General features: G+C 64.1%; 48 protein-coding genes and 2 tRNA genes (2 of these 50 running past the window's edge). 39 read left to right on the top strand and 11 right to left on the bottom strand.

Annotation, left to right across the window (positions count from 1 at the left end):
• From BPSG_RS08220 to BPSG_RS00920, 6 genes are all read left to right on the top strand, one after another.
• Positions 1–773, top strand: partial view of a SpaA isopeptide-forming pilin-related protein gene (locus BPSG_RS08220; protein ID WP_051592070.1) — the 3' portion only. 703 nt of this gene lie to the left of the window's left edge; only the last 773 of its 1,476 coding nucleotides appear in the window; its start codon lies beyond the left edge, outside the window; its stop codon occupies positions 771–773.
• Positions 774–1,169: 396 nt separating this feature from the next.
• A complete protein-coding gene (locus tag BPSG_RS00940) occupies positions 1,170–1,724 on the top strand; it encodes a transposase (protein ID WP_225531880.1) in 555 nt (184 codons plus the stop codon).
• A 10-nt stretch (positions 1,725–1,734) separates the two neighbouring features.
• Entirely contained in the window at positions 1,735–2,553 is an 819-nt protein-coding gene (locus BPSG_RS00935) for a fumarylacetoacetate hydrolase family protein (RefSeq protein WP_026643870.1), read from the top strand.
• Positions 2,554–3,020: 467 nt separating this feature from the next.
• A complete protein-coding gene (gene clpB, locus BPSG_RS00930) occupies positions 3,021–5,702 on the top strand; it encodes an ATP-dependent chaperone ClpB (protein WP_026643869.1) in 2,682 nt (893 codons plus the stop codon).
• Between the two features lie 120 nt (positions 5,703–5,822).
• Positions 5,823–7,208, top strand: a complete 1,386-nt coding sequence (locus BPSG_RS00925) for a P-type ATPase (RefSeq protein WP_026643868.1) — start codon at positions 5,823–5,825, stop codon at positions 7,206–7,208.
• 33 nt (positions 7,209–7,241) lie between these two features.
• Complete coding sequence (locus tag BPSG_RS00920; protein WP_026643867.1) at positions 7,242–7,853, top strand: type I phosphoribosyltransferase; 612 nt, start codon at positions 7,242–7,244, stop codon at positions 7,851–7,853.
• Positions 7,854–7,973: 120 nt separating this feature from the next.
• Here the strand turns inward: BPSG_RS00920 and BPSG_RS00915 are convergent, their stop codons facing one another.
• Entirely contained in the window at positions 7,974–8,789 is an 816-nt protein-coding gene (locus tag BPSG_RS00915; protein WP_051592069.1) for a hypothetical protein, read from the bottom strand.
• A gap of 208 nt (positions 8,790–8,997) precedes the next feature.
• Here BPSG_RS00915 and BPSG_RS00910 point away from each other — a divergent pair, with 208 nt between their 5' ends.
• The 13 genes from BPSG_RS00910 to BPSG_RS00850 all read left to right on the top strand — a co-directional run bounded on the left by BPSG_RS00910 (position 8,998) and on the right by BPSG_RS00850 (position 23,672).
• On the top strand, positions 8,998–9,801 hold the full coding sequence (locus tag BPSG_RS00910) for a TrmH family RNA methyltransferase (protein ID WP_026643866.1): 804 nt from the start codon (positions 8,998–9,000) through the stop codon (positions 9,799–9,801).
• A gap of 44 nt (positions 9,802–9,845) precedes the next feature.
• Positions 9,846–10,811 (top strand): ABC transporter ATP-binding protein, encoded by a 966-nt coding sequence (locus BPSG_RS00905; protein ID WP_026643865.1) that lies wholly within the window; start codon positions 9,846–9,848, stop codon positions 10,809–10,811.
• A gap of 89 nt (positions 10,812–10,900) precedes the next feature.
• A complete protein-coding gene (locus BPSG_RS00900; protein WP_026643864.1) occupies positions 10,901–11,704 on the top strand; it encodes an ABC transporter permease in 804 nt (267 codons plus the stop codon).
• 38 nt (positions 11,705–11,742) lie between these two features.
• Complete coding sequence (gatC, locus tag BPSG_RS00895) at positions 11,743–12,039, top strand: Asp-tRNA(Asn)/Glu-tRNA(Gln) amidotransferase subunit GatC (protein ID WP_026643863.1); 297 nt, start codon at positions 11,743–11,745, stop codon at positions 12,037–12,039.
• A gap of 1 nt (position 12,040) precedes the next feature.
• Entirely contained in the window at positions 12,041–13,579 is a 1,539-nt protein-coding gene (gatA, locus tag BPSG_RS00890; protein WP_026643862.1) for an Asp-tRNA(Asn)/Glu-tRNA(Gln) amidotransferase subunit GatA, read from the top strand.
• A gap of 19 nt (positions 13,580–13,598) precedes the next feature.
• A complete protein-coding gene (gene gatB / locus BPSG_RS00885) occupies positions 13,599–15,098 on the top strand; it encodes an Asp-tRNA(Asn)/Glu-tRNA(Gln) amidotransferase subunit GatB (protein WP_026643861.1) in 1,500 nt (499 codons plus the stop codon).
• A 168-nt stretch (positions 15,099–15,266) separates the two neighbouring features.
• On the top strand, positions 15,267–16,304 hold the full coding sequence (locus BPSG_RS00880) for a GNAT family N-acetyltransferase (protein WP_099309719.1): 1,038 nt from the start codon (positions 15,267–15,269) through the stop codon (positions 16,302–16,304).
• Positions 16,305–16,328: 24 nt separating this feature from the next.
• Entirely contained in the window at positions 16,329–16,640 is a 312-nt protein-coding gene (locus BPSG_RS00875; protein WP_022858892.1) for a DUF2469 domain-containing protein, read from the top strand.
• A 193-nt stretch (positions 16,641–16,833) separates the two neighbouring features.
• Positions 16,834–18,423, top strand: coding sequence for an NAD(P)/FAD-dependent oxidoreductase (locus BPSG_RS00870; protein WP_026643859.1), 1,590 nt, complete (start codon positions 16,834–16,836; stop codon positions 18,421–18,423).
• Positions 18,424–18,661: 238 nt separating this feature from the next.
• Entirely contained in the window at positions 18,662–20,548 is a 1,887-nt protein-coding gene (gene rho / locus BPSG_RS00865; RefSeq protein WP_026643858.1) for a transcription termination factor Rho, read from the top strand.
• A gap of 204 nt (positions 20,549–20,752) precedes the next feature.
• Positions 20,753–21,208 (top strand): Lrp/AsnC family transcriptional regulator, encoded by a 456-nt coding sequence (locus BPSG_RS00860; protein WP_026643857.1) that lies wholly within the window; start codon positions 20,753–20,755, stop codon positions 21,206–21,208.
• A 25-nt stretch (positions 21,209–21,233) separates the two neighbouring features.
• Positions 21,234–21,632: a chorismate mutase gene (locus BPSG_RS00855; protein ID WP_026643856.1), complete on the top strand. Its 399-nt coding sequence runs from the start codon at positions 21,234–21,236 to the stop codon at positions 21,630–21,632.
• Positions 21,633–21,674: 42 nt separating this feature from the next.
• Positions 21,675–23,672 carry a tubuliform spidroin gene (locus BPSG_RS00850; protein WP_129887578.1) on the top strand — a complete coding sequence of 666 codons (1,998 nt, stop codon included), beginning with the start codon at positions 21,675–21,677 and terminating at the stop codon, positions 23,670–23,672.
• Positions 23,673–23,759: 87 nt separating this feature from the next.
• On the opposite strand, the gene valS is transcribed toward BPSG_RS00850, so the two are convergent.
• The 4 genes from valS to BPSG_RS00830 form a co-directional block, all read right to left on the bottom strand.
• On the bottom strand, positions 23,760–26,522 hold the full coding sequence (gene valS / locus BPSG_RS00845; RefSeq protein WP_026643855.1) for a valine--tRNA ligase: 2,763 nt from the start codon (positions 26,520–26,522) through the stop codon (positions 23,760–23,762).
• A gap of 72 nt (positions 26,523–26,594) precedes the next feature.
• Positions 26,595–28,115 (bottom strand): ABC transporter substrate-binding protein, encoded by a 1,521-nt coding sequence (locus tag BPSG_RS00840; RefSeq protein WP_026643854.1) that lies wholly within the window; start codon positions 28,113–28,115, stop codon positions 26,595–26,597.
• A gap of 11 nt (positions 28,116–28,126) precedes the next feature.
• On the bottom strand, positions 28,127–28,870 hold the full coding sequence (nth, locus tag BPSG_RS00835; protein ID WP_026643853.1) for an endonuclease III: 744 nt from the start codon (positions 28,868–28,870) through the stop codon (positions 28,127–28,129).
• 76 nt (positions 28,871–28,946) lie between these two features.
• On the bottom strand, positions 28,947–29,687 hold the full coding sequence (locus BPSG_RS00830) for a response regulator transcription factor (protein ID WP_328700087.1): 741 nt from the start codon (positions 29,685–29,687) through the stop codon (positions 28,947–28,949).
• Between the two features lie 252 nt (positions 29,688–29,939).
• On the opposite strand from BPSG_RS00830, the gene BPSG_RS00825 reads away from it, so the two are divergent.
• A complete protein-coding gene (locus BPSG_RS00825; RefSeq protein ID WP_026643851.1) occupies positions 29,940–30,680 on the top strand; it encodes a hypothetical protein in 741 nt (246 codons plus the stop codon).
• Positions 30,681–30,806: 126 nt separating this feature from the next.
• On the opposite strand, the gene BPSG_RS00820 is transcribed toward BPSG_RS00825, so the two are convergent.
• A complete protein-coding gene (locus tag BPSG_RS00820) occupies positions 30,807–31,328 on the bottom strand; it encodes an inorganic diphosphatase (RefSeq protein ID WP_026643850.1) in 522 nt (173 codons plus the stop codon).
• Positions 31,329–31,406: 78 nt separating this feature from the next.
• Positions 31,407–33,572 (bottom strand): maltotransferase domain-containing protein, encoded by a 2,166-nt coding sequence (locus BPSG_RS00815; protein WP_026643849.1) that lies wholly within the window; start codon positions 33,570–33,572, stop codon positions 31,407–31,409.
• Positions 33,573–33,951: 379 nt separating this feature from the next.
• On the opposite strand from BPSG_RS00815, the gene BPSG_RS00810 reads away from it, so the two are divergent.
• From BPSG_RS00810 to BPSG_RS00795, 4 genes are all read left to right on the top strand, one after another.
• Positions 33,952–35,847 (top strand): hypothetical protein, encoded by a 1,896-nt coding sequence (locus tag BPSG_RS00810; RefSeq protein ID WP_152595145.1) that lies wholly within the window; start codon positions 33,952–33,954, stop codon positions 35,845–35,847.
• A 117-nt stretch (positions 35,848–35,964) separates the two neighbouring features.
• The gene (locus BPSG_RS00805) at positions 35,965–37,464 is read left to right on the top strand and encodes a chloride channel protein (RefSeq protein WP_051592066.1); all 1,500 of its coding nucleotides are present in this window, start codon (positions 35,965–35,967) and stop codon (positions 37,462–37,464) included.
• 75 nt (positions 37,465–37,539) lie between these two features.
• The gene (oxc, locus tag BPSG_RS00800) at positions 37,540–39,312 is read left to right on the top strand and encodes an oxalyl-CoA decarboxylase (RefSeq protein ID WP_026643847.1); all 1,773 of its coding nucleotides are present in this window, start codon (positions 37,540–37,542) and stop codon (positions 39,310–39,312) included.
• 108 nt (positions 39,313–39,420) lie between these two features.
• On the top strand, positions 39,421–40,524 hold the full coding sequence (locus BPSG_RS00795) for an AEC family transporter (protein WP_026643846.1): 1,104 nt from the start codon (positions 39,421–39,423) through the stop codon (positions 40,522–40,524).
• A 582-nt stretch (positions 40,525–41,106) separates the two neighbouring features.
• Here the strand turns inward: BPSG_RS00795 and frc are convergent.
• Together frc and BPSG_RS00785 are read right to left on the bottom strand one after the other, a co-directional pair.
• Positions 41,107–42,441: a formyl-CoA transferase gene (gene frc, locus BPSG_RS00790; protein ID WP_026643845.1), complete on the bottom strand. Its 1,335-nt coding sequence runs from the start codon at positions 42,439–42,441 to the stop codon at positions 41,107–41,109.
• A gap of 197 nt (positions 42,442–42,638) precedes the next feature.
• Positions 42,639–42,712: transfer RNA gene (locus BPSG_RS00785), tRNA-Met, on the bottom strand.
• Between the two features lie 143 nt (positions 42,713–42,855).
• Here BPSG_RS00785 and BPSG_RS00780 point away from each other — a divergent pair.
• From BPSG_RS00780 to nucS, 10 genes are all read left to right on the top strand, one after another.
• Positions 42,856–43,890: a homoserine O-succinyltransferase gene (locus tag BPSG_RS00780; protein ID WP_026643844.1), complete on the top strand. Its 1,035-nt coding sequence runs from the start codon at positions 42,856–42,858 to the stop codon at positions 43,888–43,890.
• A 219-nt stretch (positions 43,891–44,109) separates the two neighbouring features.
• Positions 44,110–44,922 (top strand): F0F1 ATP synthase subunit A, encoded by an 813-nt coding sequence (gene atpB / locus BPSG_RS00775; protein ID WP_026643843.1) that lies wholly within the window; start codon positions 44,110–44,112, stop codon positions 44,920–44,922.
• 56 nt (positions 44,923–44,978) lie between these two features.
• The gene (gene atpE / locus BPSG_RS00770) at positions 44,979–45,209 is read left to right on the top strand and encodes an ATP synthase F0 subunit C (protein ID WP_004219171.1); all 231 of its coding nucleotides are present in this window, start codon (positions 44,979–44,981) and stop codon (positions 45,207–45,209) included.
• Between the two features lie 61 nt (positions 45,210–45,270).
• Positions 45,271–45,795: a F0F1 ATP synthase subunit B gene (locus tag BPSG_RS00765; protein ID WP_026643842.1), complete on the top strand. Its 525-nt coding sequence runs from the start codon at positions 45,271–45,273 to the stop codon at positions 45,793–45,795.
• A 30-nt stretch (positions 45,796–45,825) separates the two neighbouring features.
• Positions 45,826–46,659, top strand: a complete 834-nt coding sequence (locus tag BPSG_RS00760; RefSeq protein ID WP_026643841.1) for a F0F1 ATP synthase subunit delta — start codon at positions 45,826–45,828, stop codon at positions 46,657–46,659.
• A gap of 75 nt (positions 46,660–46,734) precedes the next feature.
• Positions 46,735–48,396, top strand: coding sequence for a F0F1 ATP synthase subunit alpha (atpA, locus tag BPSG_RS00755; protein WP_026643840.1), 1,662 nt, complete (start codon positions 46,735–46,737; stop codon positions 48,394–48,396).
• A gap of 3 nt (positions 48,397–48,399) precedes the next feature.
• The gene (locus BPSG_RS00750; RefSeq protein ID WP_026643839.1) at positions 48,400–49,320 is read left to right on the top strand and encodes a F0F1 ATP synthase subunit gamma; all 921 of its coding nucleotides are present in this window, start codon (positions 48,400–48,402) and stop codon (positions 49,318–49,320) included.
• Between the two features lie 9 nt (positions 49,321–49,329).
• Positions 49,330–50,817, top strand: coding sequence for a F0F1 ATP synthase subunit beta (atpD, locus tag BPSG_RS00745; protein WP_026643838.1), 1,488 nt, complete (start codon positions 49,330–49,332; stop codon positions 50,815–50,817).
• A 2-nt stretch (positions 50,818–50,819) separates the two neighbouring features.
• Entirely contained in the window at positions 50,820–51,119 is a 300-nt protein-coding gene (locus BPSG_RS00740; RefSeq protein ID WP_026643837.1) for a F0F1 ATP synthase subunit epsilon, read from the top strand.
• A 103-nt stretch (positions 51,120–51,222) separates the two neighbouring features.
• Positions 51,223–51,927, top strand: a complete 705-nt coding sequence (gene nucS / locus BPSG_RS00735) for an endonuclease NucS (protein WP_026643836.1) — start codon at positions 51,223–51,225, stop codon at positions 51,925–51,927.
• 39 nt (positions 51,928–51,966) lie between these two features.
• Here the strand turns inward: nucS and BPSG_RS00730 are convergent, their stop codons facing one another.
• Positions 51,967–52,902, bottom strand: a complete 936-nt coding sequence (locus BPSG_RS00730) for an FKBP-type peptidyl-prolyl cis-trans isomerase (protein WP_026643835.1) — start codon at positions 52,900–52,902, stop codon at positions 51,967–51,969.
• 124 nt (positions 52,903–53,026) lie between these two features.
• Here BPSG_RS00730 and BPSG_RS00725 point away from each other — a divergent pair, with 124 nt between their 5' ends.
• From BPSG_RS00725 to BPSG_RS00715, 3 genes are all read left to right on the top strand, one after another.
• Complete coding sequence (locus BPSG_RS00725; RefSeq protein ID WP_033502287.1) at positions 53,027–54,286, top strand: hypothetical protein; 1,260 nt, start codon at positions 53,027–53,029, stop codon at positions 54,284–54,286.
• Positions 54,286–55,290 (top strand): hypothetical protein, encoded by a 1,005-nt coding sequence (locus tag BPSG_RS00720; RefSeq protein ID WP_026643834.1) that lies wholly within the window; start codon positions 54,286–54,288, stop codon positions 55,288–55,290. The genes BPSG_RS00725 and BPSG_RS00720 overlap by 1 nt, the downstream gene beginning before the upstream one ends.
• A gap of 88 nt (positions 55,291–55,378) precedes the next feature.
• On the top strand, positions 55,379–56,329 hold the full coding sequence (locus BPSG_RS00715; RefSeq protein ID WP_026643833.1) for a tetratricopeptide repeat protein: 951 nt from the start codon (positions 55,379–55,381) through the stop codon (positions 56,327–56,329).
• A 6-nt stretch (positions 56,330–56,335) separates the two neighbouring features.
• Here the strand turns inward: BPSG_RS00715 and BPSG_RS00710 are convergent, their stop codons facing one another.
• Complete coding sequence (locus tag BPSG_RS00710) at positions 56,336–56,989, bottom strand: CYTH domain-containing protein (protein ID WP_051592065.1); 654 nt, start codon at positions 56,987–56,989, stop codon at positions 56,336–56,338.
• Positions 56,990–57,093: 104 nt separating this feature from the next.
• On the opposite strand from BPSG_RS00710, the gene BPSG_RS00705 reads away from it, so the two are divergent.
• A tRNA-Arg gene (locus tag BPSG_RS00705) sits at positions 57,094–57,169 on the top strand.
• Positions 57,170–57,307: 138 nt separating this feature from the next.
• A protein-coding gene (locus BPSG_RS00700) for a Rid family detoxifying hydrolase (protein ID WP_026643831.1) crosses the window boundary here: on the top strand, positions 57,308–57,671 show its 5' portion. 38 nt of this gene lie beyond the right edge of the window; the window shows 364 of its 402 coding nt (coding positions 1–364); the start codon lies at positions 57,308–57,310; its stop codon lies beyond the right edge, outside the window.

The following is a 57,671-nucleotide window of genomic DNA, read 5'->3' as shown; positions in this document are numbered from 1 at the left end:
AAACGCTGACGATGAAGTTCAAGGATGTGGCTTCCAAGGGCCTGACGCTTCCGTCGACCAAGGATGGCTTCAATGTGATGATCGGCGAGGCAGTCTACACCGGGTATACGCTGACACAGTCCATCGATGCGGACACCAAGCAGACCACCACGGAATTCGACCTTGGCGACGTGAAGGACTACGCCGGCAAGACCGTGACAATCACCTATGATGCGACGGTCAATGAGGATGCACTGGATACGGTGAACAACACCGCGTATGTGTCCAAACCGAACACCGACCAGTACGTCGAAGGAACCCCTGTCGAGAACAAGCTGTACTCCTTCGACTTCACCAAGCAGGATGCCGACGGCAACGCGCTTGCAGGCGCTGAGTTCACAATCTCCGGCGCCAACATCGATGAGGCCTTCACCGCCAATGGCGGCGTGACCACCGTCACATCAGGCGCAGACGGCAAGGTGACGTTCACGGGCCTTGCGGCGGGCACCTATACCGTCAAGGAGACCATGGTCCCGCACGGCTTCCTGCAGAACGTGAAGCCCGAATTCACCGTCACGATCGACAAGGACGGCAACGTTTCCTTCACGCAGGACGCATGGCATCTTGTGGATCCCCAGACCGTGACCGTCAAGAACGTCAAGTCTGTCACCCAGCTGCCGCTCACCGGTGCGGCGGGCATCACGATGCTCATCGTCGTGGCCCTCCTGCTTGGTGGTGCCGCTGCTCTGATTGGCGTGCGTTCCCACAGCCTCAAGCGTCAGCTGACCGCCTGAGACCGGTAATTGGGCGCGGGTCGTCAGGCTCGCGCCCGTCTGCCGCCTTCGTTCCTCGCGGCACTGACTTTCGATCTGCGCCACACGCTTTTATCTCCGACGTGTCGGTCATGCTCGTCAGATTCGGTCGCCTGTGGACGAAGGCGGGATAGGGGCTCCCTGCAGGCATCAACGCCGGGGCCCTTTTTCTCATGGTTGCGCGGTTCAGGCCGTATACGCACATGTGCGATGCGCGATATTCGTAACATCATGATTGACATAGTGGGGTACAATGGTGAGCTGTCAGCGTCTGACGGCCGCGGGCGTGGGCAAGAGTAGTTGGGTGCCTGCGCTGAGGGGCAGTGCATATACATCATGGCTGAAGAGGCCACGAGTGCTCGTGAGAAGGAGCTTACAATGACGGCTGGCGGGGGTGGGGTGTTCAGCGCCGAAGAGATCGTATACCTGAAAACATTGCCGGCGGTTGCGGACGCCACACGGAATCGCATCATCTATGCCGAGTCATTCAAGGTCGACTGTGTGCTGAGGTACGCACAAGGGGAATCGCCGGTCCAACTATTCCGCGAGGCGGGTTTGGACCCATCGCTCATTGGATACAAGCGCATCGAATGTGCCATCGCACGGTGGCGCCGGCAGATGAATGTGGCAGTGACACCCGTGAAACGGACTCATGCCCGCCGTACCCATGCCGACGCAGCCAATCCACTCAGTGTCGCAGGTGGCGCCACTTCGTTTGTGCCACAGCCGGTTGGCGCGCGCGGCGATATTCGGGATGTGCTGATTGCGCAGCAAGTGCGACGCATCGATGAGCTGGAGCGTCAAGTGGACGCGCTGTCGCGCCGACTGCAATATTGTTCGGCACAGCACGATGCCGTTGGGGAGCCCGGCGCTGAGGTGCCGGCTGCAGGCGGCTCCGACTCCATGGGCGCTTCTGACGGAACCGGAGCGTAGACTGGGGCGCATGAGACTCGCACGTTTTTCCCAGGATGACACGCCCCGATACGCGTTTGTGCAGACCGACGAGGCGGACGGCAATGATTATCTCGTAGTGCTCGACGGCTACCCGCTCGCCGGGCAGGTCAGCCCGACCGGCGAGCGCATTCCGCTCGACGCGGACGGCGTGCGCCTGCTCTCCCCGGTGATTCCCTCGAAGGTGTATGGGCTGGCCAAGAACTACGAGGCGCATGCCCAATACATGTATGAGCATGGGCAGTCCACGGTGGAGCACGCGCCTGAAGAGATGGTGATCTTCATGAAGCCCTCGACGTCGGTGATCGGCCCCGACGACCCGATTGTGTACCCGCCGTGCTCGCGCGACATGAATTTCGAGCCGGAGGTGGCCGTGGTGATTGGCCGCATCGCCAAGAACGTGCCGGTCGAGCGCGCGATGGATTACGTGCTCGGCTTCACCTGCGTGAATGATGTGACGCTGCGCGACCTGCAGCAGGGCGATCCGATGTGGACGCGCGCGAAGGGTTTCGACACCTCGTGCCCGCTCGGCCCATGGCTCGTGACGAAGGATGAGTTCGATTGGCGCGACGCGGCGATCTCGTTCTCGCTCAACGGAGAGGTGGTCGACAAGGCGAGCGGCACAACCGCGAACCTGATCCACGACATCCCTTCGCAGATCGCGTTCATCTCGAGCTTCTCCACATTGCTGCCCGGCGACGTGATCCTGACCGGCACCCCGGACGCTTCCGGAAACCTTGTGCCCGGTGATGAAGCCGTGGTGCATGTGGAAGGCATCGGCGACTTGCGCAACATCGTCGTCCGCGGCTGAGCCATTCCGCCATTCCCGCCGGCGCCATCCCGCCGGCATTGTCATATCTGCGACCATATTCGCCATATCGGTGGCCCGTCGCACCCTATCCGCTGCAGGCGGGGCGCCCATCCGGCGATATTCGCTGTTTTGGTCAGTGTATTCGCTGTTTTGGTCACAAATCGGCCTAATTCGTGACCAAAACGGCGAACACAGTGCCCGGCATCCATACGCCTCCTTGACGCGTGCTGTGCCGCTCTCCGGCTGAGCGCTGAAAACCAGTCTCCTCCCAACATCGCGCGCCACAATGGGCTGTAGATGGTCGATTGCGAAGCACATCATCATCATTTTCAAAACTTGAGCGAGATTCACTCAAGTTTTGGGAATACATGATCTGGATCGTTGGTTGACTATATCAGACAAACGAAGCCGCCGGCTCCGCGTGCGCAGCAGCAGCGCGAGACCGGCGTGCACTGATGGAGGATGATATGGAACAAAAATTCACAACACTGGCTCAGGAGGCCTTGGGCGACGCGATTCAGAGCGCTTCGGCGGCCGGTAACCCGCAGGTGGACCCGCTCCACCTGCTCGACGCACTGCTGCGTCAGGAAAACGGTGTGATTCGCGGCCTCATCGAGCAATGCGGCGCGAACGCACAGCAAATCGGCGCCGCCGTGCGCAACGCCCTCGTCGCGCTGCCGAGCGCTTCGGGTTCGTCGACCGCGCAGCCGCAGGCAAGTCGCCAGCTCACGCAGGCAATCGCTGCCGCCGAGAAGGCGATGAAAGAGATGGGTGACGAATACGTCTCCACCGAGCATCTGCTGCTCGGCATCGCCGAAGCCACACCGAACGAGGCCGCGAAGATCCTGAACACCAACGGCGTGACCGCCGACAAGATCCGCGAGGCGATCCCGCAGGTGCGCGGCGGCGCCAAGGTGACAAGCCCGGACGCCGAGGCCTCGTACAAGGCGCTCGAGAAGTTCTCGACCGACCTGACCGCGCGTGCGCGCGACGGCAAACTCGACCCGGTGATCGGCCGTGACCAGGAGATCCGCCGTGTGATCCAGATCCTGAGCCGCCGTACCAAGAACAACCCGGTGCTGATCGGCGAGCCAGGCGTGGGCAAGACCGCCGTCGTGGAGGGCCTCGCCGAGCGCATCGTGGCCGGCGACGTGCCGAGCACACTGCAGAACAAGCGCCTGATCAGCCTCGACCTGGGGTCCATGGTGGCCGGCTCCAAGTACCGCGGCGAATTCGAGGAACGCCTCAAGAGCGTGCTCGACGAGATCCGCAAGTCCGACGGGCAGATCATCACGTTCATCGACGAGATCCACACGATTGTGGGCGCCGGTGCGGCGGAAGGCTCGATGGACGCCGGCAACATGCTCAAGCCGATGCTGGCCCGTGGCGAACTGCGCCTGATCGGCGCGACGACGCTCGACGAATACCGTGAGAACATCGAAAAGGACCCGGCGCTCGAACGCCGTTTCCAGCAGGTGTTCGTGGGCGAACCGAGCGTGGAGGACACGATCGCGATCCTGCGCGGCCTCAAGCAGCGCTACGAAGCACACCACAAGGTCACGATCGGCGACGACGCGCTCGTCGCGGCCGCCACACTGTCGAACCGCTACATCACCGGCCGCCAGTTGCCCGACAAGGCGATTGACCTCGTCGACGAAGCCGCCGCGCACCTGCGCATGGAGCTCGATTCACAGCCGGAGGAGATCGACGAACTGCAGCGCAAGGTGACGCGCCTCGAGATGGAGGAGATGCAGCTCAAGAAGGCCGAGGACCCGGCGTCGAAGGACCGCCTGGCCAAGCTGCAGTCCGAACTCGCCGACAGCCGCGAGCAGCTCGCGGGCCTCAAGGCCCGTTGGGACGCCGAAAAGGCGGGCCACAACAAGGTGGGCGACCTGCGCGCCAAGCTCGACGAAAAGCGCGTGGAAGCCGACAAGGCCACCCGCGAGGGCGACTTGGCGCGGGCCAGCCGCATCCTCTATGGCGAGATCCCCGCAATCCAGAAGGAACTGGCCGCGGCCGAAAGCGAAGCCGAAAAGGAAGCCGAGTTCGCGCACCAGAGCGAACCGATGGTCCCCGACCATGTGGACGCCGATTCGGTGGCCGGCATCGTCTCCGAATGGACCGGCGTGCCGGTGGGACGCCTGATGCAGGGCGAGAACGAGAAGCTGCTCAACATGGAGGAGTACCTCAACAAGCGTGTGATCGGCCAGCCGGAAGCCGTGCAGGCGGTCTCCGACGCCGTGCGCCGTTCGCGCGCCGGCATCTCCGACCCGAACCGCCCGACCGGATCGTTCCTGTTCATGGGCCCGACCGGCGTGGGCAAGACCGAGCTCGCCAAGGCGCTCGCCGACTTCCTGTTCGACGACGAGAAGGCCATGGTGCGCATCGACATGAGCGAATACATGGACAAGTCGTCCGTGTCCCGCCTGATCGGCGCCGCGCCCGGCTACGTCGGATATGAGGAGGGTGGCCAGCTCACCGAAGCCGTGCGCCGCCGCCCGTACTCGGTCGTGCTGTTCGACGAGGTGGAGAAGGCGAACCCCGAGGTCTTCGACATCCTGCTGCAGGTGCTCGACGACGGCCGCCTGACCGATGGACAGGGCCGCACCGTGGACTTCAAGAACACGATCCTGATCATGACGTCGAACCTCGGCTCGCAGTATCTGGTCAACCCGGACCTGAGCGAACAGGAGAAGCGCGACGCGGTCATGAACGCGGTGCACACGCAGTTCCGCCCGGAATTCGTGAACCGCCTCGACGAGCTCGTCATCTTCCACCCGCTCACCCGGCAGGAGCTTGGCAAGATCGTCGACCTGCAGGTCAAGCAGGTCGCCTCGCGCCTGACCGACCGCCGCATCACGCTCGACGTGACCGAAGCAGCGCGCGAATGGCTCGCCGACACCGGCTACGACCCGGCGTACGGCGCCCGCCCGCTGCGCCGCCTCGTGCAGACCGAGGTGGGCGACCAGCTGGCGCGTATGCTGCTCGCCGGCAAGGTCAAGGACGGCGAGACCGTGCTCGTCGACCATACAGGCGGCGATCACCTCGAGCTTTCGGTGCACGAGGTCAACCCGATGGACGGCGACACCAACCCGCTCGACTCGGAAGTCAAGATCGACGGCCATGCCGACGCAAACGGCACCAAGTAACCCCCCCGGGAGTGATTCCATCCTCGCGAACTGCGCAGGCGCGTCACCGCACGCACCTGCGCAGTTCGCATATGGTCGCGTACAGTAGTCACTGTCCGTTATCAACATTGGGGGAGACCCATGAGTCTGAATCTGTTCATCGCGGTGGCGTGCGTGGTCGCGGCAATACTGCTGACTGTAGCGACGGTCCGCTTCTTCTTCAGCGCGCGGCAGCCGCAGATGCAGGCCGCTTTCACAGACCAGCCGGCCGACGCGCACGCGAGCGCCGGCGACACGCTGCGCACCCGCCGTTCGGACAACCGCAAAAGCATCGAGCTGTTGACTCGCCAGCTGGTGGTGAGCGCCATACTGACGCTGTTCGTGCTGCTGCCGACGCTTGTGCGCGCGCTGTACCCCAACGCCGTGCCCAACTGGCTGGTCGACCCGTGGGTGCAGGCGATCATCATCACGCCGGTCATGTTCTACGGCGGCGCGCCAATCCACATCGACGGCTGGGACGCGCTGCTGCGTCGAATGCCGAACATGAACTCCCTCGCGTCGATCGGCACCATCGCCGCATACGCCTACGGCATACTCGTCTGTTTGTTTGAAGGCGCGCTGCCGCAGCCGATGCGCGAACCGTATTTCGAAGTGACCGGCGTGATCGTCACACTTGTGCTGTTCGCGCGCTGGGCGGTGGACATGTGGCTGCCGCGGCGCCCCGCGTCACCATTGCAGGAGCGCGTGGACCGCGTCTCGCGCGTATGGGTGCCAATCACGATTCTGATCGCCCTGTGGACCTTCGTCTGCTGGCTCATCTTCGGCGCACAGCCGTCGTTCACGCGCGCGCTGCTCATGGGCATCAGCGTGCTGATCATCGCATGCCCGGCGGCGCTCGGCTGGGCGGCGCCGCTGTCCGTGGGCGCGGCGCTCGACGACGCGCAGCGCTACGGCATGACCGTGCGCACCGCAAGCGCGCTGCAACAGGCGAAAGACACCAGTGCGGTGCTCGTGGCGCGCGAGCTTGCGCCGCGCGCCGAGCAGGCCATTGCGCAGCTGAGCGGCACCGGCGTGGCGGTCGCCAAGGTTGATGCGCGGCGCGCCGACGAGGCGGTGCGTGCGCTCGCCGAACGCCGTGCCAATGGCGCGACCGTCATGTTCATCGGCGACGGCAGCGAGGATGTGCGAGTGCGCGACGCGGCGGACATCGCCGTCGCGTGCGTCGCGCTCGACAACCCCGAGGCCGCGCCGATCCACGCCGACGTGATTGCCGCGCCGACCGACTACGCGTGCGCGCTCAAGCTGATCCGCCTGTCGAAGGCGACCATGCGCAACATCCGCGAGAACCTGTGGTGGGCGTTCATCTTCAACCTTGTGGGCATTCCGCTCGCAGCCGGCGTGCTCTACCCGTTCGCCGGCTGGGTGCTCAACCCCATGCTCGCGTGCGTGGCGATGATTCTCTCGTCGATCTGCGTGGTGCTCAACGCCGTGCGCCTGCGCCACTGCAAGCTCGACGGCGCATGGTGAGTTTTGACAAGCGGCAACGGTACGCTGGGCACCATGAGTGAGGACACAGAATTCCGCAAGACGGGGAGCGGCTTCATGATGATGGAGCCGCGCGACCAGCTCAAGACGCTGCTGCGCGAACATATGCACGACAAGCCGTTTTCCGAGCTCGCGCCGGTCACGTTCGGCCACCGCGGCGCCGCGCTGATCGGGCACATCATGCTCGACACCCTGGAAGAACAAGGCTATTCGATTGATGACTTCGACGCGGTGGGCGCGCTGACGGCTGCCGCCGTGCCTATGGTCTGCTCGCTCATGCATGCCGCCGCCTCGCGTGGCGAGGATCTGGACGGTTTTGTGATGGACTTCGTGTACCCGGCGATCAAGGGGCCATCTATTGCTGGCAAGCGTGTGATCCTTGTTGATTCATGGCTTTCCGAAAAATCGTATGTGCAGACCTCGTCGCTGGTGACGTTGCGCAATGGCAACGAGCTGAGCCTCGACTTCGGCATCGTCGACGCGCAGGGCGCCACCGTGGTGGCCGTGGCCGCGCTGATCGGCGGCGTCGACATGGAGGAGCCGACGCTCAAGATCACCCACCCCGTGACCGGCGAAGCACATGAGACGCCGTTCGTGGAGATCTTCCACGAATCGGAGCTGCACTAGGCCCCCGCGCACTTTTTTCGGCCCGCCGAAAAAAGTGCGCGGACAACAAGAGGATATGGCCAAAAAGTGCGCGTTGTGGCTTCCACTTTTTTCGGCATTCCGAAGAAAGTGGAAGAGCCCCTATCTGACCACCTTCTTCAACCCCATCAAATGATGCTGCTGCTCAACGGTGACCTGGATAATATCCAGAAACTGGGCTGGATTCCGGAAATCTTCCAGTGTCACATAAATAATCTGCCAGCCCCTTTTCAATAGGTCATTGTGTTTGGCCATGTCCCGGCGCATCTGTTCCACATCGGCGTGGTATGCACCTTGATATTCAAAGGCTATTTTGAGATCAGGGTATGAGACGTCGAGATAGCACACCCTACCTTCAAGCTGTACGCGGAAGTTGGCCACAGGCCTGCCGAATCCGTGGCGTATGAGGAACTCTGCGAGCATGGCTTCCCGGGGCGAGTCGGTGTTTTCAATGAGGAACGGGATGACCTCCATGCACTTTCTCTTGCCATGAAATCCCTTGAGGCTCGTTGCGTACCCTATGATCTCGTCCAATGTGGTCACCCTCCGGACCCTGTCGCGGCATGTGAAATTGGCGGCGATGGTGATCAAGGTGGTCGGTGGGCAGTGTTGGGCCATCTGCGCCCAACACACTTCCGGACGCACTACCTCGAACCCGTCATCCACATGGGTGAGGAGCGGGCCGCGCCATAGATGAGCGCTCACGCCTTGCGTATGGGGCCTCTCATCACGTTGGGACACACTGACATGGAGCGTGAGCGGCTTCATACTGCTGTCAGGGGCGCGGCTTCCCCAATACTCGATGGCGGTGCGGTGCGAAAAGACAGGAGTGTGCTTCATATGGGGAAGCACCAACCGCATCTTGCTTCGGATGCATGAACTCAATTGCTGCGCTTCCTCTCTCATGAACGATGCCATATTGCGTCCTTTCCTATAGGTCGAATGGCCAATGTAGAGGTGCTGGCATGGCCAAGGCAATCTGAACGGGCACATGTGGTCGGACGGTCCGCGCACTTTTTTCGTCAGAGAGAACAAGTGCGCGGGCCATGAGGGGATATGGCCAAAAAGTGCGCGCTGTGGCTTCCACTTTTTCAAGGCGTCGAAAAAAGTGGGTAAGCTGGGCCCCATGCATGAGCCGAATCCGATCGATATCGCAGCCAAAGCCTCCGGCGAGCCCACATTCCGCGAAGTCGGCGTGGGGCCATGGGAAGAGGCCCACCCCGGCGAACCCCGCCCCGACGACCCGCGGTTCAGCGCGCAGCTGCTTGATGAGGGCGACCGCCGCAACGTGCTCGACCGCTACCGCTACTGGACGGTCGAGGCGATCAAGGCCGACCTGGACGCGCGCGGCAGGCACCCTTTTGAAGTGGCCGTGGAGAACTGGACCCATGACTTCAACATCGGCTCCATGGTGCGCACAGCCAACGCGTTCACCGCGAACCGCGTGCACATCGTCGGCCCGCACAAATGGAACCGCAAGGGCGCGTTGATGACCGAGCTCTACCAGCACGTGGTCAACCACCCTTCCATCCAGAACCTTGTGGACGACTGGCACACACGCATCGCCGCCGAGCGCGCCGAGGCCGAACGGCATATCGCCGAACTTGAACCCCAGCTGCTTGAACTGGCGCCCGCCGACCTGCATGCAGGGCTCAAGCAAGCCCGGCACCAACTGCACATGGCGCAACATGCCAGGGTCATCGCGCTCGACATTGTGCCAGGCGCGGCGCCGATCGAGACCTATGATTTTCCCGAACGCTGCCTCATGCTCTTTGGCGCGGAAGGCCCTGGCCTGTCACAGAAGGCCATCGATCTGGCGGACGATGTGGTGTACATCAGCCAGTTCGGCTCGGTGCGTTCGATTAACGCCGGGGCAGCGGCGGCCGTCTCGATGCACGCGTGGATCAGCCAACACGCAGACACAGTGTGAACGCCGCCCCGCATGGCACCACCCGCGCATGCTAGCCTTGCGGCGTGATCGAGATACAGGGCATTACCAAGACATTCGGTGCCAACCGCGTGTTGGACGATGTGAGTTTTGTGGCCGCAAACGGCGCGGTCACTGGATTCCTGGGGCCCAACGGCGCCGGCAAATCCACCACGATGCGCGTGCTGCTCGGGCTGATTACGCCCGACCACGGCACCGCGCTGATCGATGGCGTGCCGTATACGCGGCAGGCGAGCCCGATGAGCTCGGTCGGTGCCGTGCTCGACGCCAAATGCGCGCCGCGCAACCGCTCCGCTTACGCGTACCTGTGCGCGCTCGCCTACACGAACAACATCGCGCGCGGCCGCGTGGACGAGGTCATGGACCTGACCGGCCTCGCCAGTGTGAAGAAGACGAAGGCGGGCAAATTCTCACTCGGCATGAGCCAGCGCCTCGCGATCGCGGCGGCGCTGCTGGGCGACCCGAAGAACCTCGTGCTCGACGAGCCGGTGAACGGCCTCGATGCCGAAGGTGTCAAATGGGTGCGCGACCTGTGCCGCAACTGCGCGGCACAAGGGCGCGCGGTGCTGCTCAGCTCGCACCTGATGAACGAGGTGGCGCTCACCGCCGACAATCTGGTGATCATCGGCGAAGGCCGCATCCTGCGCACCGGTACCGTGGCTGACTTCGTGAAAGAGCATTCGCGCCACCTGCTCTCGGTCGTCACGCCGGACGCCGGGAAGATGCATGCGATGCTCGCCGCGTCGCCCACGGTGCGCATCACCGAGAAGCCGGTGGATTCGGGGTACCCTGCCGACGCGCGCGCCTTTGAGATCGAGGGCGCGGATTTCGCCGCGGTCGCGCGCGGATTCGCCGCACACCAAATCATCGCATACCAATTCGTGCGCCAGCAGGTCTCGCTTGAGCAGGCGTACATGGAACTGACCCACGGGCATGCGCGCTATGTTGCTGCGCAGCCCGCCCAACAGCCGCAGAACGGAGGTGCGCGATGAGCGCAACCCAGCCGGCCGAACGCCATGCCGCGCACCGGCCCGTACACACGTTGACCTTCGCCGGCGCGGTGCGCTCGGAGTGGTGCAAGATGTGGAGCGCCATGTCCACCTATGTGCTGCTTGTGCTGTGCGTGGCGTTCTTCGCCGTCAACAGCCTGATGATCGGCTGGCTCCTCAATTTCATGGCGTCGCAGGAAGCCATGCCGGTGGGCATGGAAGACGTATGGACCACGGCGAGCACCGGCGCGACCGACGGCATGCTCATCGTCGGCATCTTGGGCGTCATGGTCATGACAAGCGAGTATTCGAGCCAATCCATCATCACGTCGCTCACCGTGAACCCGCGGCGCGCGATGTTCATGGACGCGAAGGCGCTCGTACTGGCCGCGGTCACCTTCCTCGCCTCGTTCGTGGGTGTGCTCGTGGCGTGGGGCTGCGCATGGCTCATGGTGCACGGCGCGGTCTCGACCGGCACGCAGGCGATGCCCGCGGCGCTGCCATGGGTCACGCTGCTCGGCGTGCCGCTCGCGATGGCGCTCACCGCGGTCATGGCGATGGGATTCGGCGCCATGCTGCGCTCCACCGTGGGCGGTGTGCTGTGCGTCGTCGGCCTGTTCACGCTGCTGCCGTCGATTCTGCAGCTTGCGCAACTGCTCGGCGACCGCTTCGCGTGGATCGTCTCGGTCAACAACTGCCTGCCGTCCAGGGCACTGGAATCGTTCATCGGCGCCGGCGCCTCGTCGTTCGCCAACAGCATGGGCGCCGTCATGACGGTCGGATCGACCCAGCCGTTCCAGCCCACATGGGGCTGGGCCGGCGTGATCCTCCTGGCATGGGCCGTGGCGGTCTATGCCGCCGGCGTGGCCGTCACCGCCAAGCGCGACGTCAAGTAGCGCGGGCCTCGTCACATTTGGTTCGTATAGTAAGAGGCATGCCAACATTCACACGCGAAGAAATTATCCATCTGGGTGATCTGGCTCGCATTGCGCTCACCGACGAGGAAATCACTCGTATGCAGAGCGAGCTCAATGTGATCGCCGACGCCATCGACTCCGTGCAGGAAGCCGCCACCGCAGACGTGGAGCCGACTGCCAACCCCGTTCCGCTCGAGACATACCTGCGCCCGGACGTGCCGGTCACGCCGTTGCCGCAATCCGAAGTGCTGGCCGCCGCGCCGGCCACCGCCGACGGCATGTTCGTGGCGCCGCAGATCCTGGGGGAGGAGTGACATGACCGATACCACTGAACTCGTCAAACTGTCCGCCGTGCAGATGGCGGAGAAACTGCGCGCCAAGGAGATCACGAGCCGTGACCTCGTCTCCGCGCAGCTCGACGTGATCGACGCCGCAGAGCCATCGATCAAGGCGTTCCTGACCGTCTCGGGCGAAGCCGCCCTTGAGCAGGCGGACGCGTTCGACAATCTGTCTGACAGTGAGAAGGCCGAACTGCCCGAGCTCGCCGGCGTGCCGATCGCGATCAAGGACATGATCGTGACGAAGGGCATTCAGACGACGGCCGCCTCGCGCATCCTCGAAGGCTGGATCCCGCCCTACGACGCGACCGTGATTGAGAAGCTCAAGGCCGCGCACATGCCGCTGCTCGGCAAGACGAACCTCGACGAGTTCGCGCAGGGCTCGTCGACCGAGCATTCCGCATACCAGAACACGAGCAACCCGTGGGACGTGGAGCGCGTGCCCGGCGGATCCGGCGGTGGCTCCGCCGCGGCCGTCAGCTCGTTCGAGGCCCCGCTCGCCCTCGGCACCGACACCGGCGGCTCGATCCGCCAGCCGGGCGCGCTGACCGGCACGGTCGGCGTCAAGCCGACGTACGGCGGCGTCTCGCGTTTCGGCGCGATCGCCATGGCCTCGTCGCTCGACCAGATCGGCCCCGTGACGCGCACCGTGCTCGATTCCGCGCTGCTGCAGGAGATCATCGGCGGCCACGACAAGCGTGACTCGACGTCGATCCCCGAAGGCCCGCGCCCGATGGTCGCCGCCGCGCGCGAAGGCCAGCGTCGCGACCTCAAGGGCCTCAAGGTGGGCCTCGTGAAGGAGCTCAACGGCGAAGGCTTCCAGCCGGGCGTCGAAGCGCGCTTCCATGAGGCGGTCGACATGCTCACCGCCATGGGCGCCGAGGTCGTGGAGGTCTCGTGTCCGAACTTCAAGTACTCGCTCGGCGCGTACTACATCATCATGCCGTCCGAAGTCAGCTCGAACCTGGCGCGGTATGACGGCATGCGCTACGGCCTGCGCGTCATGCCGCCGGAAGATGTGGCGCAGACCGCCGCGAACATGATGGCGTACACGCGCGAAGCCGGCTTCGGCGACGAGGTCAAGCGCCGCATCATCCTCGGCACCTACGCGCTTTCGGCCGGCTACTACGACGCTTGGTACGGTTCCGCGCAGAAGGTGCGCACACTGATCATCAACGACTTCAAGAAGGCGTTCGAACAGGCCGACGTGCTCGTCTCCCCGACGAGCCCGACGACCGCGTTCAAGTTCGGTGAGAAGATGGACGACCCGTTGGCCATGTACATGAACGACATCGCCACGATCCCGGCCAACCTCGCCGGTGTGCCGGCCATGAGCATCCCCGCCGGACTGTCCGACGACGGCCTGCCGGTCGGCTTCCAGTTCATCGCGCCGCAGCAGCGCGACGAAGTGATGTACAAGCCGGCGGCGGCGCTCGAAGCCGCGCTCGAGGAGAGCTGGGGCGCGCCGATCTGGAGCTCGCTCAAGACGCCGTGGCTCGATGGACTGAACAAGTGAAGGTGGCAGGAAAGTAATTATGGCTGAACAACTCATGAAGTATTCCGAGGCCGTCAAGAAGTTCGATCCGGTCATCGGTCTGGAGACGCATGTCGAGCTGAGCACGAACACCAAGCTGTTCTGTCCGGCCCCGATCTCGTTCGGCGCCGAGCCGAACACCGAGCTGACCCCAGTGAGCCTCGGCCTGCCGGGGTCGCTGCCGGTGATCAACGAGGCGGCGGTGGATTATGCGATCAAGCTCGGTCTTGCGCTGCACTGCCAGATCAACGAGTGGAGCCAGTTCTCGCGCAAGAACTACTTCTACCCGGACATGCCGCGCGATTACCAGATCTCCCAGTACGACAAGCCGACGAACGGCGAAGGCTATCTGGACGTGGAGCTTGAGGACGGCACCGTGTTCCGCGTGCCGATCGAGCGCGCGCACATCGAGGACGACGCCGGCAAGAACACGCATGTGGGCGGCGCCGACGGCCGCATCGAGGGCGCCGACCATTCGCTCGTCGACTACAACCGCGCGGGTGTGCCGCTCATCGAGATCGTGACGAAGCCGATCGAGGGCGCCGGCGACCGCGCGCCGGAGATCGCAGGCGCCTACATGCGCGCGATCCGCGACATCGTGCGCGCGCTCAACATCTCGCACGCGCGCATGGAGCAGGGCAATATGCGCGCCGATGTGAATGTCTCGCTGCGCCGCGACCCGTCCGACCCGTTCGGCACGCGTTCGGAGACCAAGAACGTCAATTCGTTCCGCGGCATCGAGCGCACGATCCAGTACGAGATCCGCCGCCAGGCCGCGATCCTCGACAAGGGCGGCGAGATCCTGCAGGAGACGCGCCACTGGGACGAGGCCTCGCAGGCCACCGCCGGCGGCCGTGTGAAGTCCGACGCCGACGACTACCGCTACTTCCCGGACCCGGATCTGGTGATGCTGCACATCACGCCCGAACATGTGGACGAGATCCGCAAGCAGATGCCGGAGATGCCGCGTGAGCGCCGCAACCGCCTCAAGGGCGAGTGGAACTTCAGCGACATCGAGATGCGCGACGTGGTCAACGCCGACGCGCTTGACCTGATCGAGGAGACCGTCAAGCTCGGTGCCACGCCGGCCGGCGCCAAGAAGTGGTGGCTCGGCGAGCTGTCGCGCGAAGCCAATGCGAAGGGCGTAGCCCTCGAGGAGCTCGACATCACGCCGCAGGCCGTGGCCGACGTGGAGCGCCTGATTGCGGACGGCAAGCTCAACGACAAGCTGGCCAAGCAGACCGTGGCGTTCGTGCTCAAGGGCGAAGGCACGCCGGAGCAGATCGTGGAGGCCCATGGCTTCAAGGTCGTCTCCGACAACGGAGCGCTGCAGGCCGCCGTGCAGGAGGCGCTTGACGCCAACCCGGATGTTGTGGAGAAGCTCAAGGGTGGCAACATGAAGCCGATGGGAGCCATCATCGGCGCGGTCATGCGCGCCACGAAGGGCCAGGCGGACGCCAAGGCCGTCACGAAGATCGTCATGGAGAAGATCAAGGGCTGAGCGCGCGTGCGCGTGACCGCCTGACTGTGTGCCTGCCGGGGCCGAGCGCCCGGGCAGGCACACCTGTTTTTTCGGCGTATATCCAGCGTTTGTTCGACGACCTCTTAGCATACAATAGAAAGATTGGAGGATGTGGGATTCTCTGATGACAGGATTAAAGGAATGATCATGGTTGAGACAGACGACCGTCTGCAGGGGGAACAGGACCGCCCGCGGGAGCTGCCCGCGCGCATTGACATACCCGATATCAGAGGGGAAATGGTGTATCTGCGCCCTGCCACACAGCAGGACCTGGAGAAGATGGACGCCATAGACGCATACGTGAACGCCTCGGGGCTCACCGGCAAGGACCGCGTGGCCGAGCGCGCCGCCGTGCATGCGTGGGTGCTGCGTTCGGAGGCCTGGGCCAACGGCACCGACGTCGGCAGCGGCATCGACGACCCCGAACAGCGCCGCACGATTGCGTGGTCGTTGATGACCACGCCCGACGATTGCGAAAGCGAGACGGTCGACGCGCAGAGCGCGACCGAGTTCCTCGGCATGATCTTCCTCATCGACATTGACGGCTGGGCGCGTTCGGCGCGCATCCAGGTGATCCTGGGCAAGGATTACCGCGGGCGCGGCTATTCGCGCGACGCGATGCCGCGCGTCATGACCTATGGATTCGCCGAGCCACCGGAGGGCTTGGGGCTGCACCGCATCTGGGTGGCGGTGCCCGAAAAGAACACGCGGTCATACTCCGTCTACCAGTCGCTCGGCTTCGTGCCGTCGGGCGTCTCGCGCCATGCCCTGTGGGACAACCGCCTCGGCAAATACCAGGACCTCAACGTGCTCGACACGCTCGACGACGAATTCGATCCGGTGCGCGCGATGGACGCGTTCGGTATGCACGTCATCACGTCGAACCCGGGCATGGAAAAGGCGCTTTCGCAGCATGAGCACACGCTCGCGATCCGCAAGCAGCAGCTGCTCGCCGAATCCGGCGCCGTCATGGAGCCGGACGCGCAGGGCGACACAACAGACAAGGCAGGGATCGGCGAGCGCATGCGCTCCGATTCCGAGCGCATCGCGCAGGACGCGGTCGAATCGGAGAACACGTGGCCGTACAATTCGGCGGAGCGCAACACGTCGAAGAAGGCGTGGTGGCGCACGTTGGGCCACGACCGCATGAAGCGCCGCGCGCACACCGACGCCGACGACCAGTGAGAGCAAGGACACCAAAAGGACACCATGAGCGCAGAAGACCTCGACAACTATGAGACGAACGCCGAACTCGCGTTGTACAAGGAATACCGCGACGTGATCAAGCTGTTCACCTACGTCGTGGAGACCGAGCGGCGGTTCTATCTGGCGAACAAAGTGGATTTCAACGTGCGTTCGGCAGGGCAGGACGTGTATTTCGACGTGCGCCTGACCGACGCATGGGTGTGGGACGTGTACCGTTCCAGCCGCTTCGTCAAGAACGTGCGCATCGTCACGTTCAAGGACGTGAACGTGGAGGAAGTGCAGAAAAGCGACATCGACATTCCCGAAGGAATGTGAATCCGTCAGCCTACACCGAACTGAGTGGGGCCAATGGTCATGCCACGCCTTACAATCGTAAGGTGAAATCCAACGATGCGCCGTCTTGTGTGGCGTTTTCAAGCTAGGTTCGCCGGCAATCCCCGCATATCACCATGGTGACCATGACCATAGGCCGCCGGCGGCCACTGTGAACCTAAAGGAGTGCAACAGCGTGTCTGACAAGGAATCCGTAGTCATCATCGGCGGCGGCCCCGCCGGGCTGACTGCCGCTTGGGAACTGATCAAGGATGGCGGCGACGCGCGCTACGACGTGACGGTGCTCGAGGAAAGCCAGGAGTTCGGCGGCATCGCGCGCACCGTACGCCACAATGGCAACCGCATGGACATCGGCGGCCACCGCTTCTTCTCGAAGGACGACCGCATCATGCAGTGGTGGGCGCAGACGCTGCCGCTGCAGGGTGCGCCGTCGTACGACGACAAGAAGCTGGGTCGCAGCCATGAGCTCGAACCGGGCGGCCCAGACCCGGAGAAGACCGACAAGGTGATGCTCAAGCGCCACCGTGTCTCGCGCATCTTCTGGAACAAGCATTTCTTCGATTACCCGATCTCGCTCTCCGTGTCCACGCTCAAGGCGATGGGCCCGCGCATCACGGTGGAAGCCGGGTTCTCGTACCTCAAGTCCGTGTTCCACAAGCTGCCGGAAGACAATCTGGAGAACTTCTACATCAACCGCTTCGGCCGCAAGCTTTATTCGATGTTCTTCGAGGGATACACCGAGAAGCTGTGGGGCCGCCACCCCTCCGAGATCTCGGCCGACTGGGGCTCGCAGCGCGTCAAGGGCCTGAGCATCATGGGCGTGCTGAAGAACGCCGTGCAGAAGTTGCTGCCGAAGAAACGCAGCAACGCCGAAGTGGAGACGTCGCTCATCGAGGAGTTCTGGTACCCCAAGTTCGGCCCCGGCCAGCTGTGGGAGACCGTCGAACAGAACTGCGTGGACGCGGGTGTGACCGTGCTCACCGGCGCCAAGGTGGTGGCGATCCACCGCGAGAACGGCGCGATCTCCTCGGTCGACTACGAAGACGCCGAAGGCAAGCGCACCACACTTAAGGCCGACCAGTTCATCTCGTCGATGCCGGTGAAGGACCTTGTGGAAGCGCTCGACACCGAGCAGGACCCGGCGCCGCGGGACATGGTGGCCGTGGCCAAGGGCCTGCCATACCGCGACTTCGTGACGGTGGGCATCCTTGTCAAGCGCCTCAAGCTCAAGAACACGACCGACATCCCCACGCTCGGCAACCCGCCGATCGTGCCGGACTGCTGGATCTACGTGCAGGACCCGGGCTACAAGGTGGGGCGCCTGCAGATCTTCAACAACTGGAGCCCCTACCTCGTCAAGGACGTCGACGACACCGTGTGGATCGGCCTCGAATACTTCTGCGAGGAAGGCGACGACTTCTGGAACATGACCGACGAGGAGGCCACGCGCTTCGCCATCAAGGAGCTCACCCGCATGGGTGTGATCAACGGCGCCCACGAAGTGCTCGATGCGCACCGCGAACGTGTCAAGAAGGCATACCCGGCCTATTTCGACACCTACGACCAGATGCCGGAACTCGTGGAATACCTCGATTCCTTCGGCAACCTGTATTGTGTGGGCCGCAATGGCCAGCACCGCTACAACAACATGGACCATTCGATGGCCACCGCCATCGAAGCGGTGGGCAACATCAAGGAACACCGGACCTCGAAGAGGAACGTGTGGTCCGTCAACACCGAAAAGTCCTACCACGAATCCAAATAAACCCGTAAACCGGCGGCCGGCGGCGCGGGGCCTCCATGGGGAGGAAGGCCCCGCACGCCGCCCGCACGGCGGGCATAGCGCGCCGTACAGTCGCCGTTCCGTTGTACAGTAGGGACGTCCGGCGGAACAATGCCGGACATTCCCCAAATTGACGACGGCATCGTCTGATGCTTGTTCGTACAACTCTTTGCTCAGCCATGGCGATCTCCATGCATGGCCAAAGAAAGGCACAACTCAATTGGCAACAACCTCAAACCTAGACGAGATGAAACTCCCGGAGCTCAAAGAGCTGGCCAAGCAACTGGGCCTGCGGGGCGTCTCCACCATGCGCAAGGGCGATTTGATTGCAACGCTGCAGGCCGCCCGCAGTGGCGGCGAAGCCCCGGCCGGAGTGACCGTGCGCGCCCCCAAGGCCGAGAGCGCCGTCGCCCAAAGGACCAAGAAGCAGGAACAGCCTGCACCGGCCGCCGAGGAGCGGCAGCCCGCGCCCAAGGCACAGGCCGCCGCACAGGAGCCGGCCCAGGATGAGTCGCCGGCCCCGCAGAGCAACATGGAGATGAAGGTCACCGCACGCCGCGTGCGCAAGCGCCGCGGTGCAGAGGCACCGGCCACCGGCCGCACCGACGACGAGGCCGCGAGCAAGGCCGCCGATGACCTGCTCAGCACGCTCGATCTGCACGGCGACGGCCAGAAGCAGGGCCGTCGCAACGCAGAACCTCGCCCACGCCGCGGCCGCCACGCCGCCGACGTGGACGAGCAGCCGCGCCACCGCCACGCCGAACCGCGCGAGGTGCCGCAGGACCTCGACGAGATCCTCGACTCGCTGCCCGTGCACAAGAACGCCGACCACGAATCCTCGAACATGCGCGCCGAGGCGCAGCACCGCGGCCGCAACCGCGCGAACAACGAGCGCAACAACAACCGCCGCAACAAGAACCGTGACAACGACAAGCGCGACGAACAGCCCGCGGACCTCGTGCCTGTGGCCGGCATCGTCGACGTGCTCGACTCGTACGCGTTCATCCGCACATCCGGCTACCTGCCCGGCCCCAACGACGTGTATGTCTCGATGGGGCAGATCAAGAAGTACGGCCTGCGCAAGGGCGACGCCGTCAAAGGCTCGATCCGCACGCCGCACGAAGGCGACCGCCGTAACCAGCGCCAGAAGTTCGTGCCGCTGCAGTCGATCGACTCGATCAACGGCATGAGCGTTGAGGAGGCTTCGCGCCGCCCGCAGTTCAGCAAGCTCACGCCGCTCTACCCGAATGAGCGCCTGCGCCAGGAAACGACGCCGAACCGTCTGACCGGCCGCCTGATCGACATCGTCGCGCCGATCGGCAAAGGCCAGCGTGGTCTGATCGTCTCGCCACCGAAGGCAGGCAAGACGATCACCTTGCAGAACATCGCGAACGCGATCGCCACGAACAACCCCGAAGTGTATCTGATGGTCGTGCTCGTGGACGAACGCCCCGAAGAGGTCACCGACATGGAGCGCACCGTGCAGGGCGAGGTCATTTCGTCGACCTTCGACCGCCCGGCCTCCGACCACACGACGGTGGCCGAACTCGCGATCGAACGCGCCAAGCGCCTTGTGGAACTGGGGCAGGATGTGGTTGTGCTGCTCGATTCGATGACACGCCTGGCCCGCGCCTACAACATCGCGGCGCCGGCTTCGGGCCGTATCCTTTCGGGTGGTGTGGACGCGCAGGCGCTCTACCCGCCGAAGAAGTTCTTCGGCGCCGCCCGCAATATCGAAAACGGCGGTTCGCTCACGATCATCTCGTCGGCGCTTGTGGAGACCGGCTCGAAGATGGACGAAGTGATCTTCGAGGAGTTCAAGGGCACCGGCAACATGGAGCTGCGCCTGAGCCGCGAGCTCGCCGACAAGCGCATGTTCCCGGCTGTCGACATCAACGCTTCGGGTACGCGCCGCGAAGAGCTGATCACCGACCCGCAAGAACTGCCGGTGATCTACCGCCTGCGCCGTCTGCTCGGCGGCCTCGAGCCCGAGCAGGCGTACCAGACGCTCGTGCCGCGCCTCAAGAAGACGATGACGAACCACGACTTCTTCAGTGCGATTCTGCAGCAGGGCGGCGGTGCGATCAACGGCAATGCCGATCACTGATCCGCGTACGCGTACAGCATGAAGGGGGCGCTTCCCGTACAGCACGGGAAGCGCCCCCTTCAATGCATGGTGAGCGACGCTCCGTGCCCGCTCTGTCCGCATTTGGGCGATTGGCGTATCGGCCCATGGCGTAGGGCGGCGTGCCCGCACGCGCCTATTGTGGAAAGAGGACTTGACGAAGTCATTCTGGAAGGCGTGTGAACAATGACGGACCATGAAGCCGATGCATGTGTGCTAGACAGCAAAGACCGCATCATCCTCGATTCCCTTGAACACGATGGCCGCATGACGCTCGCGCAACTTGCCGCCGCAACCTCACTTTCCGTGTCAGCCACACAGTCGCGCGTGCAGAAACTCGAGCACAAGGGCGTCATCACCGGCTACAAGGCGATTCTCGACCACGAGAAAAGTGGACAGCCGGTGAGCGCATACATCTCGCTCACCCCGCTCGACTATGCTGAGGCGCCGGTGATCCCTGAAAAACTGCGCGACGTGGACGGCATCATCTCGTGCGACGCGGTCTCCGGCTCATCGAACTACCTGCTCATGGTGCGCGTGGCGTCGACGCACGAACTGGAGACGCTGCTCAACACCATCCACGCAGCGGTGCCGGTCAGCACCGACACGACGATGGTGTTACGCCGCTATTTCGCGAAGTGAACCCCGCCGCGGTATGCTCAACACCATGACTACTGAACACCATGAACCATGCGCGGACGGCGAAACGGTCATCGATTCCGAAGGCGACTGGCGCGACGCCGAAACCAAGCAGATCGTGCAGCGCATCGAAGTGCTGCGCCAATCCATCGACAACATCGACATGGCCATAGTGGCGTTGCTCGCCGAACGGTTCAAAGCCACTACGCAAGTGGGGGTGCTCAAGGCCGAAGCCGGGTTCGCCCCAGCCGACTACACGCGCGAGGAATACCAGATCGACCGCCTGCAGCGGATCGCGCAAGGCGCCGGCCTCGACCCGCAGATCGCGCTCATGTACAAGGAATTCGTGGTGACCGAAGCCAAGAAACGCCACAAGCGCATCGCGGACGCCGGCGACGACCCGGGTGTGCTCGACATCTTCGCCTGAACTCACCCATCGATATCAAGAGACACGAACGGAGACCACACCGTGCACAGGAATCTGCGGCGCATCTGCGGCGCCACCCTGAGCGTGGCGCTCGCGGCCGCAGTGCCCGCGGTGCCGGCAACCGCCACACCGCTGTCTGGCCGGCAGCTCGAGGCCCAGGACGCCGCAGCGAGCTTCACCGGGCACGACGTGTTCACCACGGCCGAGGTCATCGACGCGCGCCGCTTCTATATCGCCCCACGCGGCAGCGAAGGCGCGATCGAGCACATCTCCACCGACACGCCGCTGCCGTGGACCGTGAGCGTGGACTACACGCTCGACGGGCCGAGCGCCAGCGGCGCACAGGTGCGCGGTGCGCGCGGCCTCGTCGGCGTGCATGTGCACGTGCAGCCCAACGCCGCAGCGCAGGGCGACATGCGGCGATTCGCGCGCCAACTGCGCCCCGTCGTCGTGTTCACGTTCCCCACGCGCGACTGCGCCGACATCAGCGCCGACAACGGCGTCTCACTCACCCAGTCGGGGCAGCGCACCGTGGTGGCGGCCACTGCGGACCACGGTGAAGCCGTCGACTTCCGCGTATACGCGGACGCCGTGCGGTTCTCGATGAGCCCAGTCGTGCTCGCCGCGTTGTCCGCCGATTCGCCCGACCACTATGCTGACGTGCTGCGCACGCTCGCCGCGCAATCCGGCCGCCTGACCGCGTCGGTCAACAATGATACGGCCGCGCAGGGCGCCGACGGCGCACACGCCGAACTGATCGCCACACTCACCACGCTGCGTGACCAGGAGCGTGCGCTCGCCAAATCGGCGATCGCCGAGCAGACCACACAACACAGCCGCGCGTTCCACGAGTACATGGCCGCCTACGTCGGCTCGTACACGACCCATCTGTCCGGCTCGATCGGCACGAAGACGCAGCTCGGCGCACTCATGGGCACCGCCGGCGAACTCAAGGGGGATACGCCGCTCGCGCACGCGGTGACCGGTTTGGCCACCGCCGCCAACGCGCTGAGCGACGCGCACCAGCACACCGGAGCCGCGGACGAAGCCGACCGGATCATCCAACGGATCCGCCAGCAGGGCACGCAGGGGCTCGCCGAGGAACTCAAGAAAACCGCTGGCGAGCAGACGCGCCTCGGCGCCAAAGAGTACAGTGCGGGCCAATCGCAGCTGTCGCAGGCCATGGTCCCATATTCCATGGCGTACACCGACGCCTACACCGCGCATCTTGACACGCTTGCCGGCGGCGATGTCGGCGCCGCCGCGCAGTTCCAGCAGCAGGCGATCGAACAGACGAACGCCGACAACACCACCGACCCGAATCTCAGTGGGAATATGCAGAACGTGAACGCGGCGATGGATACGCTCGCCGCCGCGCGCGAGCACACCGGCGCCGGCAGTGCCGCACGGCAGATCATGCTGCGGTTCTCGGGGCGGTTCGGCGGCGATTCGGCCGGCGCGGACGGCGTGGCGCCAATCAACAAGCTGCAGCCGGCGTTGCGGCATTCGCCGCTCGCCCAGCAGGCGTACCGCGACTGGTACGCGCATTCAATCGGCGGCCGCGCGGAGATGCTGCGCGCGAAACGCATCGCCGACGCGCGCGCCGCGGAACGGCAGGCGCGCTCGGCGAACGGCGGCGATGACATGTCGACGCTCGTCAGCGCTTCGAACGACGACGCCTCGGCCGATGTGGCGAAATACGCGGGCTCCGTCACGACATCGCTCGGCGGTGGCACAGCCGCGACCACGCAGGGAAGCGGTAGCGACACGCACACGAACAGTGACGGGGCGATTCCCGAAAGCGAACGGCTTGCCACCCAGCTGGGGTATTCCGGATTGGCGAACCACCAGCTGATCGTGCCCAGCGCGCAATACCTCATCGACGAGACCGTGCAGATCGGGGCGATGGCGCCGGCGCTTTCTGCCGCGGCCGACGCGATGGGCGCCAATGGCGCGTTGGGGCGGCAAGTGGCCGCATCCGGCGGGGAGGCCTCGTCGTTGGACTCGCGCATGGTGATCGTCACAAACCCATTGCGCTGACTGCAGTCGTCCAGCGCATATCGATGAGGGTCGGGTGGTGCCATGTGCACCACCCCGACCCTCATGCATCTGGACCGGGCTTGCGGCTTACTTCGCCTTCGGCTTCTTGGCCGGCGGCTCGCCGAGCTCGCTTTCTGCGACGACGATCGTCTCGGATTCATCGCCTTCGGGCTCCTCGCCGTTGGACTGCAGCTTGTTGACCACTTCGATCGCGCGTTCGAGCGAGAAATCGCCGATCACGCGGCCGGCTTCGGCGATGTCGCTCAGGGCGGCACGGATCGAGGCGCGCACATCATCGCTCACCGCGAGGCGCACACGTTCGATCGGCGTCTTCATCGAGACCTTGGCCTTCGACTTGATGCCGCGCAGCGCGGCGAGCGTCGCGCCCGCATGCGCCAGAATGTCGGGCGAGACGTTGAACGCGGCCGTGGCGTACGCGAGCGGCTTCGGCCATGGCGCGGTGTGCACCGAGCCTTCGCCGGCGTGCATCCAGCTCCACACCTCTTCCGTGGAATACGGCAGGTACGGGGCGAGCAGGCGCGCGAACGCGTCGAGGCCCATGCCGAGCGCGGTGCGCGCCGAGAGCACCGCCGTCTCGCTCGGCGTATTGCCGGTGGCGTCGGCCGTGCCGTAGGCGCGGTTCTTGACGAGCTCGATGTAGTCGTCGCAGAACTGCCAGAAGTAGTTCTCGATGACTTCGAGCGCCTTCGAGTGCTCATAATTGTTCAGGTAATCGGTGGCCTGCTTGACCACGAGCGACATCTTGGCCATCGCGGCGCGGTCGAGCGGCTCGGTCACGTCCTGCGGACGCCACGTGGCCGTCGCGCCCTGCGTCACATGGTGCTGCTCGTCCTCACGGCCGATCGCGAGCGCGAACTTGGTGGCGTTGAGCAGTTTGATCGCGAGCCTGCGGCCGATCTTCATCTGGCCTTCGTCGTAGGTGGCGTCGAGACCCAGTCGTGCGGACGCGGCCCAATAGCGCACCGCGTCGGCGCCGTATTTCTCGATCGGCTCGTTCGGTACCACGACGTTGCCCTTGGACTTCGACATCTTCTTGTGGTCCGGGTCGAGGATCCAACCGGAGAGCGTGGCGTTGGCCCACGGCAGGCAGTCGTTTTCGAGCTGTGCGCGGTCGATCGTGCTGAACAGCCAGGTGCGGATGATGTCCTGGCCCTGCGGGCGCAGGTCCATCGGGAACGTGGCGGCGAACAGCGCCTCGTTGTCTTCGCCCGGCTCACCCCAGCCGGTCACGATCTGCGGGGTCAGCGACGACGTGGCCCACGTGTCCATGATGTCGGGCTCGGCCATGAAGCCGCCAGGCTGGTTGCGCTGTTCCTCGGTGTAGCCGGCCGGCACGTCGGTCGTCGGGTCGATCGGCAGCACGTCCTCGCTCGGCGTGATCGGGTTCTCGTAATCCGGCTCGCCATCCGCGTTGAGCGGGTACCACAGCGGGAACGGCACGCCGAAGAAGCGCTGGCGCGAGATGAGCCAGTCGCCGTTGAGGCCGTGCACCCAGTTCTCGTAGCGCACGCGCATGAAGTCGGGGTGGAAGTTCAGCTCCTTGCCGCGCTCGATGAGCTTGGCGTTGAGCGCCTTGTTGGTGCCGCCGTTCTGCAGGTACCACTGGCGTGACGTGACAATCTCGAGCGGCTTGTCGCCCTTCTCGTAGAAGTTCGTCATACGCGTCGTCGGCTTGGGGTCGCCGTCCATGTCGCCAGACTCACGCAGCGCATCCACCACGATCTTGCGCGCGGAGAACGTTGTCTTGCCTTCGATCTGCTCGAAGAGCGCCTTGCCGGCGGCGTCGGTGATCCAGTCGGGCATGTCCATGACGATGCGGCCGTTGCGCTGGATGATCGAACGCAGCGGCAGGTGCAGGTCGCGCCACCATTCCACGTCGGTCTGGTCGCCGAAGGTGCAGCACATGGCGATGCCGGCGCCCTTGTCCATCTCGGCCGCCGGGTGCGCCAGGATCGGCACGCGCACGTTGAACAGCGGCGACGTGACCATCTTGCCGAAGTACGGCTTGTACCGCTCGTCGTCGGGGTGCGCGATGAGCGCCACGCACGCGGGCAGCAGTTCGGGGCGCGTCGTCTCGATGTAGATTGGTGAATCGTCTTCGAAGCTGAACGCGATGCGGTGGTAGAAGCCCGGGTATTCACGCGATTCGAGCTCCGCCTGCGCCACGGCCGTCTGGAACGTCACGTCCCACAGGCCCGGCGCGTCCTGCTGGTACGCCTCGCCGCGCTCCAGATTGTGCAGGAACGCCTTCTGCGCCACGCGCTGCGCGTGGTCGCCGATCGTGTGGTAGGTGCGCGACCAGTCGATCGACAGGCCGAGCTCGCGCCAGAGCTCCTCGAAGCGCTCTTCGTCTTGCGCGGTGAGCTTTTCGCACAGTTCGATGAAGTTGCGGCGTGAGATCGGCACCTGGTCCTTGGCCTGGATCTTCTTGCCCTCGGTGCCTTCGAACGGCGGCTTGAAGTCGGGGTCGTACTTGAGCGAGGTGTCCACGCGCACGCCGTAGTAGTTCTGCACGCGGCGCTCGGTGGGCAGGCCGTTGTCGTCCCAGCCCATCGGGTAGAACACGCGGAAGCCGTTCATGCGCTTGAAGCGCGCGATGATGTCGGTGTGCGTGTACGAGAACACATGGCCCACATGCAGCGAACCGGACACGGTGGGCGGAGGGGTGTCGATCGAGTAGACGGCGCTGCGCTCGCCCGGATTGTCGAATGTATAGGTGCCGTCGGTGTCCCAGACGTCGCGCCACTTGGATTCAAGCCCGTCCACGCCCACACGGTCGGGCAGGGGGGTGAGATTGGCGCTGATGGAGATGTCTTCGCTATCAGTCATACCCGTCAGTCTAAAAAGCGACTGTGACATCACCGCGCGCGCGTTCCGCTCTAGAAAAACCGCGCGAACCGCCTACGCGCGCACATGCGCGAGCGGCAGGCGCCAGCTCGTCAGATCAACCGGCAATCCCTGCACATGCGACCGGGCCGCCACCACGTCCTTGCCCGTGTACAGCCATGCGCTCGCCGCGTCCTGGCTCACGATCCGGTCGAATGCGCGCAGCTGTTCGCGGTACGACACGAAGTCGGTCTGCGCGAGCGCCTTCGCGTACTGTTCCTGCGCGGCGCCATTCTGGTAGCCGAACATCGCGCTGCCGTCCACGAACCGCGTGTAGTCGTGCGGTTCGTCCATCTCGATCAGGGCACATGTATAGTCGCCGGCCTCCACGCGCGAGGCGAGCGTGGCCGAATCGACCACTTCGAGCGTGACCGGCATCGGGATCGCCGCCATCCCGTCCACGATCCGCTGCGCCAGATCGCGGTGCGCCTCGTCGGCGAGCAGTGTGAACGGCGTGAAATAGCCGGCTGCGAAATACCAGCGCATCGACTGCGCGCGCTCCAGATCGAAGGGGAACAGCGCGTTGAGGTCCTCATACCCGGGCTGCAGCTGCGAGATCGGACCGCTCAACTGCGCTTTCGCATCCGGCTGCGTGCGTGCGATCTGCGCCGCGTCGATCGCGAAGCGCGTGAACTGGCGCACCTGTTCGTCGGAGAAGGGGCTGCTGCCCGCATTGTTGAACGCCACGAGCGTCTTGCGCGTGCTGATGCCGTCGCTCACCTGCACACCGTCGATCTTCGCGAGCTCGCTGGCCGCCTGCGCGCCCTGCGGCAGCGCCACATCGAGCGAGCCGTCGCGCATGCCGCCCACGAGCGCCTCGTCGCTTGGCATGTACCGCAGCGTCACGCGCGCCAACGCCGGCTTGTCCTGCCAATAACGCTCGTTGCGCGCCAGTTCGATCGTGTCACCGGTGAACGAGCTGACGGTGAACGGGCCCGAGCCATACGACGTGTGCGCGAAATCGGCGTCGTGCGCGTTCGGATTGACGATGACGCCCGCACGGCCGGCGAGCGCCTCAAGCAGGCGCGGGTTAGGCTCGTGCAGCGTGATCACGACGGTCGTCTCGTCGGGGTTCTCCACGCTCGCCACATGCTTAAGGTCGTCCGCGCCCACCTGCTTGCCTTGGATCGTGCGCTGCAGCGAGGCGACGACAGCGCTCGCGTTGAGCGGACTGCCGTCGGCGAACGTGGCGCCTTCGCGCAGCTGGAACGAGTAGTGCAGGCCGTCGGTCGACTCACTCCAGCGCGCCGCCACGTTCGCGCTGATCGCGCGCTCGCTGTCCATGGTGAGGAGCGTCTGGTACACGTTGTCGACGAGTGCCTGCTCCACTGCGCGCTCACCGTTCGTGCGGATGTCGAGCGACGACGGCTTGCTGCGCAGGCCGACGGTGATGTGCGCGCCCGATCGGCCGCCGAACGGCGAGCCGCCGTGCGGGCGCAGCAGCAGGAACGCACCGCCCGCGGCGAGCGCGAGCACGACGAGCACCACGGTGAAGACGATCCACGGGCGGACTGATGAACGGTTGCGATCGGTCATGGTCCCCGAGTCTAGCGGCTGCGGCGGCCCGCGGTGCGCGGCCGGCGGCGTTTGTGTGCGGCCACGGCCTCGCGCTCGGCTTCGAGTTCCAGGAAGTGCGCGGCGCTCGGGCAGCTGCGCCGCAACGGGCAGCGCGTGCAGTCCGGGCGGCGCGCCATGCAGATGTTACGGCCGAAGATGATCAGCCGGTGGGACAGGTCGGTCCATGTTTCGGGCGGGAAGCATGCGGTGATCTCACGTTCGATGTCTTCGGGCGAGGCGTTCGGTTTCATCCAGTCGTCGCGCCAGTGCAGGCGCGCGGTCACGCGGATCACATGGGTGTCGACGGGGAACGACGGCTCGCCGAACGCGTTGCCGAGCACCACGTTCGCGGTTTTGCGCCCCACACCGGGAAGCGCGGTCAGGGCGTCCATCGATTCGGCGACCTGCCCGTTGTCGGTGGCCATGAGCGCCTGCGCCAGTTCGATGATGTGCTTGCTTTTCATGTGGTAGAAGCCCAACGGGCGGATGATGCGTTCCACGTCCGTGATGTTTGCGGCGGCGAGCTCCTGCGGCGAACCATATGCGGCGAAGAGCTCGGGGGTGACCTGGTTGACGCGCTTGTCGGTCGTCTGCGCGCTCAGCACGGTGGCCACAAGCAGTTGGAACGGCGAGTCGAAGTCGAGTTGGCATTCGACGACCGGGATGAGCTCGCACAATGCCGCATATTCGCGGTGCATGCGCGCGGTGCGCGCGCGTTTCGATTCGGTTGCCATCATGATCCTTCCCGCAGCTTGCGCCATTGCCTGCAAGCGTACTCGCCGTGCTGCGCGCGGCAACCGTCGGGGCGTGTTATTTCTCGGCGGCCTCTTTGGCGTGCTCCTGCGCCTCGTCGTTCTCCGGCGGGTCGAAACGGTAGCCCACGTTGCGTACCGTGCCGATCACATGCTCATATTCGCCGCCGAGCTTGGCGCGCAGACGGCGGATGTGCACGTCGACCGTGCGCGTGCCGCCGTAGTAGTCATAGCCCCACACCTCCTGCAGCAGCTGCGCGCGCGTGAACACCCGGCCCGGATGCTGCACCAGGTATTTGAGCAGTTCGAATTCCTTGTAGGCCAAGTCGATCGGGATGCCACGCAGGTTCGCGGTGTAGCCGTTGGTGTCCACGATCAGCTCGCCCGAGCGGATCAGTCCGTCCTCCTGCGCGTCGGCCTGCTGCGCCGTGCCATTTGTGGCCACAGTATAGGTGTTGCGGCGCTCCGAGACAAGGCGCAGACGGCCTTCCACCTCGGCGGGCGAGGCGCTCGCCACGATCACATCGCTCACACCCCACTCCGCATTGACCACGGTGAAGCCTCCCTCGGTCAGGATGAGCAGGATCGGCGTGGTCAGGCCGGAGGCGTGGATCATGCGGCACAGCGTCTTCGCGTTCGCCAGGTCGTCGCGGCTGTCGAGCAGCAGGATCGTCTGTTCGGGCATCTTCACCAGGCTCGCCGCGTCCATCGGCAGCACGCGCACACGGTGCGACAGCAGCGCGAGCGACGGCAACACGGTCGCCGGGTCGGGGGAAGTGGTCATCAAGGTCAGATCCATCACGTCATACCCCTTTGGTTTCGGTTCGGCGTCAGTCCCGCGGCGGCGCTCGGCAGCGTGTGCGTCACGCCGCTTCGGCCATAGTGTAGTTGGTCACAGTCTATCGGCGCAGCCGTATTTCGCGATGAGAACGCGCGGGCGAGACGATTGGCGGCGGCGGTGTTGTGAGGGGGCGAGACTAGTGTGGTGCGCATATGGATGCCGCTGCGCCCAGCGCCGCAGGCAACGCCCCCAGGTTCGAAAGTGACGATCATGACCGAAGCCCAATCCGTTCCCCAGCCGCACAGCGACATGCGCGCCCGGGCGCCGCAGCGCCCCTTCACATGGCCCCTCGCCGTGCAGGCGGCCGCCTACGTGGTGCTCGTCGCGCTCGCCTGCCTGCCCGGCAGCGGCGCCGTCTCGTCGTCCACGTTCTCGGTCACCGCGTTCGCCGTGGCGGCGATCATCGTGCTCTTCGCGTTCTTCTGCCCGTTGCGCGACGGCGTGCCCGGGCGCGTGACCGCCGTGGTGCTCGGGTTCGTGGCCATGGTGTGCGCGTCCACGCCGTTGTTGGGGCAGTTCGTGTTCGAGCGGCAGGGCGCGGCCAACGCGCAGTACACCAGTGCGGCCGCTTGGTGCGCGGGCGTGGCCGGCCTGCTCGTCGTGCTCGTCGTCGCGGCGTTCATCCGCCAGATGGCGCGGCCGCAGCGCACCGACATGATTGTGCAGCTCGCGCACATGGTCACCGACGGCGTGGCGTCGATCGCCGCGTCCGGCTGGTGCTTCCTGCCGATGCTCTTCCACGAGGCCGGTGCCGCCGACGTGTGGCGCATCGTCTGCGTTGTGGTCGTGGTGGCCGGGGCCGTGGCGCTCGCCATGGTGTCACGCCTGTGGTACCGCGAGACGCAGCCGCTGCCGGGGGCGCGTGCGGCGTGGGTCGGGTTCGGACTGCTGCCTGTAATGCTGATAGGCGCTTTGGTCGGTATTGCCGCTTTGGTAATGTGGCTTGTGTAGTCGTTCAGCGATGACGATTGCCTCTCGAGATAAGGAACTAATGAGCCCCGTCGAACCGCATGGTCCGGCGGGGCTCACCTTATAGGTAGGTTGTAGGGCCTAGTGCGCCGGGCCCCACAACGCGCGTCAGTCGTTCAGGTCCGCGTCGTGCTCGGCGGCCTGCTTCTGCGCGAGGCGCTCGCGGGATTCCTTGATCTCCTTCTCCGCGGCGGCGGCGTCCGCCCAGTAGTCGCCCGGCATGACCTGCTTGCCCGGCTCGAGTGCCTTGTACTGCTCGAAGAAGTGCTTGATCTCGGCCTTGTGGTACTCGGAGACGTCGGCGATGTCCTTGATGTTGTCGTAGCGCACATCGGCCGGCACGCACAGCACCTTGTCGTCGCCGCCCTCTTCGTCGACCATGTGGTACAGGCCGACGGCGCGGCATTCCACGATGCAGCCCGGGAACACGGAATCGGTGAGCATCACGAGCGCGTCGAGCGGATCGCCATCTTCGCCCAGGGTACCGTCGATGTAGCCGTAGTCATCCGGGTAGCCCATCGCGGTGAACAGCGTACGGTCCAGGAACACGCGGCCCGAAGCCTGGTCCACTTCGTACTTGTTCTTCGATCCGCGCGGAATCTCCACAACGACGTTGAAGGTCTCTGCCATGGTAATTCTCCTTACAAGTTGAGTTGGTACCCCTACAACCATACACCGCGCGTGCGCCGCGCGGTGTATGGCCGATCATCAGTATTCGACGCTCAGGATGTGCGCCACGTCGGCCCACGGTGCCAGCGAGACGAAGTTGTCCCAACTCCAGTCGAACGTGCGGTCGGTCAGCAGGTCGCGCACGCGGTACGTGCGGTCGGCCGGCAGGCCAAGCGCGTCGAGGTCGATGTGGATCGACGACTGCTGCTCGTGGTAGCAGTCGAGATTGACCACGATGAGCAGTGTGTCGGGCTTGCCATCCGCCGTGTACTGCGCCGGCGTCTGGCGCGCGAACGCGACGATCGCCGGGTTGGCGCTTGGCAGAACGGTCAGCGTGTGGTAGCTGCGCGTGGCCGGGTGCTCGGCACGGATGCGGTTGAGCGAGGTGAGCAGTTCGGCGATGCCGTAATCCACGGCGCCGCTCCAGTCTCGGACCTGGACTTCGGTGCCGGGCGTGGAAGCGCCGTCCGCGGCCACGTTGGTATCCATCAGCTCGTAGCCGCTGGTGATGCCCCAGCTCGGCGAGCCCATCGCAGCGAGCACCGCGCGCACGGCGTGGCCGGCCACGCCGTTGTTGCGCAGGTAATCGCTGAGCACGTCGGGCGTGGCGGGCCAGAACGTGTTGTGCTGGTAGAAGCCGCCTTCGCCGTTGGTCTCCGTGAGGAACGCCTCGAGCTCCTCCTTCGTGTTGCGCCACGGGAAATAGCTGTGGTTCTGCGTGAAGCCGGCGTAGGCGAGCGCGCGCACGAGCGCCGGGCGGCTGAACGCCTCGGCGAGGAACAGCACCTCGGGGTGCTTCTTCGTGACCGCGGCGAGCACGTCCTGCCAGAAACGCACCGGCTCGGTCTGCGGCTCGTCGATCTGGAACGCGGTCACGCCGGCTTCGATCCACACGTCGATAATCCGTTCGACCTCGCGCTCAATGCCGGTCAGGTCGTTGTCGAAGTCGAGCTCGTAGAACGGCTCGGGGTCGCCGTGCTCGTCGAGCGCGTGCACGAACGATCCGTCGGCGTTGCGACGGAACCATTCGGGGTGCGCGGCGACCCAGGGGTGGGTGGGTGCGCAGCGCAGCGGCAGGCCGAGGGCCACTTCGAGGCCGAGCTCATGCGCGCGTGCGCAGAAGGCCTTGAAATCTTCCATCGAGCCGAGCTCCGGGTCCACGGTGTCGTGGCCGCCGGCCGCCGTGCCCACCGCGAACAGGCGTGCGTCCGGCGTACTGTGGTCGACGGGGAAGACGGAGGGCAGGTACGCGATGGTGAACCCTTCGCCTTTGGCGCGCTCAAGGCCGCTGACGGCGGTGCGCAGCGTGCCGGGCGTCATCTCGCCGCGTTCGTTGACGGTCGCGCCTTCGGAGCGCGGGAAGAACTGGTACCATGCGCTGAAGCTCGACTTGGGGCGTTCCACGTGGAACACGCGATCGCGGCTCGCCGTGAGTCCGTCGCGCAGCGGGTTGGTGGTGTGCAGGGCCTCAATCTCGTCGATCTGCGCGATGGCGAGGCGTTCGGCGGCGGGGATCGTCGCGTCGAGCATCTGCTTGGCGGTCTCGCGCAGCACCTTGCGCTGCGTGGCGTCCAAACCGGCGTCGCGCGTGGCGGCCCAGCGCGTGAGAATTTCGGAGCCGCGCACGATCACGCCTTCGGCGTCGACGCTGCCGGCGTCGGCGTTCACGCGGGCGGTGGCGTCGAGCACCCAATCGGTGTAGGTGTCGGCCCAGCCCTCAATGGCCACTTTCCAGTTGCCGAGCTGGCCGAGCACGTCGGCGAAGCCCTCGTCCCACGGCGCCAGGTCGGTGGGGGAACCAGCCTGCAACATGGCGGTCCAGGTATCGAGCCCGGTGTTCGTCTGGGTCATCGGCACGCGGGCCATCACGCGGCCGCGCGGGTTCTTCAGCACGGCGGTGGCGCGCACGGTGGCGCGGCCTTCGAGGAAGACCTGCGCGCTCACGGTGAACGGTTCGCCGAGCTCCACGCGGGCGGGGAACACGGCGTCCTGAGCGTCTGGACGCACATCGAGGATGGTGATGCGGCCGAACAGGTTCGGCTCTTTGGCGGCTATGGCCGTGGGCGGCATGGCGCCCGAAGCCTTCGCGGAAGTCTTGGTGCGGGTCCTGGCGGCGGCACGCGGTTTGCGTGCGGTGCGGGTTGCTGTGGTGGATTGGTTCTGGGTGCGCTCTTCGGCGCTCGTAGTTTCTCTCATGGCTGCCATTGTAGGGGCACGAACGAATGAATGGCGTTACACAGGCGTAAACGGTTCCGATATGCAGGCTTGTATATGTGGGAAATGTGGATAACCGGTGCAGTGGTATTGCGCTGCATGGATGGATCGCCTGAGCTTCCACATCACCCTGTGTCCACATTCCGGGATTCCTTCGGCCGTCCGACCACACCACCTCGTCCCGCTTCCGCCCCCGATGGCCGCGGTGCCATGCTCGATGGCACATGCATGGGGTGCCGCAACGGGGCGGTCCACCCCATGGATCTGGCAATGGAGCGACGGAAGGATCATCATGATGGCATATGGCACACAACAACCGCGAATACCACAACGGTTGCGCAGTGGGTTGCGCGCCGCATTGGCGGCATGCGTGGCGGCTGTATTGGCCGTGGCTGCGCCATTGGGTGCGATGGCGGTGCCCGGCGAGATACTGACTGCGGCCAAATCCCAGGATTACTTCATGTATGTGCACAATGGCGGCACGTATTGGATGGGGCCGGTCGGCTACGATTCCACAAGCACGCGGTACTACTGCATCGAGGAGGCCATGCCTTCGACCATGCGGATCGGCTCGGTCTCCCCGCTGCCCGATTCGCCGCAGAACCGGCGGCTCGCCGCACTGTTGCACAAATACCAGCATGTGCACAACAGCGACTACACGCAGACGGCGCTCGCGATCATCATGCATGACGCTTTCGATACCACAACCGGCGCGGCGGGATGGGCCGCGACCCGTGAGACACTGCAGCAATACCCGCAGTTGTTCAAGCGCGTGGACGAGCTGCTCGCCGAAGCGCCGCTGCTTGTGCCGGAGACGATGGCGATGGAACTGGAGTACGACGACGTCGCACGCACCGGCGCCGTGCGCCTGCGGATCCACAACAGTGATGGCGATCCCGTGTCCGATGTACCGTTCACCCTCACAATCGACGGGCCGGCGCGGTTCGGCAACGGGTCGGCCACGATCAGCGGCACGTCGGGCGACTATACGACCGTCATCACATGGCATGCCACAGGCGATGGGCCGCTGACTGTGTCCGGCAGCGTGACGCTCCCGTCGATCGACCGCATCATCAGCTCGCAGGACATGGTCGCGCTCGGCTCCGGGTATGTGCAGGCGCTCGACGAGGTCACCGTGCCTGTGCGCACCACGTTCAACCCCACAATCACCACGCGGACCTCGCCGAAATCAATCGACACCGGCGCGCCGGTGACCGACGACGTGCAGGTCAGCGCATTGCCCGGCAGCGGCGCATGGCCGCGCGGCGCGCAAGTCCACGCGCGCGGCTGGTACTTTGGCGGCCTGCCCGTAAGCGCGCTGGGGGAGCGGTATGTGCCAAACGCGCACGCCACCGCTCCTGAGTTCCTCGAACAGCTGGCGCGCGCCGGGTACGAGCCGTGCGCGTTCGCCGAAGCCACGTTCGGCGCCAGCGGGCAGACGGTGCATGTGCAGGGCGTGCGCGAGCCCGGGTCGGACGAGCCATACCTCGCCGAACAGGGTGGGTTCGGCACATGGGTCTGGGCGATCGAACGCGAACGGCAGAGCCGTGACGTGCGCGAACTGCTCGCAGACGACGTGATCACCGCATTCATGGATCCGAGCGAAACACACGCCGTGCGCGCGCCGCTCACCGTGGAGTCGCGCGTCGTGGAATCCACCGTGCAGCCGGGCGCGCAAATCGCCGACGTGATCCGTGTAAGTGGATTCCCCGATGAGCACGGCAACTGGGCCGGCAGCAGTGAGCACGGCATAGACACCGACGTGCCCTACGCGCAGGTGCGCGTGTGGTGGGCCGGCAGCGGAGACGGGCAAGACGACGGCGCATACGAGCCCGCCGACGCGCAGGAACCGGAGGAAGACGATCACCACACACTCATCGGCACATGGGAATACGAGGCCATCAACGGCGAAATCCATGTCGGGGGAGGGGCGCCCGACGCGCACGGCGACCCCGTGGAGATTAGTGCCGAACGGCCCGGCTGGTACGTGTTCGTCTGGGAATTCGCCGGCGACGGCCGCGTCCAAACCGCCACCAGTTCGTATGCCGACCCGCAGGAACGCGTGTTCGTGCGCGTGGAGCCTGAGCCCGCGCGCACTCCGGAAGCCGTGCCGGTGGCGGAGCCCGAGCCCAAAGCGCCACGGCCACCGGCGCTCGCCGCGACCGGCGTGAGCGACGCATGGCCCATCACCTTGGGACTGCTCACGTTGCTCGCGGCGTCGATCCTGGTGGTGCGTCACAAGCGTGAGCTCGAAGACGGAGAGTGATCCCGTGTCACGCTGTCAGAGGGAGCGGCCGCTAAGGCCGCGCGGCCAACGGTAAGATACACGGTAGCTGAACGAACACCCCGCCACCATGGCATGGCGGCACGAGCAGAGGATGGCATGAGCACCACAACACAAACACCGCAGGCCGGCTCCACAAAGCAGAGCGTGGAGCCGCCTGCGCGGTTCGACTGGATGCAGGTGGTGCGCCACACGCTGTTCGCGTGCCTGTGCGGAGTGGTGTGTGGATTCGCGTCGATCGTGCTGTGCCTGTTCGTGGGGGCCGCGCGAAGCCTGTTCGAACGCGCGCCGTGGCTCATCTGGCTGCTGCCGGTCATGGGCATCGTGCAATTGCTCATGTACAGGTGGTGGAAGCTGCCGCTCAACCTGACGACCGACGCGATCATCGAGAAGATGCGCGCCGGCGACCACCTGAGCGCGCTGCTGGCGCCGGGCATCCTGTTCTCCACGGGCATGACGATCCTGGCCGGCGGCTCGGTGGGCAAGGAGGCCGGGGCGTTGCAGATCGGCGCGAGCCTCGGCACGACGATCGCCAAGCCGTTCCGCCTGCACAACATCCTGCGCCGAGAGGACCACGACGACACCTACGAGATCAACCGCTACATCGCCTCGACCGGCATGGCCGCGGCGTTTTCCGCCCTGTTCTTCGCGCCTCTCGGATCGTGCATGCTCGTGCTCGAACTCATGCGGTTCACGCAGCTGCAGTACGTGACCTCCATGCTCATCGCGTGCTTCATCGCGTTCCTCATCTCCAATCATTTCGGTATTGGTGACGTCATCAACGCGGTGCCCGTGCCGTCCGCCTCGTGGCGCATCATCGGCGTGTGCATCGTCATCGGCATCGCCGCCGCCGTGGCAGGCAGCGTATTCGCCATCGCCATACGCCTGCTGCAGGCGCTCACCATGCGCATCCGGCACAATTATTTTGTGTGGGTGATTGTGGGTGGCCTGCTGTTCGCCGTGCTCGTGACTGTGTTTGGCTGGTGGCGGTTCACCGGTTCGGGCGGCGAGATGCTCAACGATGTGCTCAACATGCCCGATCTGTCGGCCGACTTCGCCATCAAGATGCTGCTGACCGTGCTGTGCCTCGGCATGTGGTTTAAGGGCGGCGAGATCATGCCGTCGTTCTGCATCGGCGGCCTGCTCGGCTCGGCGTGCTTCGCCATGACCGGCACCGACCCGCTGTTCGGCGCGGCGCTCGGCTCAATCTGCTTCCTCACCGCGTTCAACCGCTGCCCGATGTCCGCCGTGCTGCTGGGATGCGAGATCTTCGGCTGGGGCATGTTCCCGTTCCTCGCGGTGGGTGTGGCCATCGCGTTCCTCTTCGGCTACCCGGTGGGCATGTACGGCGCGAGCATCGACGTGCTCGCGCGCTCCGGCTGGCACCAGTTCTTCTCGAACATCCGTGCGTCCGTGGCGAGCAACGAGGTGCACGACGACGCCGGATTCACCGATTTCGTGATGGCCGCCGGATCCGCGCTGCAGCATGTGGCCGGGTCGGCCATGCTCGCCGCGCAAAGCGAGGCGATCCGCGAACAGCGTCGCCGCCATAGACACCAAGACAAGGACGAACACAGCGCTGAGCATAAAATACGCTAAGCGCTTTGCCCAAGCCGAAACCAGTGTGAACCACCTTAGAATCGGGGTAGCAACGTTCCGATAGGAGGAAAGTTCATGACTGACGAAACAACCACTACCCAGCCGCAGGAGCAGAATCTCACTGATTCCCCGCACTACCTGGCCCAAGCGCTGATGGCCAACGGCATCAAGAACATGTATGGTATCGTCGGCATCCCAGTGACTGACTTCGCGCGTATCGCGCAGGGCATGGGCATGCGCTACATCGGCATGCGCCATGAGGAGGACGCGGTCAATGCCGCCGCGGCCGAAGGCTTCCTGACCGGCAAGCCGGCAGTGGCGTTGACCGTCTCCGCCCCCGGCTTCCTCAACGGTCTCGCCGCCATGCTTGAAGCCACCACCAACGGATTCCCGGTCATCATGATCGGCGGGTCCTCGACCCGCAACGTCGTCGACATGCACGAAGGCGAATATGAGGGTCTCGACCAGATGAACTACGCGAAGGCCTTCTGCAAGGAATCTTTCCGCATCGACAAGATCGAGGACATCCCGCTCGCCGTGGCGCGCGCCATGCACATCGCATGCTCCGGCCGTCCGGGCGCCGTCTACATCGACTTCCCGGATGACGCCGTGGCGCAGACGATGGACAAGGACGAAGCCGCAGCCAAGCTGTGGACCGCGAACCAGCCGAACCCGGCCATGCCGCCGGCGCAGGCGTCGATCGACGAAGCGCTCAAGCTGCTGAGCGAAGCCAAGAATCCGCTCATGCTCGTAGGCAAGGGCGCAGCGCTCGCGCAGGCCGAAGACGAGCTCAAGGAGTTCGTCTCGAAGACCGACATCCCGTTCCAGCCCATGTCGATGGCCAAGGGCCTCATCCCGGACGACGACCCGCACTGCACCGCCAGCGCGCGTGGCCTCGCGCTGCGCACCGCCGACGTGGTGCTGCTCGTGGGCGCCCGCCTCAATTGGATGCTGAACTTCGGCGAGGGCAAGGAATGGAACCCGAACGTCAAGTTCATCCAGATCGAGATCGATCCGAACGAGATCGAGAACGCACGCCCGATCGCGTGCCCGGTCGTCGGCGACATCAAGTCCGCCATGGCGATGCTCAATGCCGGACTTGAGAAGACGCCGTTCAAGGCTTCCTCCGAGTGGCTCGGCGCCATTCAGGCAGACTCCAAGAAGAATGACGAGAAGTTTGCCGCACGCATCAACTCCGGCAAGGTGCCGATGGGCCATTACGATGCCTTGGGCGCGATCAAGAAGGTCTACGACCAGAACAAGGACGTGATCCTCACCAACGAAGGCGCCAACACGCTCGATGATTGCCGCAACATCATCGACATCTACCAGCCGCGCCACCGCCTCGACTGCGGCACGTGGGGCGTCATGGGCTGCGCCGTCGGCTATTCGATCGGCGCCGCGGTGTCCACCGGCAAGAAGGTGCTGTACATCGGTGGCGACTCCGGCTTCGGCTTCGACGGCATGGAAGTCGAAGTGGCCTGCCGTTACAACCTGCCGATCACCTTCGTGGTGCTCAACAACGGCGGCATCTACCGTGGTGACTTTGAAAACCTCGGCAAGGACGGCGACCCGTCGCCGCTGACCCTCACCTACGACGCCCATTACGAGAAGATGATCGAGGCGTTCGGTGGCAAAGGCTACTACGCTACCACGCCAGACGAAGTCGAGCAGATGGTCGGTGAGGCAGTCGCCTCCGGCAAGCCGAGCTTCGTGCACGTGCAGCTCGCTGACTACGCCGGCAAGGAGTCCGGCCACATCAGCAACCTCAATCCGAAGCCGGTCGTGGGTCCGCTCGCGACCTCCGAGGTGACCTCTGACCCGTACATCGAGGGCGCGCATATGTGATCGATGCCTGATATGGGGCAACGGGGCACGCCACGGCCGTACTGATGTCACGGCCGTGGCGGTCCGTTGCCCCGGGCATCCGCCACCGAAGAGAAGAAAGTTTTTATCATGGTACAGATTTTGGTAAACGATATCATCCCGATCATCGTCATCATGGCGTTGGGATATGTCTGCGGCAAGCTCAGCTATTTCGACGACGATCAGCGACAGGGCCTCAACAAGGTCGTGCTCAACATCGCACTGCCGGCCGCATTGTTCATCTCCATCGTCAAGGCGACCCGTGAAGAGCTCGCCCAGGACACCACGCTGACGATCCTCGGATTCGTCGGCATCATCGTCATGTTCATGCTCAGCTACTACCTGTGCCGCCTCATGTTCAAGCACAGCATCCAGGAAGCGGCCGTGTGCGCGTTGATCGCCGGCTCCCCGACGATCGGCTTCCTCGGCTTCGCAGTGCTTGATCCTATCTATGGCGATACCGTGAGCACCAACCTCGTCATCGCGATCATCTCGATCGTGGTGAACGCCGTGACCATCCCGATCGGCATGTATCTCATCAACCTCGGCCAGGCCAAGGACCGCGCCAAGCTGTCCGCTGCCGCCACCACGACCGCCAAGGGCGAAGTCACCGTCAAGGCGCCGAAGGCCGACGTGGCCGTCGATCCGTCCAAGGACGCGTCGAAGGACAAGAACGCCGAGGTCATGGTCTCCAAGTCCTCCAACATGGGCAAGAAGAAGAACAGCAACCTCGCCGCGCTCGTCAACGCGCTGAAGCAGCCGGTCTGCTGGGCCCCGCTGCTCGCCATCGTGCTCGTGCTCATCGGCGTGCGTGTGCCTGACCAGGTGGCCCCCACCTTCGACCTCATCGCCAAGGCGAACTCCGGCGTGGCCGTGCTCGCCGCTGGTCTGGCGCTTTCGACCGTCAAGTTCTCGCTCGGCTGGGAGACGATCTGGAATACCTTCTACCGCCTGATCCTGACCCCTGCCGCGTTCCTTGGCGTCGGTCTGCTGTGCGGCATGGGCCACGACGTCAACAAGCTCTCGATGCTTGTCATGGCCGTCGCCCTTCCTCCGGCGTTCTCGGGCATCATCATCTCGAGCCGTTACAACATCTACGTCAAGGAAGGTGCCTCCACCACCGCGGTCTCGACCGTCGTGTTCGCCGTCACCTGCCTGCTGTGGATCTGGCTCGTGCCGCTGTGCGTCCACTGATAGTGTGCTAAACGGCATCCATCATCTTGGGGCTCCCCGCCACATTGGCGGGGAGCCCTTTTGCTACGGGCAGCCTCTTTGCTACGGGTAGTGCTTTTATTGCTACGGGTAGTGTTCTGCCAATTTGCGCATCACTAAAACCTTGGTTTTTTCAACGCTTGTACATGGTTGTTGCCTAAGGAGGCACTGCCCGTAGCAGAAAGAACACTACCCGTAGCAAAGAGAATGATGCGTATGCGCTGAATTCGCCGTTGACGTCACCGCCATGGACGTGGGTGTCGATGCCCAGCCACCAACAGCCATATTACCCACGATTGATGGCACTCGGTGTCTAGGCTCAGCCATAAGAGTCCATCTCAAGCCACTGCGATGGACTCTTATGGCTGACCTTAGACACCTACAGCTGTGCAGAGCAATGCCGGCGACAAACCATGACTGACCTTAGACACGTACAGCCATCCCGAGCGAACGGCGGCATTGTCGTGGCACGCACTAATTCTTATGGCCGTATATATGAATGGTGCCTGTGCATCACCGCGGATGCACAGGCACCATTCATATATAGAGTCAGTCAGGCTGACGTCAGTCGGTCGTCGGGGCGGCCACAAGGTCCGCCTTGACGCCGTCGTTGCCGCCGATGACGCCCTTTTGTGCGAGTTCCTTGATCTGGTCCTCGGTGTAGCCAAGGGCGGTCAGGATCTCTTCGTTGTTCTCGCCGAGCTTCGGTGCGCGCTGATAGTCAGGCGTGTAGTTGCTCAGCGTGAACGGCATGCCGATCGTCTTGAACTTGCCGCGGGCATCGCCCTGGTCGATCGTGATGAGCGTGCCGTCCTCGTTGAGGTCCGGGTCGTTCTCGAGCTCGTTCCAATCGAGCACCGGGCCCACCGGGACGCCCTTCGCACCGAGTTCCTTGGTCAGCGTGTACTTGTCGTACTGCATGGTGTACTGCTCAACGCGCTTGTACACCTCCTGCTTGTGCTCGTCGCGTGCGTTCGGCGTGCTGAACTTCGGGTCGGTGAGCCAGTCCTGGAACCCCATTGCGTTGCAGAAGTTCTCGAAGCCCTTCTGCGACTGCTGGATCACGATGTACACGTACGCGTTCGGGTCGGTCTCCCAGCCCTTCGCGCGGTAGCACCAGCCCAGCACCAGACCGCCTTCGGCGTTGGCCGCGCGTGGAATCGCCTTGCCGAACTTGTAACCCGGGTAGCAGTCGTAGTACGACAGCTGGTGCAGATGGTCGAGGATGAGCTGGTCACGCAGCTTGATGCGGCACAGGTTGAGCACCGCGTTCTGCATGGACTGGTAGACGAAGACGCCTTCGCCCGTGCGCTCACGCTGCAGCAGTGCGGTCAGAATGCCGATGAGCAGGTGCATGCCAGTGTTCGAATCGCCGAGCGCCGCGCCGGACTGGGTCGGGACGTTCTTGTCGCCGTCCCACCAGCCGGTCGTCGAGGCCGCGCCGCCTGCGCACTGCGCGACAGGCTCGAAGGCCTTGACGTGCTCGAAGCGGCTGCCCTGATTGAAGCCCTTCAGCGAGGCCATGATCAGCCTCGGGTTGATCTTGTGCACTTCGTCCCAGCCGAAGCCGAGCTTCTCCACGTCGCCAGGGCCGATGTTCTCGACAAAGACGTCGGCGTCTTTGAGCAGGTCGGTCAGGATCTTCTTGCCTTCGGGATCCTTCATGTCGAGCGTGATGGACTTCTTGTTGGCGTTGAGCTGCAGGAAGTACAGCGAATAGGAGCCGTCAACGTCGTTCATCTCGTTGCGGGTTGGGTCGCCGCCCTTGACCTTTTCGAGCTTGATGACCTCTGCACCCATCCAAGCCAGCATCTGGGTGCACGAAGGACCGGACTGCACCTGCGTCCAGTCAATGACCTTGATGCCCGCAAGAGGGGTGGTATTAGTAGCGTCAGCCATATGGACTCCTTAATATAGATATATAGCCAATTAGCTTCAATGTACGCAGGTCAATCCGAGGTCCCAAGCGATTTAAGCTACTGGACGGAACTATGCAGCTGGACGCCAACAATGCGGTATGCACACGCCGGATTGTGCGCACGGCTAGCCACAGAAAACAAAAGACCGGAAATCTTTCGATTCCCGGTCTGTGCTAGTAGCGGGGCATGGATTTGAACCATGGACCTCTGGGTTATGAGCCCAGCGAGCTACCGAGCTGCTCCACCCCGCGCCGGCTGTTTTGAACAGCTCTATTAAACATACTCAGATGCGCGGCTATGTCAATACTCGGCGTGTCGCGCCATATTCCACCATTCGGTCCGCGCAGTGAACACTCGCCGGGCGCTCGTCAGGCGCGCGCCGATAATGAAGAGCATGCCTATCAAGATTCCCGGTGGTCTGCCCGCGCGCGCGATCCTCGACTCCGAGCGCATCTTCGCGCTCGAAAAGCCCGAGGCTGAGCGTCAGCGCGTGCGCCCGCTCAAGATGGTGATCCTCAACCTCATGCCCAAGAAGATCGAGACCGAGACGCAGCTGCTGCGCCTGATCTCGAAGTCCCCGCTGCAGGTGGAGATCGACTTCATGAAGACGAGCACGCACGAATCGACGCACGTGAGCGCCGATCATCTCGTGAAGTTCTATGAACCGCTTGAGTCGTTCGCGGACAATTATTATGACGGCCTGATCGTGACCGGCGCGCCCGTGGAGCACCTATCGTTCGAACAGGTGGATTACTGGGACGAGTTCCGGCGCATCCTCGACTGGGCCGCGAGCCACGTCTTCTCCACGATGTACCTGTGCTGGGGAGCGATGGGAGCGCTGCACCACCGCTACGGCGTGCGCAAGGTCGACCTCGACGAGAAACTGTTCGGCGTGTTCCCGCAGTTCCTCCAAGACGAATACTGCTTCCTCACCAATGGGTTCGACGAGATTGCGCTGCAGCCGCATTCGCGCGTCGCCGGCGTCGACGAGCGCGATCTCGCGGCGCGCCCTGAACTGCAGGTGCTGACGTGGGGCCCGGAATCCGGCCCCGGCCTGATCTCGACGCGCGATTTCAGCGAGGTGTTCGCCCTCGGCCATTGGGAGTACGGCAAATATACGCTTGCAGAAGAATACGAGCGCGATATGAAGCGCGGCCTGACAAATGTGCCGTTTCCGCGCAATTACTTTCCGCACGACGACCCGTCGACCGCACCGCTGTTCTCGTGGCGCGCGCACGCGAATCTGCTGTGGCGCAACTGGCTCAACTGGGTGTACCAGATGACACCGTACGATCTGACTGAAGTGCCGGGCCTGCGCGCGCAGGGCAAGCTCGGCACCGACCATGTGGTGCGCCATGCGCCGTGCCCGCCACGCGAAGACGGCTTCCGGCCGTTCCTCGACGATGGTTACGGGCTCATCGTTCGCTAAGAGCGGCGATACGCTCCGCGTTGCGCCAGATGTCCACTGGCGAGCCAATAATCACGTTGCGACGAGTTCTGAAGGAACTGTGAAGACGAGAAGATGAACGACGCGCCCGGCCGGCGCGCCGCGAGACGCGGCTGCGCCTTGCATGGAAATCTTGCCGTCACATTCACGGAACAACTTGGATTAGACTAACAGCAGAACATTCGGATTCAGGAGGCATGAATGGTTGATGTATTCGCCGCGGGCGCAGCCACGCTTGCAGAGGCATCGATGGAAATGCCAAGCATTGAAGACTTCCTTCCCCCGGAGATTCTGTTCGAGGGCACACCGTTCGCCATCAACCGCATCATCTTCGTGCGCATCCTCGCCACAATCATCATGTTGTTGGTGCTGGGCATCACCGCGGCGCGCGCGAAGCTGATCCCCGGCCGCTGGCAGAGCGCCGTGGAGTGGGTCATCGATTTTGTGAAGAACGACATCGTGTACCAAGTGATGGGTGAGGTGCGCGGCAAGCGGTATGTGCCGATGATCACGACCGTGTTCCTCACGCTGCTCGTCTTCAACCTGTGCGGCGAGATCCCCGGCATGAACATCGCGGCGAGCGCGACGATCACGTTGCCGCTCGTGTTCGCCATGTGGTGCTTCGTGCAGTATTGGATCGCCGGCATTCGCGAAAAGGGCCTCGGGCACTTCCTGCGCGACGAGCTCTTCCCGAAGGGCGTGCCGTGGCCGATCTACATCCTGTTGAGCCCGATCCAGCTGCTCGAGCTGCTGGTGATCCGCCCGTTCTCGCTGACGATCCGACTGTTCGCCAACATGGTTTCGGGCCATTTGATTCTTGCGCTGTGCCTTTCGGCCACGCAGTACTTCCTGATCGACGTGGTGAACAAGGCCATGATGCCGTTCGGCGTCGTTACATTCGCGGCGGGCCTGTTCATGTACCTGTTCGAGGTGCTTGTGGCGTGCCTGCAGGCGTATATCTTCGCGATCCTGACCACCGCGTACATCAACATGAGCTATCCGGAGATCGACTGACCGCCGGCCAATAACAAATGTGTTGCCACACGGCAATAACCAGAAAGGAAACAACCATGGATATCGTTACCCTCGCTGAGGTTGCGGGCAACCTGAACGTCGTCGGCTATGGTCTCGCAGCCATTGGTCCTGGCATCGGTCTGGGCATCCTGATCGGCAAGACGATCGAAAGCACGGCTCGCCAGCCTGAACTCGGCGGCCGTCTGCAGACGCTGATGTTCCTCGGTCTCGCATTCGTCGAGGTTCTGGCGCTGCTCGGCTTCGTCGCCGCGTTCATCTTCCAGTGATCGAACGGATCTGAGACACGAAGCAATTCCAACCAGGACATGAAAGGAGGAGGGCATCATGGTGACCATGGCCGCCGAAGGCGTTGATTTGTTCATCCCCAAGGTCTATGACATCGTGTGGTCGCTGATCATCCTGTTGATCGTGGCCGCGTTCTTCTACAAGTTCTTCCTGCCGAAGTTCCAGTCCATATTCGATGAACGTGCCGCGAAGATCGAGGGTGGCATCGCCAAGGCGGAGCAAGCCCAGAAAGACGCGGACGAAGCGAAGAAGAAGTACCAGGCCCAGCTGAGCACCGCCCGCGTGGAGGCTTCCAAGATCCGTGACGATGCGCGCGCCGAGGCGTCACACATCATCGCCGACGCGCGTTCGCGCGCCGAGACCGAGGCCGCGCAGATCACGGCGAACGCCCAGCGTTCGCTGGAATCGCAGCAGCAGAAGGCCATGGTGAGCCTCAAGGGTGAAGTCGGCACGTTGGCGACTTCGCTCGCTGAGAAGATTCTTGGTTCCGAACTCAAAGACAGCGCCGTGCAGTCGGACATGATCGACCAGATGATCTCCGACATGGAGCAGGGCGAGGACAAGTAGCGCCAATCCGCAAGGAAGGGAGGTGACCAGATGCGAGGAGAGGCATCACGAGTGGCCGATCGCGAATCGCGTGATTCGTTTGCCGCGAAACTGCGCGCATCCGGTGACGACGCCTGGCAGATCGGCGACGAACTGTTCGGCATTACCTGCACGCTCGACCACAATCCGCGTCTGCAGCGCGCTCTGACCGATCCCGGCCGGCCTGTGGCAGACAAGGTGAAGCTGCTCAACGAGCTCATCGGCGGCAAAGTGCAGCCGATGACGATGGAGATCATGACCGATCTCGTCTCGCGCAGCTGGAGCCGTGCGTATGACATCGACAACGCCACGGAGGACTTCGCGGTGGATGCGATGATGTACCAGGCAGACAAGGACGGCGCCACATTGCGCGTGTCCATCGAGCTTGCCGAACTGCAGTCAGCGCTGCTCAACCTGCCGGTCGTCCGCGCGGACCTGTCCAACGCGGACAGTCCGATTCAGGCCCGGTACGACCTACTGCACGCGCTCATCGGCAACGAGGACTTCAACAAGATCACGGTCAGGCTCGCCACGCACAGCACACGCAATCCGCGCAACCGCCGCTATCTCGAGACGATCCAGTGGCTCATCAACAAATTCTCCCGCCATATGGGCGAATCGATGGTCACGGTGACCACCGCGGCGCCGCTGACCGACACGCAGGCCGACCGTCTCGCGCAGATCTACACGAAGAAGGTCGGGCGCCCCGTGCACATCCACTCTGTCGTCGACGAGACGGTCATGGGCGGCATGCGCATCCAGGTGGGCGACGAGGTCACCGACAACACGGTGATCGCGCAATTGCAGAATCTGAAGCGCAAGGCGAAAGCCGGAACCAACGACTGACGCCGCAGCGCGTCATGCAGGCCTGCGCCACGCGCGGACCGCAAGCGAATGTATACACAACACTAAGGAGTGATCATGGCAGAATTGACCATTGATCCCGCCACGATACGCAAGGCGCTCGATGACTTCGTCGATTCGTACAAGCCATCCGACACGCCGACCCAGGAAGTGGGCCACGTCGCCACCGCCGGTGACGGCATTGCGCATGTGACGGGGCTGCCTGGTTGCATGGCCAACGAGCTGCTGACCTTCGAGGACGGCACCCTTGGCCTGGCGTTCAATCTGGACGCCCGAGAGATCGGCGTGGTTATCCTCGGCGATTTCGTCGGCATCGAAGAAGGGCAGGAAGTCCGCCGCACTGGCGAGGTGCTCTCGGTGCCGGTCGGCGACGGCTTCCTGGGCCGCGTGGTTGACCCACTGGGCAAGCCCATCGACGGCTTGGGCGAGATCAAGAGCGAAGGACGCCGCATCCTTGAGGCGCAGGCACCCGATGTGATGCACCGCCACCCTGTGGATGAGCCTATGTCCACGGGCCTCAAGGCCATCGACGCCATGACGCCGATCGGCCGCGGCCAGCGACAGCTCATCATCGGCGACCGCCAGACCGGCAAGACCGCCATCGCGATCGACACGATCATCAACCAGAAGACGAACTGGGAGTCCGGCGACCCGAAGAAGCAGGTGCGCTGCATCTATGTGGCCATCGGCCAGAAGGGCTCCACCATCGCCTCGGTCAAGCAGAGCCTCGAAGAGGCCGGCGCCATGGAATACACCACGATCGTGGCCTCCCCGGCGTCCGATTCCGCGGGCTTCAAGTACATCGCCCCGTACACCGGTTCGGCCATCGGCCAGCACTGGATGTACCACGGCAAAGACGTGCTCATCGTGTTCGACGACCTGTCCAAGCAGGCCGAAGCGTACCGTTCGATCTCGCTGCTGTTGCGCCGCCCGCCGGGGCGTGAAGCGTACCCGGGCGACGTCTTCTACCTGCATTCGCGCCTGCTGGAACGCTGCGCGCGTGTCTCCGACGATCTGGGCGGCGGTTCGATGACCGGCCTGCCGATTGTCGAGACGAAGGCGAACGACGTCTCCGCGTACATTCCGACCAACGTGATCTCGATCACCGACGGCCAGATCTTCCTGCAGTCCGACCTGTTCAACGCCGGCCAGCGCCCCGCAGTGGACGTCGGCATCTCGGTCTCCCGAGTCGGCGGCGCCGCACAGACGAAGGCGCTGAAGAAGGTCTCCGGCACGCTGAAGATCTCGCTGGCGCGGTACCGCTCGCTCGAATCCTTCGCCATGTTCGCGTCCGATCTGGATGCGGCGTCGAAGGCCCAGCTCAACCGAGGCGCGCGTCTGACCGAGCTGCTCAAGCAGCCGCAGTTCTCGCCGTACTCGATGGAGCAGGAGGTCGTTTCGGTGTGGGCCGGCACCAACGGCAAGCTCGACGACCTGGAGATCGCCGACGTGCTGCCGTTCGAACGTGGCCTGCTCGAATACGTGAGCAGCAACACCGACATCCTCAAGACCATTCGCGACACCGGCGATTTCACCAAGGAGACCGAAGCGGCCCTCGACAAGGCCGTGGACGCCTTCCGTGAGACGTACGTCACCAAGGCCGGCAAGCCGCTCGTCGACAAGAAGCCGGTGCCGAAGAGCGCCACGCCGGTCGACCAAGAGCAGATCAAGGCCCAGGGCCGCAAGGCACAGGCGGCCAAGAGCGCAGAAAAGAAGTAACCTATGGCATCGCAACTCGCATTAAAGAGCAGAATCGCCTCCACGGGTTCATTGGAGAAGATCTTCAACGCCCAGGAGATGATCGCGGCTTCGCACATCGCGCAGGCCCGTGAGGTCGCGCTCAACGCGAAGCCCTACACTGATGCGATTTTCGATGCCGTCCAGACACTGGTATCTCACTCCCATATCGCGCATCCGATCGTCAGGAAGGAGGGCGACAACCCTCGCGTTGCCGTGCTCGCCCTGACGGCGGACCGCGGTATGGCCGGCGCGTACACTTCGTCGATCATTCGCGAGACCGAAGATCTGCTCAACCGACTGGAGGGGGCAGGCAAGGAGCCGGAACTGTTCGTCTATGGGCGTCGTGGTGTGTCGTACTACAAGTACCGCAACCGCCCCATGGCGCAGACGTGGGAAGGCGATACCGAGAAGCCTGGCGTCGAAGTCGCAGACGCAATCTCACGCGCCCTGCTGGAGGCGTACATGAAATCCGCCGAAAAGGGCGGTGTCAGTGAGCTCTACATCGTGTACACCGAGTTCATCAACATGGTTGTGCAGAAAGTGCGCGTGTTGCGCATGCTGCCCGTGGAGATCATCAAGCCGGAGGAAACGGCCACCAGTGGCCCCGATACGCAGAGCACACAGAACGTGATGCCGCTGTACTCGTTTGAGCCGAGCCTTGATGAGGTGCTCGATGCGGTGCTGCCGAGGTACGTGCGTTCGCGCATTCACGAATGCCTGCTGGAAGCCGCGGCTTCCGAAGTGGCCTGCCGGCAGAATGCCATGCATACCGCAACAGAGAACGCACGTGATCTGATCAACGACCTGACCCGCAAGCTCAACGCTTCGCGTCAGGCGTCGATCACTCAGGAACTTACCGAAATCATCGGCAGCGCCGATGCGTTGAACAAAAAGGAAGAGTAGGAACGCGAAATGGCTGAGAATCAGACTACAGCGACTTCCGACGAGGCTGTCGAGCCCATCGTCGGTCACGTGACGCGTATCCAGGGATCGGTCATCGACGTGGAGTTCCCTGTCGGTCACATGCCGGATATCTACAATGCGTTGACCGTGGAGATCAACCAGATGGGCCAGCAGGAGGAAGGCGAGCAGAGCCACGTCACCATCATGCTGGAGGTCGAGCAGCACATGGGCGATTCGACTGCCCGCTGCGTGGCGCTCAAGTCGACCGACGGCCTGGTCCGTGGCGCCGCGGTGCACGACACCGGCGGCCCGATCGAAGTGCCGGTCGGCGATGTGACCAAGGGCCATGTGTTCGACGTGGCCGGCCACATCCTCAACAAGAAGCCCGACGAGAAGATCGTGATCAAGGAGCGTTGGCCCATCCACCGCAATCCGCCGGCGTTCGACCAGCTTGAGTCGAAGACCCAGATGTTCGAAACGGGCATCAAGGTCATCGATCTGCTCACCCCGTACGTGCAGGGCGGCAAGATTGGTCTGTTCGGTGGCGCAGGCGTGGGCAAGACGGTGCTGATCCAGGAGATGATCCAGCGCGTGGCCCAGAACCACGGCGGCGTCTCGGTGTTCGCGGGCGTCGGCGAACGCACGCGTGAGGGCAACGACCTCATTGGCGAAATGGACGAGGCGGGTGTGCTCGAGAAGACCGCACTGGTCTTCGGCCAGATGGATGAGCAGCCGGGCACCCGTCTGCGCGTGCCGCTGACCGCACTGACGATGGCCGAGTACTTCCGTGACGTCGAGAACCAGGACGTGCTGTTGTTCATCGACAACATCTTCCGCTTCACGCAGGCCGGTTCCGAGGTCTCCACATTGCTGGGCCGCATGCCTTCCGCCGTGGGCTACCAGCCGAACCTCGCCGACGAGATGGGTTCGCTCCAGGAGCGCATCACTTCGACGCGCGGCCACTCGATCACCTCGCTGCAGGCTATCTACGTGCCCGCCGACGACTACACCGACCCGGCCCCGGCCACGACCTTCGCCCACTTGGACGCGACGACCGAGCTTTCGCGTGACATCGCGTCGAAGGGCATCTACCCGGCCGTCGACCCGCTGGCCTCCACCTCGCGCATCCTCGACCCGCGCTATGTGGGACAGGCGCACTACGACTGCGCGAATCGCGTGAAGGCGATCCTGCAACGCAACAAGGAACTGCAGGACATCATCGCCCTCATCGGCATCGACGAGCTCGGCGAGGAAGACAAGACGATCGTCAACCGCGCCCGCAAGATCGAGCAGTTCCTCGGCCAGAACTTCTACGTGGCCGAGAAGTTCACCGGCGTGCCCGGCTCGTACGTGCCCGCGGAAGAGACGATCGAGGCGTTCACGCGCATCTGCGACGGCGTGTACGACAACGTGCCCGAGCAGGCGTTCTCCGGCATCGGCGGCATCGACGACCTCGAGAAGAAGTGGCACAAGATGCAGAAGGAATACGGTGACTGATCATGGCCGGCACAACGATGGACGTGAACATCGTCTCCGCTGAGCATCCCATCTGGAGCGGCACGGCGAAGGCGGTGCTCGTGCCCGCCTATGCGGGCGGGCTCGGTATTCTGCCCGGCCACGAACCGGTGCTTTCGGTCATTCAGGAAGGCCCGCTCGTCGTCACCGAACCGGACGGCAGGAAGCATTCGTTCGAAGTGACCGACGGGTTCATCTCGTTCGATTCGAACAAGTTGACCGTGGTCGTGGAGCAGGGGCGGTCGATGCAGAACATTCCGATTGACGAAACCGGCATCCAGTGACGCGCACACCGCGGCACGCATGATGCGAGGCGGCCGTTGGATTCCACATGGAATCCAACGGCCGCCTTTTGCATGTGCGGCTCTTCCACTATGGTGGTGCCTCATGCGAATCATTGTTGCCGACTGCAGCGCCGAATACACCGGCCGACTGCAAGCCACACTCCCCATGGCACGCCGCGTGCTGCTCATCAAGGCGGACAACAGTCTGCTCATCTTCTCGGAACTCGGCTCGTACAAGCCGCTCAACTGGATGGCATCGCCGTGCACGATCACCGACATCACGCCCGACTACGCCGACGACGACCCCGCCACCGAGGTGCCGCAGAAGGTGATCCGCGCGGCCGCCGCCAAATCCACCGACATCCTGGAAGTGACGCTGCAGCACATCTACTCCGACGAGACATACGACCTGGGGGAGGACCCGGGCCTGATCAAAGACGGCGTGGAGGACCACCTGCAGCGCTATCTCGCCGAGCAGATCGAGCGCATCGGCGAAGGCGCCACGCTCGTGCGCCGCGAATACCCGACGGCGATTGGACCGGTCGACATCATGGCGGTCGACGCCAACGGCGTGCATGTGGCGATCGAGATCAAACGCCACGGTGGCATCGACGGCGTCGAGCAGCTCACGCGCTATTGCGAACTGCTCAACAGGGACCCGCTGCTCGCGCCTGTGCGCGGTATCTTCGCCGCCCAGACGATCACCCCCCAGGCGCGCACACTCGCCACGGACCGCGGTTTTGAATGCCTGCTGCTGGATTACGACGAGATGCGTGGCGTAGAAGACGACTCCCTGCGTCTGTTCTGACAGACGCAGGGAGTCGTGAGGGGAGGGGATTGGTGCAGATCAGTACTTCGCGAGGATGTCGACGACGAAGACGAGCGTCGAGTTCGCGGGAATCTCACCCTGCTCCTTGTCGCCATAGCCAAGGTCCGGCGGCACGACGAGCAGCACCTGGGAGCCGACCTTCTTGCCGCGCAGGCCTTCGATCCAGCCTTGGATCACACCGCCGTTGAGCGTGGCGGTAAAGGTGTCGTTGCGGTCCCACGACGAATCGAACTGCTTGCCGTCAAGCAGCCAGCCGGTGTACTTGACCACAGCGGCGTAGGTGTCGTCGGTGATCTCCGGGCCATTGCCCTCGATGAGCGTCTGCGCCACGAGCTTGTCGCTGCCCTTGTAGCCGTTCATGTCGATCGACGGCTTGCCGTTGGTGGCCGTGGTGACTTTCGGCAGGTCGGCCGGCACATCCTTGACCTTCTTGCCCTCGGCCTTCTCGAGGTCCTTCGACTGCGAGACCGGGGTGGCCACGAGCAGGTAGTTCTGGTTGTCGCCGCTGCCGTCGTTGATGCCGACGCCGAACGTGGTGTTGATCTTCTTGCCCTTGAGCGTGGAGTTCGCGATCTGCGCCAGCGTGGCGCTTTCAGCGCTGCCCGGCTCGTCGGACTCATTGAACACGAGCGAGCAATCCGGCACATTGGTGTCCCACGTGGTGGCGACCTCTTCGCCGGTCTTGAGGCTGTACTGCGTGAGCTGCAGACACAGGCGGTCGCCATTCTTGAGCGCCTCGCCATCGCCCTCCTGCAACACGGCGGTCGCATTGTTTTCCACCGAGAGCGGAGTCTTGAACGAGATTTCCGGCTTCTTTCCCGGCGTGCCCTTGGCGGTCACGCCCGTGAGCTGCGGCAGTTTCTGCGGACCGGCGGAGGTCTTCACGTCATCGCCGCCACACGCCGCGAGCGAAATACACATCGCGGCGGTGCATACGGCCGCGGCGGTGCGCATGAGAACAGTTACTATGGAAGAAGAAGTTGAATGCATAACCATAACAGTATCGTCCCGGCATGATTTGCGTGCACCGCCATACCGCGGACCGGCACCGGGCCGACTTTGTAGAATGGGACACGTGATGACAGACCAAGAGGCGCAGGAACAGCCGCGCAAACACACCAAGCCGACACGGCGCGCATGGATCATGCGTGGCGTCGTCACCCCCATCTTCGGATTGCTCGCCGTGGCATGCATCGTGTTCGGCGTACTGAATGCAACGGTTTGGAAGCCCAGCCGCAACATCACCGCCACCGCGCAGGCGCATAGCACGCAATACGTCGTCATCGACCCGGGCGTGCTCGACCTCGTCGACGCGGTCGTCACCGTCAGCGCGGACAACGGCGGAACCGCGTCGTCGAACGGCACCGAAACCGGCGCAGACGCGTCAGAAGATTCACAAAATCAGCAAACTTCGCAAGACCAACAGGCCCAAACCGAACCACAGGTGTGCATGGCTGTCGGGTCGGCGAAAGACGTGTCCGGGTGGCTCGCCGGCGAACCATACGTGCGCGTGACCGGCCTGAGCACATGGCAGGCCCTCTCCACGAGCGAAGAGCAAGCCAAGGGCACCGCCTCAGCGTCGCAGAACCAGGTCGCGTTCGCGGATTCGGACATGTGGTCGCAGGTCGAATGTGGCGGCACATCCGCATCCATGCACTTGAACAGCGCACAGCCGGCGCAGGTCATGCTCATCGACTTCGGCACCAAGACCCCGAGCGCGGACCTCAGCATGCACTGGGTGCGCCAACGCGTGCCCGACTTCGCACTGCCGTGGTATTTCGGCGGTGGCCTGTGCGCGGTGCTCGCGGTGCTCTCCGCATCCGTCTTCGCGATGGAGCCGCACACCCGTCGCAAGAAGCAGACGGAGTCTGCGCAAGCCAAGCCCAAGGCGGCGAAGTCCGCCGATGAGCCGACGATCGGCGCGGCGCTCGCCGGCACGTTCGCGGCGCTCAAGCCGCGCCCGAAGAAGGCGGGGGCGAAGGGCTCGGCCCGCCACGGCCGCCATGCCGGCGCCGCCGAAGACGAGTCCGGGCAGCAGGGCGCGCCCACCGTGGTCGACCCCGGCGCACGCAACATCGTGGCCGAACACGCGAACCGCAACGCCGGCGGCGAGACGGCGGAGCACGACGCCGAAGGCGAGACGACGTCGGTCATTTCGGCCGACGAACTGCAGGCGTATTTCGCGCGCCTCGCGCAGGAAGTGGGCGCCGAACCGGCGGCAGAAGACACAGCGGAAAACACCGCAGAACCCGCTGGAGCCGAGGTGGTCGAAACCGAGACGGCCGTGGTCGAGGACCAGCCCAGTGCGGACCAATCCGAGGGCAAGGAGAACGAGTGATGAAACGTAGTCCACTGGCTGTCGCGGCCGCGGTGATCGCATTGGGCATGACCGTCTCGCTGGCGGCATGCGAAGGGCAGATTCCCACCGTCAGTGCGCCGACCGAATCGGCAAGCGCGAACCCCGACCTGACCGAAGACCAGGAGCAGGAGATGCGCGAGGCGCTGCTCAAGACAATCGAGGATTGCAACGAGCAGAAGAACCCCGCGAACCTCGGACAGGCGATGTCGGGCCCCGAATTGGAGATCCGCACAAGTGAACTGCAGGTGGCGCAGAAAACCGGCAAGCTCGACCCCAAGACCACAATCCCCACCGACATCACGCAGACCGTGATCCCTACCGACAACGGCTGGCCGCGCAGTGTGTTCTCGATCACCACGACCACCGAAGACCAGCAGTCGAAGCGCCTGCTCGTCTTTACGCAGGGCGACGCGCGCGAAAACTACAAACTGTGGGGTGTGGCCCGCTTGTTCCAAGGCGTGGAAATGCCCAAGTTCACCGTGCCGAACATCGGCTCGCAGATGGGGCACCCCACCGACGAGAACCTGGTGATGACCCCCGAACAGGCCGTGCAGCGGTACGCGGACGTGCTGCAGAACGGCACGAAGAGCCAATATGCGGGCGATTTCGCCGACGATTACTTCCGGCAGGATCTGCAGAACCTTTCGCAGACCGTGCAGCAGGGCATGGAACGCAACAAGGGGTCGCAGGAGCAGACGTTCACGCCGGTGGACGGCCAGATGCAGATCATGCGCTCCTCCGAAGGCGGCGATCTGGTCGTGGCGCAGATCAACTCGGTGTGGACGCGCACCGCGGGCGAAGGGCGTGAGTCTCTGCCAGCCTCGGATTCGGAGCGCGCGCTGTTCGGCGACGGCAAGGCCACGAGCACGATGAAGGTGACGTACGTGAACGTGATCGCCATGTACATTCCGCCGGCCAAATCGGGCGCGCAGATCACCACGGTGGGCGCCGAACGCCAGCCGGTCAAGGTGGAGGCCGTCTGAGCCACGCCGGCTGAGCTGGCCGGCCAGTAGACTTGAGGCACATGTGCAATCAGGCGGCGAACGCTTCGCCGCGCAGAAAAGAGGCAATATGGCAGACAAGGAATTCAAGCCGGGCATCTCGCTCGCGGGCGCGGTCGATCTGACGGCGCTCCAGCATCAGGTCAAGGCGGAGCCTGGGCAGGCCGGGGGAGCGCCGGCCGCCGGCGGCTATGTGATCGACGTCTCCGAAACCAACTTCGAATCGGTGGTGCAATCGTCCGCCACCTTCCCGATTGTGATGCTCATGTGGGTGCCGACCGACGACCGCCTGTTCCCCATGGCGCAGGCGCTCGGCGACGCCATCAACTCGATGAACGGCCAGCTGCAGCTCGCGCGCGTCGACGTGGCCAAGGATCCGGCGATCGCCCAAGCCTTCGGCGTGCAAGGCGCACCGGCGCTGTTCGCGCTGATCGGCGGCCGCCCCATGCCGATCCTGCAGGGCGTGCCTTCCAACGAGGAGCTCACGCAGATCACCTCGCAGGTGCTACCGCAGCTCGTGCAGGTGGCTGCGCAGGCTGGCGTGACCGGCACGGCGCCGTACATCGAGCCTTCCGACGGCGATGCCTCCGCGCAGCAGACCGAACCGCAAGTGCCGGCCGCGCACGCCGAAGCGCACCGCTTGGCGCAGTCCGGCGACTATGCCGGCGCCGCCGCCGCATACGAGCAGGTGCTCGAGGCGGACCCGTCCGATACGCTCGCCCAGCGTGAGCGTGCCAAGGCACTGCTGCTCGCGCGTTCCGCCAACGCGGACGTGCGCGAAGTGCGTGAGGCCGCCGCGGCGAATCCCGACGATGTGCAGGCCCAGCTCGCGGTCGCCGACGTGGACATGATCGGTGGCCAGATTCAGGACGCGTTCAGCCGTCTGCTCGACTTCGCCGGCACGCACCGCGCCGACCTGGAGCCGGTGCGCCAGCGCCTGCTCGAGTACTTCCTGATCCCCGAGTCGTCCGACGAGCGCTTGGCCGCCGCGCGCCGCCGCCTCGCCACCCTCATGTACTGAGCGCGACTATTCGAGGGTGTTGGTGCCGAAGACCTGCTGGAACTGCGGGCCCGTCTCGCGCAATTCACGCTCGAACCCGCTGCTCCACTGACTGAACGGCCTCCACGAGAGACTGTCGTTGCTGAAGCGCGACTGGTCGGTGATCTCGGTGATGCAGAAGCGCGGGATGATCAGATTCGTGACCGGCGTGCTGCGCTCCGCTTCGGCGATGACGAGCGGGGCGTTCGCGCCGCCGAACACGTCGATGTTCCATCCATCTGCGCCGATCCACACACTTGTGCGGTTCTTGATGATGAGGTCGCCGCCGCGCAGCATGATCTCCGCGGCCACGCGCGAATCGATGCTGCGTTGCGCCTCGTACCGCGTGCCGCCGCGCGAGGGGCCTTTGACGGTGAGCGTGGCCTCGCGGAAATCGTCGCGGTACCGTTCGAGCACCGCCTTCGGGTCGAGCCCCGCGCTCATCGGCACGCGCACCGCGCGCGTCTGCAGCCGTATGCGCAGCGCGTAGTCGTCTTCGTGCACGAAATAGCTTTGCACAATCAGTGTAGGGGCGTCGCCGTCGTCGAATTCGTCCGGCAGTTCGCGGCAGAAGAACCGGCGCGCGAACTGAAAGTCGCTCGTGCCGCCAATATCGCCCAATCCGCCCATATCCATTGCCATAGTCCCAGTGTAATGTCCACGGCGAAAAGCACTGCCAGCCGTGCGCGGAGTGAACACGGTGCGCCGCACACGTCCGCCGTTCGTGTAAAGTAGGGCAGTGGTGCGGGCTCGTAGCTCAGTGGATAGAGCGTTCGCCTCCGGAGCGAAAGGTCGTGGGTTCGAATCCCATCGAGCCCACCATCTTGGATCAACACACCACCTGCTGCAATGGGGCGCTGCCTGTGGTGAAGGGATGCCCACAACGTGGCCGATGCCACTTGCGCGCAACAATGCGGACCGTACAATGCCGACTGCATGAGCCTTACGAAAGGAACCGCTATGTACGAAAATCTCCAGGCGATCGCCACGACGGAGGCGCCGGCCGCGCTCGGCGCATACAGCCAGGCCGTGAAGGCGAACGGCTTCGTGTTCGTCTCGGGCCAGCTCGGCATCGACCCGGCCACCGGCGAGCTCGACGGTGTGACCGCCGCCGAACAGGCCGACCGCGCGCTCAAGAACATCAAGCACATCCTCGACGCCGCCGGCTGTGGCTTCGAACACGTGTGCCGTGCCACAATCTATCTGCGCAATGTGGAGGATTTCGCCGACGTGGACGCCGTGTATGCCAAGGCGTTCACCGCCACGGTCAAGCCCGCGCGCGTGGCATTCGGCAACAACATGATCCCCAAGGGCGCGCTCGTCG

This window comes from Bifidobacterium pseudolongum subsp. globosum, assembly GCF_000741295.1.
GTDB classification, from domain to species: domain Bacteria; phylum Actinomycetota; class Actinomycetes; order Actinomycetales; family Bifidobacteriaceae; genus Bifidobacterium; species Bifidobacterium globosum.
This window is presented reverse-complemented; position numbering and strand designations above follow the sequence as displayed.

Coding starts and splice junctions, on each gene's coding strand:
- BPSG_RS00940 (WP_225531880.1), top strand. CDS start 1,170: ATGACGGCTGGCGGGGGTGGGGTGTTCAGCGCCGAAGAGATCGTATAC.
- BPSG_RS00935 (WP_026643870.1), top strand. CDS start 1,735: ATGAGACTCGCACGTTTTTCCCAGGATGACACGCCCCGATACGCGTTT.
- clpB (WP_026643869.1), top strand. CDS start 3,021: ATGGAACAAAAATTCACAACACTGGCTCAGGAGGCCTTGGGCGACGCG.
- BPSG_RS00925 (WP_026643868.1), top strand. CDS start 5,823: ATGAGTCTGAATCTGTTCATCGCGGTGGCGTGCGTGGTCGCGGCAATA.
- BPSG_RS00920 (WP_026643867.1), top strand. CDS start 7,242: ATGAGTGAGGACACAGAATTCCGCAAGACGGGGAGCGGCTTCATGATG.
- BPSG_RS00915 (WP_051592069.1), bottom strand. CDS start 8,789: ATGGCATCGTTCATGAGAGAGGAAGCGCAGCAATTGAGTTCATGCATC.
- BPSG_RS00910 (WP_026643866.1), top strand. CDS start 8,998: ATGCATGAGCCGAATCCGATCGATATCGCAGCCAAAGCCTCCGGCGAG.
- BPSG_RS00900 (WP_026643864.1), top strand. CDS start 10,901: ATGTGGAGCGCCATGTCCACCTATGTGCTGCTTGTGCTGTGCGTGGCG.
- gatC (WP_026643863.1), top strand. CDS start 11,743: ATGCCAACATTCACACGCGAAGAAATTATCCATCTGGGTGATCTGGCT.
- gatA (WP_026643862.1), top strand. CDS start 12,041: ATGACCGATACCACTGAACTCGTCAAACTGTCCGCCGTGCAGATGGCG.
- gatB (WP_026643861.1), top strand. CDS start 13,599: ATGGCTGAACAACTCATGAAGTATTCCGAGGCCGTCAAGAAGTTCGAT.
- BPSG_RS00880 (WP_099309719.1), top strand. CDS start 15,267: ATGGTTGAGACAGACGACCGTCTGCAGGGGGAACAGGACCGCCCGCGG.
- BPSG_RS00875 (WP_022858892.1), top strand. CDS start 16,329: ATGAGCGCAGAAGACCTCGACAACTATGAGACGAACGCCGAACTCGCG.
- BPSG_RS00860 (WP_026643857.1), top strand. CDS start 20,753: ATGACGGACCATGAAGCCGATGCATGTGTGCTAGACAGCAAAGACCGC.
- BPSG_RS00855 (WP_026643856.1), top strand. CDS start 21,234: ATGACTACTGAACACCATGAACCATGCGCGGACGGCGAAACGGTCATC.
- valS (WP_026643855.1), bottom strand. CDS start 26,522: ATGACTGATAGCGAAGACATCTCCATCAGCGCCAATCTCACCCCCCTG.
- BPSG_RS00840 (WP_026643854.1), bottom strand. CDS start 28,115: ATGACCGATCGCAACCGTTCATCAGTCCGCCCGTGGATCGTCTTCACC.
- nth (WP_026643853.1), bottom strand. CDS start 28,870: ATGGCAACCGAATCGAAACGCGCGCGCACCGCGCGCATGCACCGCGAA.
- BPSG_RS00830 (WP_328700087.1), bottom strand. CDS start 29,687: ATGGATCTGACCTTGATGACCACTTCCCCCGACCCGGCGACCGTGTTG.
- BPSG_RS00825 (WP_026643851.1), top strand. CDS start 29,940: ATGACCGAAGCCCAATCCGTTCCCCAGCCGCACAGCGACATGCGCGCC.
- BPSG_RS00820 (WP_026643850.1), bottom strand. CDS start 31,328: ATGGCAGAGACCTTCAACGTCGTTGTGGAGATTCCGCGCGGATCGAAG.
- BPSG_RS00815 (WP_026643849.1), bottom strand. CDS start 33,572: ATGGCAGCCATGAGAGAAACTACGAGCGCCGAAGAGCGCACCCAGAAC.
- BPSG_RS00805 (WP_051592066.1), top strand. CDS start 35,965: ATGAGCACCACAACACAAACACCGCAGGCCGGCTCCACAAAGCAGAGC.
- oxc (WP_026643847.1), top strand. CDS start 37,540: ATGACTGACGAAACAACCACTACCCAGCCGCAGGAGCAGAATCTCACT.
- BPSG_RS00795 (WP_026643846.1), top strand. CDS start 39,421: ATGGTACAGATTTTGGTAAACGATATCATCCCGATCATCGTCATCATG.
- frc (WP_026643845.1), bottom strand. CDS start 42,441: ATGGCTGACGCTACTAATACCACCCCTCTTGCGGGCATCAAGGTCATT.
- BPSG_RS00780 (WP_026643844.1), top strand. CDS start 42,856: ATGCCTATCAAGATTCCCGGTGGTCTGCCCGCGCGCGCGATCCTCGAC.
- atpB (WP_026643843.1), top strand. CDS start 44,110: ATGGTTGATGTATTCGCCGCGGGCGCAGCCACGCTTGCAGAGGCATCG.
- atpE (WP_004219171.1), top strand. CDS start 44,979: ATGGATATCGTTACCCTCGCTGAGGTTGCGGGCAACCTGAACGTCGTC.
- BPSG_RS00760 (WP_026643841.1), top strand. CDS start 45,826: ATGCGAGGAGAGGCATCACGAGTGGCCGATCGCGAATCGCGTGATTCG.
- atpA (WP_026643840.1), top strand. CDS start 46,735: ATGGCAGAATTGACCATTGATCCCGCCACGATACGCAAGGCGCTCGAT.
- BPSG_RS00750 (WP_026643839.1), top strand. CDS start 48,400: ATGGCATCGCAACTCGCATTAAAGAGCAGAATCGCCTCCACGGGTTCA.
- atpD (WP_026643838.1), top strand. CDS start 49,330: ATGGCTGAGAATCAGACTACAGCGACTTCCGACGAGGCTGTCGAGCCC.
- BPSG_RS00740 (WP_026643837.1), top strand. CDS start 50,820: ATGGCCGGCACAACGATGGACGTGAACATCGTCTCCGCTGAGCATCCC.
- nucS (WP_026643836.1), top strand. CDS start 51,223: ATGCGAATCATTGTTGCCGACTGCAGCGCCGAATACACCGGCCGACTG.
- BPSG_RS00730 (WP_026643835.1), bottom strand. CDS start 52,902: ATGCGCACCGCCGCGGCCGTATGCACCGCCGCGATGTGTATTTCGCTC.
- BPSG_RS00725 (WP_033502287.1), top strand. CDS start 53,027: ATGACAGACCAAGAGGCGCAGGAACAGCCGCGCAAACACACCAAGCCG.
- BPSG_RS00720 (WP_026643834.1), top strand. CDS start 54,286: ATGAAACGTAGTCCACTGGCTGTCGCGGCCGCGGTGATCGCATTGGGC.
- BPSG_RS00715 (WP_026643833.1), top strand. CDS start 55,379: ATGGCAGACAAGGAATTCAAGCCGGGCATCTCGCTCGCGGGCGCGGTC.
- BPSG_RS00710 (WP_051592065.1), bottom strand. CDS start 56,989: ATGGCAATGGATATGGGCGGATTGGGCGATATTGGCGGCACGAGCGAC.